The organism is Streptomyces sp. NPDC088157 (genome assembly GCF_044741545.1).
GTDB lineage: Bacteria > Actinomycetota > Actinomycetes > Streptomycetales > Streptomycetaceae > Streptomyces.
In genome coordinates this window covers 230,687-288,357 of sequence record NZ_JBIUSU010000001.1, presented here as the reverse complement: position 1 = coordinate 288,357, position 57,671 = coordinate 230,687, and the positions used below count along the sequence as shown (strand labels likewise).

At 71.1% G+C, this 57,671-nt stretch carries 45 protein-coding genes, 1 tRNA gene and 1 pseudogene (2 of these 47 running past the window's edge); 28 read left to right on the top strand and 19 right to left on the bottom strand.

Annotated elements, in window-relative coordinates:
* A protein-coding gene (locus tag ACIPFH_RS01245; protein ID WP_401821891.1) for a glycoside hydrolase family 3 protein crosses the window boundary here: on the top strand, positions 1-1,640 show its 3' portion. It extends 145 nt beyond the left edge of the window; only the last 1,640 of its 1,785 coding nucleotides appear in the window; its start codon lies beyond the left edge, outside the window; its stop codon occupies positions 1,638-1,640.
* Positions 1,641-1,811: 171 nt separating this feature from the next.
* On the opposite strand, the gene ACIPFH_RS01240 is transcribed toward ACIPFH_RS01245, so the two are convergent.
* From ACIPFH_RS01240 to ACIPFH_RS01220, 5 genes are all read right to left on the bottom strand, one after another.
* Complete coding sequence (locus tag ACIPFH_RS01240) at positions 1,812-3,242, bottom strand: S28 family serine protease (RefSeq protein WP_401821888.1); 1,431 nt, start codon at positions 3,240-3,242, stop codon at positions 1,812-1,814.
* A 147-nt stretch (positions 3,243-3,389) separates the two neighbouring features.
* Entirely contained in the window at positions 3,390-3,773 is a 384-nt protein-coding gene (locus ACIPFH_RS01235; protein ID WP_401821886.1) for a hypothetical protein, read from the bottom strand.
* 141 nt (positions 3,774-3,914) lie between these two features.
* Positions 3,915-7,676, bottom strand: a complete 3,762-nt coding sequence (locus ACIPFH_RS01230; RefSeq protein ID WP_401821883.1) for an ABC transporter ATP-binding protein — start codon at positions 7,674-7,676, stop codon at positions 3,915-3,917.
* 91 nt (positions 7,677-7,767) lie between these two features.
* Positions 7,768-8,874 carry an esterase-like activity of phytase family protein gene (locus ACIPFH_RS01225; protein WP_401821882.1) on the bottom strand — a complete coding sequence of 369 codons (1,107 nt, stop codon included), beginning with the start codon at positions 8,872-8,874 and terminating at the stop codon, positions 7,768-7,770.
* Positions 8,875-8,931: 57 nt separating this feature from the next.
* Entirely contained in the window at positions 8,932-9,783 is an 852-nt protein-coding gene (locus ACIPFH_RS01220; RefSeq protein WP_401821880.1) for a serine hydrolase, read from the bottom strand.
* Positions 9,784-9,930: 147 nt separating this feature from the next.
* On the opposite strand from ACIPFH_RS01220, the gene ACIPFH_RS01215 reads away from it, so the two are divergent.
* The 3 genes from ACIPFH_RS01215 to ACIPFH_RS01205 all read left to right on the top strand — a co-directional run bounded on the left by ACIPFH_RS01215 (position 9,931) and on the right by ACIPFH_RS01205 (position 13,924).
* On the top strand, positions 9,931-12,330 hold the full coding sequence (locus ACIPFH_RS01215; RefSeq protein WP_401821878.1) for a glycosyltransferase family 39 protein: 2,400 nt from the start codon (positions 9,931-9,933) through the stop codon (positions 12,328-12,330).
* 202 nt (positions 12,331-12,532) lie between these two features.
* On the top strand, positions 12,533-13,339 hold the full coding sequence (locus tag ACIPFH_RS01210) for an endonuclease I family protein (RefSeq protein WP_401821876.1): 807 nt from the start codon (positions 12,533-12,535) through the stop codon (positions 13,337-13,339).
* Positions 13,340-13,573: 234 nt separating this feature from the next.
* Positions 13,574-13,924 (top strand): peptidase inhibitor family I36 protein, encoded by a 351-nt coding sequence (locus ACIPFH_RS01205; RefSeq protein ID WP_401821874.1) that lies wholly within the window; start codon positions 13,574-13,576, stop codon positions 13,922-13,924.
* A gap of 24 nt (positions 13,925-13,948) precedes the next feature.
* Here ACIPFH_RS01205 and ACIPFH_RS01200 read toward each other — a convergent pair whose 3' ends face one another.
* The 4 genes from ACIPFH_RS01200 to ACIPFH_RS01185 are packed head-to-tail and all read right to left on the bottom strand — an operon-like array spanning position 13,949 to position 18,813.
* Positions 13,949-14,608: a hypothetical protein gene (locus tag ACIPFH_RS01200; RefSeq protein ID WP_401821873.1), complete on the bottom strand. Its 660-nt coding sequence runs from the start codon at positions 14,606-14,608 to the stop codon at positions 13,949-13,951.
* 25 nt (positions 14,609-14,633) lie between these two features.
* Entirely contained in the window at positions 14,634-16,328 is a 1,695-nt protein-coding gene (locus ACIPFH_RS01195; protein WP_401821870.1) for a thiamine pyrophosphate-binding protein, read from the bottom strand.
* Positions 16,325-17,293 (bottom strand): agmatinase, encoded by a 969-nt coding sequence (gene speB, locus ACIPFH_RS01190; protein ID WP_401821867.1) that lies wholly within the window; start codon positions 17,291-17,293, stop codon positions 16,325-16,327. The genes ACIPFH_RS01195 and speB overlap by 4 nt, the downstream gene beginning before the upstream one ends.
* Before the next feature lie 56 nt (positions 17,294-17,349).
* Positions 17,350-18,813 carry a sodium:solute symporter gene (locus ACIPFH_RS01185; protein ID WP_401821865.1) on the bottom strand — a complete coding sequence of 488 codons (1,464 nt, stop codon included), beginning with the start codon at positions 18,811-18,813 and terminating at the stop codon, positions 17,350-17,352.
* Positions 18,814-18,932: 119 nt separating this feature from the next.
* On the opposite strand from ACIPFH_RS01185, the gene ACIPFH_RS01180 reads away from it, so the two are divergent.
* A complete protein-coding gene (locus ACIPFH_RS01180; protein ID WP_401821862.1) occupies positions 18,933-20,429 on the top strand; it encodes a helix-turn-helix domain-containing protein in 1,497 nt (498 codons plus the stop codon).
* Between the two features lie 66 nt (positions 20,430-20,495).
* A complete protein-coding gene (locus ACIPFH_RS01175; protein ID WP_356264697.1) occupies positions 20,496-21,287 on the top strand; it encodes a phosphatase in 792 nt (263 codons plus the stop codon).
* A gap of 70 nt (positions 21,288-21,357) precedes the next feature.
* Here ACIPFH_RS01175 and ACIPFH_RS01170 read toward each other — a convergent pair whose 3' ends face one another.
* From ACIPFH_RS01170 to ACIPFH_RS01160, 3 genes are all read right to left on the bottom strand, one after another.
* A complete protein-coding gene (locus ACIPFH_RS01170; RefSeq protein ID WP_356264840.1) occupies positions 21,358-22,230 on the bottom strand; it encodes an acyl-CoA thioesterase II in 873 nt (290 codons plus the stop codon).
* Between the two features lie 46 nt (positions 22,231-22,276).
* The gene (locus ACIPFH_RS01165) at positions 22,277-23,434 is read right to left on the bottom strand and encodes an acyl-CoA dehydrogenase family protein (protein WP_171397439.1); all 1,158 of its coding nucleotides are present in this window, start codon (positions 23,432-23,434) and stop codon (positions 22,277-22,279) included.
* Between the two features lie 170 nt (positions 23,435-23,604).
* Positions 23,605-24,198: a TetR/AcrR family transcriptional regulator gene (locus ACIPFH_RS01160; protein ID WP_359122877.1), complete on the bottom strand. Its 594-nt coding sequence runs from the start codon at positions 24,196-24,198 to the stop codon at positions 23,605-23,607.
* Between the two features lie 96 nt (positions 24,199-24,294).
* Between ACIPFH_RS01160 and ACIPFH_RS01155 the strand changes: the two genes are divergently transcribed.
* The 11 genes from ACIPFH_RS01155 to ACIPFH_RS01105 all read left to right on the top strand — a co-directional run bounded on the left by ACIPFH_RS01155 (position 24,295) and on the right by ACIPFH_RS01105 (position 38,427).
* The gene (locus ACIPFH_RS01155; protein WP_401821859.1) at positions 24,295-25,911 is read left to right on the top strand and encodes a carboxyl transferase domain-containing protein; all 1,617 of its coding nucleotides are present in this window, start codon (positions 24,295-24,297) and stop codon (positions 25,909-25,911) included.
* A 14-nt stretch (positions 25,912-25,925) separates the two neighbouring features.
* Complete coding sequence (locus ACIPFH_RS01150) at positions 25,926-27,959, top strand: acetyl/propionyl/methylcrotonyl-CoA carboxylase subunit alpha (RefSeq protein WP_401821856.1); 2,034 nt, start codon at positions 25,926-25,928, stop codon at positions 27,957-27,959.
* An 8-nt stretch (positions 27,960-27,967) separates the two neighbouring features.
* Positions 27,968-28,900: a hydroxymethylglutaryl-CoA lyase gene (locus ACIPFH_RS01145; protein WP_359122906.1), complete on the top strand. Its 933-nt coding sequence runs from the start codon at positions 27,968-27,970 to the stop codon at positions 28,898-28,900.
* Between the two features lie 6 nt (positions 28,901-28,906).
* Positions 28,907-30,067 (top strand): acyl-CoA dehydrogenase family protein, encoded by a 1,161-nt coding sequence (locus ACIPFH_RS01140; RefSeq protein WP_401821855.1) that lies wholly within the window; start codon positions 28,907-28,909, stop codon positions 30,065-30,067.
* Positions 30,068-30,247: 180 nt separating this feature from the next.
* Positions 30,248-31,297 carry an ABC transporter substrate-binding protein gene (locus ACIPFH_RS01135; RefSeq protein WP_401821853.1) on the top strand — a complete coding sequence of 350 codons (1,050 nt, stop codon included), beginning with the start codon at positions 30,248-30,250 and terminating at the stop codon, positions 31,295-31,297.
* 121 nt (positions 31,298-31,418) lie between these two features.
* Entirely contained in the window at positions 31,419-32,228 is an 810-nt protein-coding gene (locus tag ACIPFH_RS01130; protein WP_401821850.1) for a siderophore-interacting protein, read from the top strand.
* A 178-nt stretch (positions 32,229-32,406) separates the two neighbouring features.
* Positions 32,407-33,873 carry a lysine decarboxylase DesA gene (gene desA / locus ACIPFH_RS01125; RefSeq protein ID WP_401821849.1) on the top strand — a complete coding sequence of 489 codons (1,467 nt, stop codon included), beginning with the start codon at positions 32,407-32,409 and terminating at the stop codon, positions 33,871-33,873.
* Entirely contained in the window at positions 33,857-35,131 is a 1,275-nt protein-coding gene (locus tag ACIPFH_RS01120) for a lysine N(6)-hydroxylase/L-ornithine N(5)-oxygenase family protein (RefSeq protein WP_401821848.1), read from the top strand. Before desA ends, ACIPFH_RS01120 begins: the two co-directional genes overlap by 17 nt.
* Positions 35,128-35,682, top strand: coding sequence for a GNAT family N-acetyltransferase (locus ACIPFH_RS01115; protein WP_401821846.1), 555 nt, complete (start codon positions 35,128-35,130; stop codon positions 35,680-35,682). The genes ACIPFH_RS01120 and ACIPFH_RS01115 overlap by 4 nt, the downstream gene beginning before the upstream one ends.
* Positions 35,679-37,448, top strand: a complete 1,770-nt coding sequence (locus ACIPFH_RS01110; protein WP_401821845.1) for an IucA/IucC family protein — start codon at positions 35,679-35,681, stop codon at positions 37,446-37,448. The genes ACIPFH_RS01115 and ACIPFH_RS01110 overlap by 4 nt, the downstream gene beginning before the upstream one ends.
* 70 nt (positions 37,449-37,518) lie before the next feature.
* The gene (locus ACIPFH_RS01105) at positions 37,519-38,427 is read left to right on the top strand and encodes a DUF4429 domain-containing protein (protein WP_401821842.1); all 909 of its coding nucleotides are present in this window, start codon (positions 37,519-37,521) and stop codon (positions 38,425-38,427) included.
* A 62-nt stretch (positions 38,428-38,489) separates the two neighbouring features.
* Here the strand turns inward: ACIPFH_RS01105 and ACIPFH_RS01100 are convergent, their stop codons facing one another.
* The gene (locus ACIPFH_RS01100; RefSeq protein WP_401821840.1) at positions 38,490-40,052 is read right to left on the bottom strand and encodes a purple acid phosphatase family protein; all 1,563 of its coding nucleotides are present in this window, start codon (positions 40,050-40,052) and stop codon (positions 38,490-38,492) included.
* 186 nt (positions 40,053-40,238) lie between these two features.
* On the opposite strand from ACIPFH_RS01100, the gene ACIPFH_RS01095 reads away from it, so the two are divergent.
* Positions 40,239-40,496, top strand: coding sequence for a hypothetical protein (locus ACIPFH_RS01095; RefSeq protein ID WP_189918144.1), 258 nt, complete (start codon positions 40,239-40,241; stop codon positions 40,494-40,496).
* A 24-nt stretch (positions 40,497-40,520) separates the two neighbouring features.
* Positions 40,521-42,338 carry a glutamine--fructose-6-phosphate transaminase (isomerizing) gene (glmS, locus tag ACIPFH_RS01090; protein WP_401821837.1) on the top strand — a complete coding sequence of 606 codons (1,818 nt, stop codon included), beginning with the start codon at positions 40,521-40,523 and terminating at the stop codon, positions 42,336-42,338.
* 201 nt (positions 42,339-42,539) lie between these two features.
* Here the strand turns inward: glmS and ACIPFH_RS01085 are convergent, their stop codons facing one another.
* Both ACIPFH_RS01085 and ACIPFH_RS01080 read right to left on the bottom strand, forming a co-directional pair.
* Entirely contained in the window at positions 42,540-43,106 is a 567-nt protein-coding gene (locus ACIPFH_RS01085; RefSeq protein ID WP_401821836.1) for a GPR1/FUN34/YaaH family transporter, read from the bottom strand.
* 145 nt (positions 43,107-43,251) lie between these two features.
* Positions 43,252-43,779 (bottom strand): universal stress protein, encoded by a 528-nt coding sequence (locus ACIPFH_RS01080; RefSeq protein WP_356258521.1) that lies wholly within the window; start codon positions 43,777-43,779, stop codon positions 43,252-43,254.
* Positions 43,780-44,170: 391 nt separating this feature from the next.
* Between ACIPFH_RS01080 and ACIPFH_RS01075 the strand changes: the two genes are divergently transcribed.
* The 5 genes from ACIPFH_RS01075 to ACIPFH_RS01055 all read left to right on the top strand — a co-directional run bounded on the left by ACIPFH_RS01075 (position 44,171) and on the right by ACIPFH_RS01055 (position 47,568).
* The gene (locus ACIPFH_RS01075) at positions 44,171-44,500 is read left to right on the top strand and encodes a hypothetical protein (protein WP_401821834.1); all 330 of its coding nucleotides are present in this window, start codon (positions 44,171-44,173) and stop codon (positions 44,498-44,500) included.
* Between the two features lie 377 nt (positions 44,501-44,877).
* Positions 44,878-46,104, top strand: coding sequence for a helix-turn-helix domain-containing protein (locus ACIPFH_RS01070; protein WP_401821832.1), 1,227 nt, complete (start codon positions 44,878-44,880; stop codon positions 46,102-46,104).
* Between the two features lie 114 nt (positions 46,105-46,218).
* Positions 46,219-46,821: an oligoribonuclease gene (orn, locus tag ACIPFH_RS01065; protein WP_356258513.1), complete on the top strand. Its 603-nt coding sequence runs from the start codon at positions 46,219-46,221 to the stop codon at positions 46,819-46,821.
* 96 nt (positions 46,822-46,917) lie between these two features.
* Positions 46,918-46,990: transfer RNA gene (locus tag ACIPFH_RS01060), tRNA-His, on the top strand.
* Positions 46,991-47,055: 65 nt separating this feature from the next.
* Entirely contained in the window at positions 47,056-47,568 is a 513-nt protein-coding gene (locus ACIPFH_RS01055; protein ID WP_401821830.1) for a GNAT family N-acetyltransferase, read from the top strand.
* A gap of 29 nt (positions 47,569-47,597) precedes the next feature.
* Here the strand turns inward: ACIPFH_RS01055 and ACIPFH_RS01050 are convergent, their stop codons facing one another.
* Positions 47,598-48,653 (bottom strand): LacI family DNA-binding transcriptional regulator, encoded by a 1,056-nt coding sequence (locus tag ACIPFH_RS01050; RefSeq protein WP_356258507.1) that lies wholly within the window; start codon positions 48,651-48,653, stop codon positions 47,598-47,600.
* 429 nt (positions 48,654-49,082) lie between these two features.
* Here ACIPFH_RS01050 and ACIPFH_RS01045 point away from each other — a divergent pair, with 429 nt between their 5' ends.
* The 4 genes from ACIPFH_RS01045 (at position 49,083) to ACIPFH_RS01030 (ending at position 53,935) form a co-directional block, all read left to right on the top strand.
* Positions 49,083-50,408 (top strand): ABC transporter substrate-binding protein, encoded by a 1,326-nt coding sequence (locus tag ACIPFH_RS01045; protein ID WP_401821828.1) that lies wholly within the window; start codon positions 49,083-49,085, stop codon positions 50,406-50,408.
* 5 nt (positions 50,409-50,413) lie between these two features.
* The gene (locus tag ACIPFH_RS01040) at positions 50,414-51,424 is read left to right on the top strand and encodes a carbohydrate ABC transporter permease (RefSeq protein ID WP_401823692.1); all 1,011 of its coding nucleotides are present in this window, start codon (positions 50,414-50,416) and stop codon (positions 51,422-51,424) included.
* Between the two features lie 41 nt (positions 51,425-51,465).
* Entirely contained in the window at positions 51,466-52,353 is an 888-nt protein-coding gene (locus ACIPFH_RS01035) for a carbohydrate ABC transporter permease (RefSeq protein WP_401823689.1), read from the top strand.
* A gap of 151 nt (positions 52,354-52,504) precedes the next feature.
* Positions 52,505-53,935: a GH1 family beta-glucosidase gene (locus tag ACIPFH_RS01030; protein ID WP_401821827.1), complete on the top strand. Its 1,431-nt coding sequence runs from the start codon at positions 52,505-52,507 to the stop codon at positions 53,933-53,935.
* 556 nt (positions 53,936-54,491) lie between these two features.
* On the opposite strand, the gene ACIPFH_RS01025 is transcribed toward ACIPFH_RS01030, so the two are convergent.
* From ACIPFH_RS01025 to ACIPFH_RS01015, 3 genes and pseudogenes are all read right to left on the bottom strand, one after another.
* Positions 54,492-56,510 (bottom strand): beta-galactosidase, encoded by a 2,019-nt coding sequence (locus ACIPFH_RS01025; protein ID WP_401821824.1) that lies wholly within the window; start codon positions 56,508-56,510, stop codon positions 54,492-54,494.
* 143 nt (positions 56,511-56,653) lie between these two features.
* Positions 56,654-56,998: pseudogene (locus tag ACIPFH_RS01020) on the bottom strand (alpha-galactosidase); the annotation flags it as partial.
* A gap of 30 nt (positions 56,999-57,028) precedes the next feature.
* A protein-coding gene (locus tag ACIPFH_RS01015) for a carbohydrate ABC transporter permease (protein WP_401821822.1) crosses the window boundary here: on the bottom strand, positions 57,029-57,671 show its 3' portion. Its footprint extends 251 nt past the window's final position; the window shows 643 of its 894 coding nt (coding positions 252-894); the start codon falls outside the window, past its right edge — the gene reads right to left on this strand; the stop codon is at positions 57,029-57,031.

The following is a 57,671-nucleotide window of genomic DNA, read 5'->3' as shown; positions in this document are numbered from 1 at the left end:
TCTCGCGGGTGTTCGGCCACTCGGCGACCGCGCCCGACCGGGCCGACATCGACGCCAACCTCCGCGAACTCGGCGTCCGCACGGCAGCCGAGCTGCTCGCCCGCTACCGGCTCGGCGGGATCGTCTACTTCACGTGGGCGCACAACACCCGCGACCCGCGGCAGATCGCGGACCTCTCCGACGGCATCCAGCGGGCCTCCCTCCAGCAGCCGCGCGGCCTGCCGGTGCTGATCTCCACCGACCAGGAGCACGGTGCCGTCTGCCGCGTGGGCAGCCCCGCCACCCTCTTCCCGGGCGCCATGGCGATCGGCGCCGGCGGCAGCCGCGCCGACGCCCGTACCCTCGGCCGCCTCGCCGGCCGTGAGCTGCGGGCGATGGGCATCCGGCAGAACTACTCCCCGGTCGCCGACGTCAACGTCGACCCGGCCAACCCGGTCATCGGCGTCCGCTCGTTCGGCGCCGATCCGGACGCGGTGGCCGCCCTGGTCACGGCGGAGGTCGAGGGCTACCGGGCGGCGGGCGTGGCGGCGACCGCCAAGCACTTCCCCGGGCACGGGGACACGGCCGTCGACAGCCACACCGGCTTCCCCGTCATCACCCACTCGCGCGAGGTGTGGGAAGCGCTGGACGCGGTGCCCTTCCGGGCGGCGATCGCGGCCGGCGCCGACTCCCTCATGACCGCGCACATCCTGGTCCCCTCCCTCGACGCGTCCGGGGATCCAGCCACCCTTTCCCGCCCGATCGTCACCGGCATCCTGCGCGAGAGGCTCGGCTACGACGGGGTCGTGGTCACCGACGCCCTGGACATGGCGGGCGTGCGCACGAAGTACGGCGACGACCGGGTGCCCGTGCTGGCTCTGAAGGCCGGCGTCGACCAGCTCCTCAACCCGCCGGACCTGGCCGTAGCCTGGAACGCCGTCCTGAGGGCCGTACAGGACGGGGAGCTCACCGAGCGGCGGCTCGACGCGTCGGTCCTGCGGATCCTGCGGCTGAAGGCCCGGCTGGGGCTGCTCGACGAGCCGTACGTCCGCCCGGCCGACGTCGGGCGGACGGTCGGCACACGGGAGCACCGCACCGCGGCCGACCGGATCGCCGAGCGGACCACGACGCTGCTGGTCAACAAGGGGCCGCTGCTGCCGTTGTCGCCCCGGACCCACCCGCGGCTGCTGGTGGTCGGCGCCGACCCGGCCTCCCCCACCGGCACCACGGGCCCGCCCACCGGTGTGCTCGCCGCCGCCCTCACCGAACTGGGCTTCGGGGCGACGGCCCTGTCCACGGGCACGGCCCCCTCCGCCGAGACGATCATCCGGGCGGTGACGGCAGCGGGCGGGGCGGACGCCGTGGTGGTCGCGACCTACAACGTCACGGCGGACGATCCGCAGCGGACTCTGGTGGACCGACTGGCGTCGACCGGGCGGCCGGTGCTGACGGTGGCCGTCCGCAACCCGTACGACGTGGCACAACTCGCCTCCGCACAGGCCTGCTTGGCGACCTACTCCTGGACCGACGTCGAACTGCGGGCCGCCGCCCGGGTGATCGCCGGGGTGGTCGAGCCGCGCGGGAGGCTGCCGGTGCCCGTACGGCGGGCGGACGATCCGGCGCAGGCGCTGTACCCGATCGGGCACGGCCTGACGTACTAGGCCGTGCCCGCGAGCCGGCGGGCGACGGCTCGGGCGCGCCCGAAGACGCGGTACGAGGTGGTGCGGGCCGTGGACGACCGCGCGAAGTGCCCCCGGCGTCCACGGCCCTCTACGGGCGACTCGGCGGCGGCACGGATCCGGTGGGATGCGCGCGGCCGGAGCGCGTGGTGCTCACGGGCGCAGCGCGGGCTCCCGTTCCACGTCCCGTACGTCCAGCTTCGCGTCGAACTTCGCGAGGGGCTTGGCCTGCGAGACGGCGGTGGGCGAGACGCCCGCCCAGGCCAGGATCCGGGCCGTCGCCAGGGACTTCTCGTCCGCGACCAGGCCGGCGACGTTCGCGCCGTGGTTCAGGCCGGGGGCCGTGAGGACGTAGCTGTCCTTCGCGCCCTTGCCGAGCCGGAAGCGCTCCGCGCCCCACGGGTCGTTCTGGCCGTAGACGAAGAGCATGTGGTGGGCGTTGTGCGCCACCCAGGTGTCGACGTCCCGCATCGCCCGCGGCTGGAACCTCATCGTGATGTCGCGGGGGACGAAGTTGCGCGGGGGCTGGTAGCCGTAGCGGACGTACTTCGTCTCGATGTGCGGGAAGTGGATGGTGGGGGCGCCCAGTTGGGTGCCCGCCTGGTAGTAGTACGGCGTGTACGGGGACAGGCCCTGGTCCGTGTAGAACGAGAAGCCCGAGATCGTGTCGATCGACGTCCAGATCTCGTCGTCCGTGGCGGTGGCCGCGTTCGCCGGGATCGTCCCGCAGTCGGACAGCAGGCTGTACTGCCAGAAGCCCCAGACGTAGTCGAGGACGACCGCCTCGTAGGCGCGGTCCAGGCTCCCGATGGTGGTGAACGTGTAGCCGTTCTCCGCCGCGTACGCCGCGTACTTCTTCTCCAGCGGCTCCCGGCGCACGAGCGCCTCACGCTGTACGGCGTTCAGCCGGTCGCGGCACTCCTTGGTGCCGACGGCCGCGAAGAAGCGGTCGTAGGCGGAGTCCTCGTCGTTGACGACGTCGTTCGGGGCGACGTAGGCCACCACGCCGTCCATGTCCTTGGGGTAGAAGCGCTCGTAGTACGTCGCCGTCATACCGCCCTTGGAGCCGCCCGTGGAGATCCAGTTCCTGGGGTAGATCTTCTTCAGCGCCTTGAAGATGCGGTGCTGGTCGCTCGCCGCCTGCCAGATGTCCAGCTTGGACCAGTCGGCCGGATCGGGGCGGGAGGGCGTGAAGAAGCGGTACTCCATGGAGACCTGGTTGCCGTCCACGATCTGGGTCGGCTCGCGGCGGCCGGGGTTGGTGGAGACGTTGTAGCCGCCGGTGTAGAAGACCGTGGGGCGCGTGGTGTCCTTGTGCAGCACGGTGATCCGCTGCTGGAACGTGCCCCTGGCGGGGTGCCGGTGGTCCACCGGCTGGGTGTAGTTCAGGACGAAGTAGCGGTAGCCGGGGTACGGCTTCTCCTCGATCAGGCTCATGCCCGGTACGGCGAGGAGCTGGTCCTTGATGTCCGTGCCGGCGGTGGCCTTGGGCTCGGCGGCGGTGGCCGCCCCTGCCGTGGCCGCCGTGCTCAAGGTGCCTATGAGCACCGTGAGCGCCAGCAGCCATCTGAGCGCCTTGCGCATGCGCGTGCACCCTCCCTGTGAGACAGATGTGCGTCGCCGGAAGCTATCGGAGCAACACCCGTCACACCAGAGGGGGTTGACCTGCCGCGCCGGTCCCTCGGCGAGGGATGGGCTTCGGTCGGGGATTCAGCGGGGTGTCCCACAGGGTCAGCAGAGGATCCAGCCCGAGCGGTACGAGCCGCCGGCCACCGCGCCCGTCACCCGCACACACCGGTGTCCCGCGTACACCCTGGCCGGCGGGGAGCTGCGCTTGTGCTTCCTCGACTTCCGGACGGCGACATGGCCGCGGGCCTGCACGCTCACCGAGATCTGCCGCTTCGTGCCGGAGTTCTTCTGGACGGTCACGGCGCAGACGTATCCGCCGCCCTTGTAGACCAGCACGGAGCCGGTGGAGAAGGGCAGCGTCCGCACCTTCCGGCCCGGGCAGGACGAGGAGCCCGAGGCGGCCTGGGCGCTGCCCGGCACCGCGACGGTGAGCAGCGCGGACACGATCAGCAGGACCAGTCCGAGCACCAGCCGCCGGACTGTCACTCGTCGCGCACCTGCGCCCACGGTTCCCGCCCCTCCCACGTTCGCCGTACACACGATCGCCGTACTGATGTACGGACGCAGGACGCCCGCCGAATGGTTGCGCGCGCCGCCCCTCCCGCTGCCGCGCGCAACCCGGCCCGCTCACACCGCCGCGGGCTCGTCCTCTCCCACGAAGGTCCGCCACAGGCGGGCGTACCTTCCGTCCAGGGCGAGCAGCTCGTCGTGGGTGCCGTCCTCCATCACCCGGCCGTGGTCCATGAGCACGACGCGGTCCGCTCGGGCCGCGGTGGTCAGGCGGTGGGCCACCACCAGGGTCGTACGGCGGCCCGCCAGACGGTCCGTGGCCTGGTTGACCAGGGCTTCCGTCGCCAGGTCGAGGGCGGCCGTCGCCTCGTCGAGGAGCAGGACGTCCGGGTCGACGAGCTCGGCGCGGGCCAGCGCGATCAGCTGGCGCTGGCCGGCGGAGAGGTTGCGGCCGCGCTCGGCGACCTCGTGGAGGTAGCCGCCGTCGAGGGTTGCGATCATCTCGTGCGCGCCGACCGCTCTGGCCGCCGCCTCCACCTCGGCGTCGGTGGCGTCGGGCCGGCCGTAGGCGATGGCGTCGCGCACCGTGCCGGGGAAGAGGTACGCCTCCTGCGGGACGACGCCCAGCCGGTGCCGGTACGAGGTGAGGTCGAGGGAGCGCAGGTCCGTGCCGTCGACGGTGACCCGGCCGCCGGTGGGGTCGTAGAAACGGGCCACCAGCTTGACGAGGGTCGACTTGCCCGCGCCGGTCTCGCCGACGAAGGCGACGGTCTGGCCGGCCGGAATGCTCAACTCGACGCCGGTCAGGGCCTCTTCGGGTTCGTCGGCGGAGCCGTACTTGAAGTGCACGTCCTCGAAGGTGATCTCGCCGCGCAGCGAGAGGACCTCGAGCGGCTCCTCGGCGGACTTCGTGGACGTGGGCTCCTGGAGCAGCTCCTGGATGCGGCCCAGGGAGACGGTCGCCTGCTGGTAGCCGTCGAAGACCTGGGAGAGCTGCTGTACGGGGGCGAAGAACAGGTCGATGTAGAGGAGGTACGCGACCAGGGCGCCGGTGGTGAGGGTCGCCGCGTCCACCCTGCCCGCGCCCGCGATCAGGACCGCCGCCGCCGCGACCGACGACAGCAGCTGCACGAACGGGAAGTAGACCGAGATCAGCCACTGGCCCCGGATACGCGCCCTGCGGTAGCTGTCGCTGCGCTCCGCGAACCGCGCCGAGCCGTCCCGCTCGCGCCGGAAGGCCTGCACGATCCTGAGCCCGGAGACCGACTCCTGGAGGTCGGCGTTGACCGTCGACACGCGCTCGCGGGCGAGTTCGTAGGCCTTCACGCTCGCCCGGCGGAAGAAGTACGTGGCGACGACCAGGGGCGGGAGCGTCGCGAAGACGACCAGCGCGAGCTCTACGTCGATCACCAGCAGGGCGCCCATGATGCCGAAGAAGGTGACGACCGAGACGAAGGCCGTGACCAGGCCGGTCTGCAGGAAGGTGGAGAGGGCGTCGACGTCCGTCGTCATCCTCGTCATGATCCGGCCGGTCAGCTCCCGCTCGTAGTAGTCGAGTCCCAGGCGCTGGAGCTGGGCGAAGATCTTCAGCCGGAGGGTGTACAGGACGCGTTCGCCGGTACGGCCGGTCATCCGGATCTCGCCGGTCTGCGCGACCCACTGCACCAGCACGGAGAGCAGTGCGAGCAGCGAGGCCGCCCAGACGGCGCCCAGCGCCGCCCGGGTCACGCCCTGGTCGATGCCGTGCCGGATCATCACCGGCAGCAGGAGGCTCGTTCCGGCGTCGACGGCGACCAGGCCGAGGCTGACGAGGAGGGGCGCACCGAAGCCGCGCAGCAGCCTGCGCAGGCCGTACGACTCCTCCGGCCGGACCGCCCGCCCCTCGTCGACGCCGGGAGTGTCGGCGGCCGGGGGCAGCGCCTCGATCTGGGCGAGGAGTTCCGGGGTGGCCGGCATCCCGGACAGGGCGGTGTCCTTGCGTTCCCGGTCGCCGGTCCACAGCCGGGGGGTCACCCCGCGTTCGGCGTCGAACTCGGCGTCCAGCTCGTCGCGGACGGTCGTGTCCTCCTGCGACGCCGATCCCCCGGCTCGGGTGAGGCCGGGGGTGGGGGACGGCTGGGCGTGGCCGGGCGAGGCGCCGCCGAGCTCGTCGGGGTCGGTGAGCAGCCGGCGGTAGAGCGCGGAGCGTTCCTGGAGCTCCTCGTGGGTGCCGAGGTCGGCGAGGCGGCCGGCGTCCAGGACGGCGATGCGGTCGGCGAGGCCCAGGGTGGAGCGGCGGTGCGCGATGAGGAGCGTGGTGCGGCCCCGCATGACCTGCTTGAGGGCCTCGTGGATCTCGTGCTCGACCGCCGCGTCCACGGCGGAGGTCGCGTCGTCGAGGACCAGCAGGCGCGGGTCGGTGAGGATCGCGCGGGCGAGCGCCACGCGCTGGCGCTGGCCGCCGGAGAGGGTGAGGCCGTGCTCGCCGACCGTCGTGTCGTAGCCGTCGGGCAGCTCGGCGATGAACCGGTCGGCCTGGGCGGCGCGGGCGGCCGCCTCGATCTGCTCCTGGGTGGCGTCCGGGCGGCCGTACGCGATGTTGGCGCGGACGGTGTCGGAGAAGAGGAACGAGTCCTCGGGGACCAGGCCGATCGCGGCCCGCAGCGAGTCGAGGGTGAGCTCGCGGACGTCGTGCCCGCCGATGAGGACGGCGCCCCGGGTGACGTCGTAGAAGCGCGGCAGGAGAAGGGAGACCGTGGACTTGCCCGAGCCCGAGGAGCCGACGACCGCGAGGGTCTCGCCGGCGCGGATCTCGAAGGTGAGGCCGTCGAGGACGGGCCGGCCGGGGTCGTAGCCGAAGGCCACGTCGTCGAACTCGACGGTGGCGGGGGCGTCGGCGGGCAGCGCCTTGGTGCCGTCCGTCATCGACGGCTCGGTGTCGATCAGTTCCAGGACGCGTTCGGTGCCCGCGCGGGCCTGCTGGCCGACGGTGAGGACGACGGCGAGCATCCGCACCGGGCCGACGAGCTGGGCGAGGTAGGTGGAGAACGCGACGAACGTGCCCAGGGTGATGTGGCCGCCCACGGCCAGCCAGCCGCCGAGCGCCAGCATGGCGACCTGGCCGAGGGCGGGGACGGCCTGGAGGGCGGGGGTGTAGACCGAGTTCAGGCGGATCGTGCGGAGCCGCCCGGCGAAGAGGCGGCGGCCGACCTCGCGCAGTTTGCCCGTCTCCTGGTCCTCCTGGCCGAAGCCCTTGACGACCCGTACGCCGCTGACGGCGCCGTCGACCACGCCCGCGACGGCCGCGGCCTGGGCCTGGGCGTACCAGGTGGCCGGGTGGAGCTTCCTACGGCTGCGTCCGGCGATGTACGCGAGCGCGGGTGCCACGGCGAGCGCGACCAGGGTGAGCGGCAGTGACAGCCACGCCATGATCACCAGGGAGATCAGGAAGAGGAGGAGGTTCCCGATCGTCATCGGGAGCATGAAGAGCAGGCCCTGGATGAGCTGGAGGTCGCTGGTGGCGCGGCCCACGACCTGGCCGGTGGACAGCTCGTCCTGACGCCGGCCGTCGAGGCGGGTGATCGTCTCGAACATGTCGGTCCGCAGGTCGTGCTGGACGTCGAGGGCGAGGCGGCCGCCGTAGTAGCGGCGGATGTAGGTGAAGGCGTAGACGAGGACGGCGGCGGCGATCAGGGCCCCCGCCCAGGGCGCCATGCCCCGGGTGTGGTCGCCGATCACGTCGTCGATGATCACCTTGGTGACCAGGGGGACCAGCGCCATGACGGCCATGCCGGCCAGCGAGGAGCCGAGCGCGAGGACGACGTCCGTCGGGTGCCGCCAGGCGTACCTGGCCAGTCTGCGCGCCCAGCCTCGCTGCCGCTCCCCCTGCTGCGCTGCCACTCCGGTGCCTTCCTGTAGTCCGAGTCCGCCGGAAGGCACCAACGCCGGAGGAAGCGGATTTCATCCCTCCGCAACAAACGGGAGCGTGTGGTCAGACACGTACCCGCAGGTGGTAGAGGCGGGTCGTCTGTGCCGCGTTCTGGTTGTCGTCGCTGACCAGGAGCACCCGCAGACCGCCCCGGCCGCGGCCCGTGATCACCATGCCCTCGATGTTGTCGAGCAGCGGGTTCGGCTGGGGCTGCCCGGCGGTCGCTCCCAGTGACGGGCAGTCCGCGATGTCGGCGAGGAGGGTCTTCTCGACCGGACGGACGTCGTCCTGTCCCGTCAGGTGCTCGATGCCGCCGGTGTCCGTCGCGTGGCGGGGGTCGGCCAGGTAGAGGCGGACCGTGTTGCCGACGCCGGCGGTGAAGCCGCGCTCCAGGACGAGGAGCCGGCCGTCGGGAAGGGCCTGGACCTCGGGGACGCCGAGTCCGGAGTCGGTGCGGTAGGCGTACTGCGCCGCGAGCGCGAACCGGCCGTGCTGCCGCCGCCAGGTCTGGAAGCGGACGATGCCCGTGCTGTCGCCCGCGATCGCGTACTCCATGGACGCGAGGAGGGTGTTTCCGCCCGGGAGGAGGGTCAGTCCCTCGAAGGTCTGGTTGGCGGTGGCGCGGCCCGCCGGGGCGACGAGGAGGGAGGACGGGACCGGGAGGCGGTCGAGGAGCTTGCCGTCGCCGCTGTAGCGGCGGACGGACGGCTCGGTCTCGGAGGTGATCAGGAAGGTGCCGGTGGGGGTCTCCCCGTTCGAGCGGGGCCGGGGGTGGGCGAGGTCGATGACCAGACCCTCGCTGTCGAGCGCGGCGCCGCTCTCGTCGGCGAGCGGGACGACCGACTTCGGGGCGAGGGTCCTCGCGTCCAGTCGGAAGAGGGCGGAGCGGTCGGAGAGGGCCGCTAGGGTGCCGTCCCGGTCCAGGGCGAGGGCGGAGAGATTACCGACGAAGGCGCCGTCGAAGGTCGTCTTGTCGAGGGCGTCGGAGAAGCGGTCGATGGAGACGGCCGGTGAACAGGCGTGGCCCGTAGCCGTGCCCATGGCCACGCTCATGGCCGGGTTCGTGACCGTGTTCCCGGCCGGGACGGGGTTGGCGGGCCAGGCGGCGGTGAGGGTGGTGGCCGCCGCCAGGCCGGCGGTGAGGGTGGCGAGTACGGTTCGCAGGGGCATGGGCGTCACCGTAGGACGGGTCGGTGACGTGCGGTGGGACACCGCGTAAACGCTGGTTCAGGAGGCGGCCAGGTCCTTGTGGATGACCTTGGCGACGCCCTGAATGGTCGTGATGCCGTAGTTCATCGTGCTGTTGCCATGGGTGAGGACGGTCATGACGTAGTCGTGGCCGCCACCCTTGAAGGTGCCGACGCTGTGCACCCGCCAGCCGAGCGTGGTGCGCGACAGCCATCCGTTCTTGACGTGCCAGCTGACCCCGGCGGGCCTCCCGTAGGGGGTACCCCAGCGCTGCGAGGAGATGACCTGGCCCATCAGCGTGTTGACGTAGGCGCGCGAGGTGTCGGTGAGGACCGTGTTCTTGGCGGTGAGCAGCTTCAGCAGCTTCTGCTCGTCGTTGGCGGTGATCTGGGTCAGGCCCCAGTAGTTGTTCGCGCCCGGCTTGGTCTGCGTCATCTTCGCGGCCGTCAGGAAGTTCCTGATCTTCGTCAGGCCGAGCTGCTTCCACAGGGTCGAGGTGGAGGCGTTGTCCGACTTGGTGATCATGGCCGTGGCGAGGGTCTTCTCCCGGCTGGTCAGCGCCCGGCCGGTTTTCTGCGCGTCCCACAGCAGCGCGGAGAGGACGGTGACCTTGACGACGCTGGCCGAGTCGAAGGCGGTGGAGCCGCGCAGGAAGCAGGTGGTGTCCGTGCTGCGGTCGTAGAGGCCTACGGCGACCGTGCCCTTGCGGTTCGCGAGTGCGGCGGTGATGTCCTTCTTCAGCTTGGCCGCGAGGCCGGCCTTCGCCGACGTACAGCTCACGGTGGAGGTGGCGGCCTCGGCGGGCGCGGCGGCGGCCACGCCGGTTATGAGGATGCCGGCGGTGAGCCCGGCGCCGACCAGCCTTCTGTGTCCTGGGGTTCGGTGAGTCATGCCCTGTTGACACACGGGTCCACGGGAATGGTTGTACGAATCGCCTCGGGTTTGGGGAAAGTCCGGGCAACTCGTTACCGCCGCCTGTGCGTTCTCACAGGCGGCGGCCAGCTCCGGCACAGCGACCACCCACAACGGCCGTACAGCATGCGCAGGGTGACATCTGCCACCGATCCTTCCTCAAGCTCTCAACTTCGTTCGAGCGGGGGAGAGCCCAACCCCCACCCGACCGTGCCCCCCGCCGTGTCCCCGGACCGGTCGCCGCCGACGACCTCCGATACGGCGCCCCCGTCGCCCACGCCGGACCGGGCGCCGCGCTGGTCGCTGCCGGCGCTGATCGCGATCATGATCCTGGCGGCGGTGCTCTACTCCTGGAACCTGTCCGGGTCCAGCCTGAACAGCTTCTACAGCGCCGCGATCTACAGCGGTACGCGGAGCTGGAAGGCGTGGTTCTTCGGCTCGCTCGACGCCGGGAACTTCATCACCGTCGACAAGCCGCCGTTCGCGCTCATGATCATGGGCCTGTCCTGTCGGATCTTCGGTTTCGGCACCTGGCAGATGATGCTGCCGGAGGTCGCGGCGGCGCTGGGCACGATCTGGATCCTGCACTCCTCGGTGAAGCGGGTGTTCGGACACGCGGCCGCCGCCGTCGCCGCCCTCGTGCTCGCGCTGACGCCGATCACCGTCGCCATCAACCGCGACAACAACCCCGACACCGTCCTCGTCCTGCTCATGGCGGCCGGCGCGGCCCTCGCCCTGCGCGCCACGCGCGACGACAGGCTGCTGCCGCTCCTCGGCTCCGCGGTCTGCTTCGGGCTCGCCTTCAACACGAAGATGCTCCAGGGCTACATCGCCCTGCCCGCCGTCTTCGCCGTGTACCTGTACGCGTCGAGGCTGGGCTGGAGGAAGAAGGCCGTGAACCTGGCGCTGGCCGCCGTGGCACTGGCCGCCGCCAGCTTCTGGTGGGCCACGGCCGTGTCCCTGGTGCCCGCCGACGACCGGCCGTACATCGGCGGTTCGACCGACGGCAGCGCCTGGGACCTGATCATGGGCTACAACGGCCTGGGCCGGGTCCTCGGCGGCGAGGGCAACGGCGGGGGTGGCGGAGGCGGCGGCGGAGGCGGCACCTTCGCCGGGACGGCGGGACTCGGCCGGATGTTCAACGACATCCTCGGCGGCCAGATCTCCTGGCTGATCCCCTTCGCGGCCATCGCGCTCGTCGCCGGCCTGGTGCTGTGCGGCCGCGCCCCGCGCACCGACGTGACGCGTGCCGCGCTGATCCTGTGGGGCGGCTGGTTCGTGCTGCACTACCTGACCTTCGCCATGGCCGAGGGCACCATGCACCCGTACTACACGACCGCGCTCGCCCCGGGCATCGCGGCACTCTGCGGGGGCGGCGGCGTCATGCTGTGGCGTGCCTTCCGCGGCGGCGACGCCCGCTGGTCGTGGGTGCTGCCCGTGGGGCTCGCGGTCACCGGCGTCTGGGCGATCGTGCTGCTGCGCCGCGCCACCGGCTGGAACACCTGGCTGTGGCCGGTCGTCGGCGTGGTCATGGTCCTCGCCCTCGTGGGCCTGATCGTCCTGCGGTCCGCGAGCTCCGGCACCAGGGTCCGGCTGCTCGGCGCGTCCGTCGCCACGGCGGTCGTGGCGGCCCTCGCCGGCCCGACGGCGTACGCCGCCTCGCCGGCCTTCGGTTCCACCGGCGGCATGATGGGCGGCACCAACCCGACCGCGGGTCCGTCCACCGGCGGCGGCATGGGCGGCCCCGGTGGCGGCGGTGGCCGGGGTGGCTTCGGCGGCGGCAACGGCGGCCAGGCTCCCGGCGGCGCCCAGCAGGGCGGCCAGGCGGGCGGCGAGTTCCCCGGCGGCGGCAACGGCCGGATGACGCCGGGCGGCGGCGACGGCGAACTCCCGCCGGGCGGCGGCGCCCCCGGCGGAGCGCCGAGCGGCGGCCAACAGGGCGGCACGAACGGGGAGTTCCCCGGTGGCGGCACCCAGGGCGGCACCCAGGGCGACGGCGAGAGCGGCACGGCCCCGGGCGGCGGCACGGGTGGCGGCGGCATGGGCGGTGGCGGCATGGGCGGCGCCGACAGTCAGCTCATCTCGTACCTGGAGAAGCACCAGGACGGCGCCACCTGGCTGATCGCGGTCTCCAACTCGCAGAGCGCGGGCCAGATGATCCTGAGCAGCGGCAAGCCCGTCATCTCCATGGGGGGCTTCACCGGCAGCGACCAGGCGATGACGCTCGCCAAGCTCAAGGAACTGGTGGAGAAGGGCGAGCTGCACTACATCCAGCTCGGCGGCGGCATGGGCGGCAACAGCAGCCTGAACCAGGAGATCACCGCCTGGGTGCAGAAGAACGGCACGGCGGTCGCGGCGAGCGCGTACAGCTCGACGTCGGGCTCCGCGTCCGGCTCCGGGGCGACGTCAGGCTCCGGGGCCACCGGCTCCGGGTCCGCATCCGGTACGGAGGCCTCCGGTTCCGACACCTCGACCCAGTCCGGCACCTCCGCCGTCTACCGACTGGACGCCTCGGACGTGAGCTGATCCGCACACCGACCGGCACAGCACCAACGGCCCCCGACTCTCCGGTCAGGGGCCGTTTCGTCGCATCAACTCGCGTAGACAAGGGGCAATTTGCCGGTTCTCGTCATCCGATCGACATGTCAGATTCATTTACAGGGCCGCATGTGCATGTCACTCTCCCGATTGCCGCCTCCAATCAACCCGCGTAGATCGGACACCCCACATGCTGGCGACACGCATACGCCGATGGAAGTCGGTGGCGCTTGCCACCACTGCCGTCCTGGTCGGCCTCACCGCGCCCGCGCTCACCGCGACCCCCGCCGCGGCGACCACGACGGCGTACGACTCGACGTACTACAAGAACGCGGTCGGCAAGACGGGTACGAGCCTGAAGTCGTCCCTGCACACGATCATCAGCGCCAACGTCTCGAAGATCTCGTACTCCGCGGTCTGGAACGCGCTGAAGGTCACCGACCAGGACCCGAACAACAGCAGCAACGTGATCCTGCTGTACAGCGGTGTCTCGCGCAGCAAGTCCCTCAACGGCGGCGACGTCGGCGACTGGAACCGCGAGCACGTGTGGGCCAAGTCCCACGGCGACTTCGGCGAGGTGACCGGTCCCGGCACCGATCTGCACCACCTGCGCCCCGCGGACGTCCAGGTCAACAGCATCCGCGGCAACCTCGACTTCGACAACGGCGGCAGCACGGTCACCAACGGCGGCGGCAGCCTCGTCGACTCCGACTCCTTCCAGCCGCGCGCCGCGGACAGGGGCGACGTGGCCCGCATGATCCTCTACATGGCCGTGCGCTACGAGGGTGACGACGGCTTCGCCGACCTGGAGCCCAACGAGAAGGTCGGCAACGGCAGCAACCCGTACATGGGCAAGCTCTCCGTGCTCAAGGCGTGGAGCGAGGCGGACCCGCCGAGCGCCTTCGAGGAGAACCGCAACCAGGTCATCTACGACACCTACCAGCACAACCGCAACCCGTTCATCGACCACCCGGAGTGGGTCGAGGCGATCTGGTAGGACGGGAACCCGCGCAAGCACGGAGGGGCTGAACTTCCCTTGTCATGAGGGAGGTCCAGCCCCTTCGACGTTTCCGGCACCCGCCGTGGGCAGTCGGTGTTGTTGAATGACTAGTTCCCTCACACCGGTGAAGTCGATCTTCGTCCCGGGCATGTCGCGCTGCCCCGACGCAAGGCTGTGGACGCCTCGGCGAATCCGCCGGAGCGATTCCGACTCCCCTTCCCGGAGACCTTCATGAAGCTTCGCGCCTGGTCCTTCGCCGCCGCTCTCGCGCTGACCGCCCTCGCCCTGCCCGCCCCGAGCGCCTCGGCGGCCGCGGCACCGTCCTGTCCCGACGGATCGGTCTGTTTCTACAGCGGCGAGAACTTCGGCGGCAGCAGCTGGGAGTGGACCGCCCGCAGCGGCTACCGCGACATGCCGCCCTACCTCCACGACCATGTCGGTTCCTTCGTCGCGAGCACCCGCGCCTGTTTCATCAACTGGGGTCCGGTGGAGAAGCGGAACGTCTTCAACGCCGACTACCGCACCCGCTACCTGGGCGACTTCGGCGGCCGGATCGACGCGGTGGGCCCCGGCGCCTGCTGAGCCCTGCCCCGCACCGCCCCGGCCCTACCGCTCGCCCGCGCCGCGGGGAGCGCCGTACCAACGCCATCGCGTGAGGCGCGGGTGGCCCGGGAGTTCCCCCCGGCCGGTGGCCCACAGCAGGGTGGGCCACCGGTCGGTGCCGGTCGGGGCGTCCGGAAAGAGCCTCGCCAGCACCCGGTCGCACAGTCCGGCGTCCGGCTCCCACCGCACACCGAGCCCCCCGGCCACGTCGTGCAGGTGCACCAGCGTCTCGACGACGCCCATGGCCGCGAACCCCTCGGGGTCGGAGACCCCGAAGACGTGATGCGATCTGACCGTGGACGGTGTCGTGCGCACCATGGCGGTCAGCAGCGCCCCGCAGGCCTCCAGCACCTGTGCGAGTCCCGCCGCCCCGGCCGAACGGTCCGCGAAGATGACGTTCGCCGGCGCGCCGGTCCGCTCCGCGCGCCACACGAAGGGCACCTCCGTGTCCGACGGCGCGCCGCGCGGGCCCAGTTGGGCGGCGTAGGCGAACAGGTCGTCGGCCAGATGCTCGACGGTCTCCCAGCGACTCCACTCCAGGGAACCGGCCCTGGCGTCCCAGTCGGCCGCCTCGGCCCCCCGCAGTGCGTCCACCGCCAGCCCGACCACGTCCCGTACGTCGTCGGCGGTGACGGGGCCGGGTGATCCGTGTGCTTCAGACATGGCTGGACCGTATCAACGGTCCTTCCTAGGACAGATGCGTGGGCGCGAACATCCGCAGCAGGGCCGGGAGGACGACCACCGAGGGGCCGGGCGTGGACAGCGCCTTCGCCAGGTCCGCCTCCAGGGTCTGTGGAGACGTCCGGGCCCCCGGTACACCGAACGACTCCGCCAGGGCCACGTAGTCGGGGCGGGTCAGTTCGGTGGCCGTGGGCTCGCCGAAGGCGTCGGTCATGTACTCGCGCAGGATGCCGTAACCGCCGTCGTCGACGATCAGCCAGGTGACGTTCAGGCCGTACTGCCTGGCCGTCGCCAGCTCGGCGATCGAGTACAGGGCGCCGCCGTCACCCGACACCGCCAGCACCGGGCGGGTCGGATCGGCCGCCGCCGCGCCCAGCGCCGCCGGGAAGCCGTAACCCAGGCCGCCCGCGCCCTGGGCCGAGTGCATGAGGTTGGGGCCCTTCGCGTCGAAGGCCGACCAGGCCCAGTACGCGAGGATGGTCATGTCCCAGAAGGACGGGGAGCCGGCCGGCAGCGCCCTGCGGACCGACGCCAGCACGTCCTGCTCCAGGGTGAGTTCCTGGGCGGCGATACGGTCGGCGACCTTCGTGAGGACCTCACGGACGCGCTCGGCGGCCCCCTGCCGCGGCCGCTCCACCACCGTCTCCACCGTCTCCAGCAGCGCCTGCAACGCCAGTCGCGCGTCCGCGTGGATGCCGAGCGCCGGGTGGTTCGACTCCAGCTTCCCCAGGTCCGCCTCGATCTGGACGACCCGGCCCCGCGGCTTGAACGTGTGGTAGTTGGAGGAGAGTTCGCCGAGCCCCGATCCGACGACCAGGAGTACGTCCGCGTCCTCGAGGAAGTCCGTGGTGTGGCGGTCCTCGATCCAGGACCGGAGCGAGAGGGGGTGCTTCCAGGGGAACGCCCCCTTGCCGCCGGGCGTGGTGACCACCGGCGCCTGCAGCACCTCCGCCAGTTGCTTCAGCTTGCCCGAGGCGTCCGACCGTACGACTCCCCCGCCCGCGATGATCGCCGGACGGGCCGCCCTCGAGAGCAGGTCCGCTGCCACCGCCGTCAGCTCGGGGCGCGGCGGCAGTTCGTCGGGGAAGGCGTCGCCGCCGGTCACCACGGGGATCGACGTCTGCGCCAGCAGCACGTCCTGCGGGATCTCCACCCACACGGGGCCGTGCGGCACGCTCAGCGCCGACTTCCAGGCCGCCTCGATCGTGGACGGGATCTGCGACTGGGTGCGGACGGTGTGGACGGACTTCACCACGCCCCTGAACGAGGCCGCCTGGTCCGGGAGTTCGTGCAGGTAGCCGTGGCGGCCACCGCCCAGGCCGGGGGTCGGAACCTGGCTGCCGATCGCCAGCACCGGCGCCGAAGCGGCCGCCGCCTCCTGGAGCGCGGCCAACGACGTCAGCGCGCCCGGGCCCGTCGACAGCAGCAGCGGGGCCGCCTCGCCCGTGATCCGGCCGTACGCGTCCGCCGCGAACCCGGCGTTGTTCTCCACCCGCAGGCCGATGTACCGCAGCGAGGAGCGGCGCAGCGCGTCGAACATGCCGAGCGCGTGCTGGCCGGGCAGACCGAAGACGGTGGTCGCGCCGAGCCCGGCCAGCGTCTCCACGACCAGGTCTCCGCCGTTGCGGCCGGCCGGAGGGTTCAGAGCGGCGGAGATCTGCGCCTGAGTCGGACGGAGCACCAGGTCGTGGTCGTGAGTCACTTCGCGCGAGCCTCGGCAATCTGTCGGGACATGATCGTGGTCAGTTCGTACGCCGTGTGGGACGCGGCCACCGACGTGATCTCCGCGTGATCGTACGCGGGGGCCACCTCGACGACGTCCGCCGAGACCAGGTTGCACGAGGCCAGGCCGCGCAGGATCTCCAGGAGCTCGCGCGAGGTCATGCCGCCCGCCTCCGGGGTGCCGGTGCCGGGGGCGTGCGCCGGGTCCAGGCAGTCGATGTCGATGGAGATGTAGAGGGGGCGGTCGCCGATGCGCTGACGCAGTTGGTCGGCGATCTCGTCGGCGCCGCGCCGGTACACGTCCGCCGAGGTGACGATGCCGAAGCCCATCTTCTCGTCGTCGGTCAGGTCCTGCTTGCCGTACAGCGGGCCGCGGGTGCCGACGTGGGAGAGGGCCTCGGTGTCGAGGATGCCCTCCTCCACCGCCCGGCGGAACGGTGTGCCGTGGGTGTACTCCGCGCCGAAGTACGTGTCCCAGGTGTCGAGGTGCGCGTCGAAGTGGAGCAGGGCCACGGGTCCGTGCTTCTTCGCGACCGAGCGCAGCAGCGGCAGCGCGATGGTGTGGTCGCCGCCCAGGGTCATCAGGCGGGCGCCCGTGCCCAGCAGGTCGTCGGCCGCCGCCTCGATCGTCTCCACGGCCTCGTGGATGTCGAACGGGTTCACCGCGATGTCGCCGCCGTCCGCGACCTGGGCGAGGGCGAAGGGGGAGGCGTCCTGCGCCGGGTTGTACGGCCGCAGCAGCCGGGACGCCTCGCGGATCGCGTTGCCGCCGAAGCGGGCGCCCGGCCGGTACGAGACGCCCGAGTCGAACGGCACGCCCACCACGGCGACGTCGGTGCGGCCGACCTCGTCGAGGCGGGGCAGCCGGGCGAAGGTCGCGGGGCCCGCGTACCGCGGAACGCGGGAGGAGTCGACGGGGCCGCGGGGCGTCTCGTTGCCACTCATGGTCAAATGCTCTCTTTCTTACGCTTCATCGCGTATGTACTACTTCTCGTACGACTCTACTGGGACACCGGAACGGGGGAGGCTCCGGCCGCCTCGGGGGTCCGGCCGGCCAGTCGCTCGCGCCAGGCGGCCAGTACGGCGGGGTCGGTGGCCGGGGTCGCCAGGGAGACGGCGAGGTAGGCGGCCAGGGAGGCGAGGAGGCCGTAGTAGACCGGCTCGTTGGCGAGGATGCCGTAGCCGGCCATCAGGCCGATCACCGCGACACCGCCGACCACGACGGAGGCGAGGGCGCCCTGGACCGTGCCGCGCTTCCAGAGCAGTCCGCCGAGGATGGGGACCAGCAGTCCGCCGACGAGCAGGTTGTACGCCACCGTCAGCGCCTCGACGACGTTGTTCAGGGCGATCGCCGTGATGATCACCGCGACGCCCATCAGGAGGATGAACAGGCGGTTGCCCCTGACCTCGTCGCGTTCCTCGCCGTCGGCGCTCACCACGCCCCGAAGCCGCGACCAGATGTCGTTGTTGGCGACGGTCGCGCAGGCGATCAGCGCACCCGACGAGGTCGACATCACGGCGGCGAGCGCGGCGGCCAGTACCAGCCCCCGGACGCCGACCGGGAGTTCGTCCTTGACGATCGTCGCGAAGGCGGCGTCCGCGGAGGCGAGGTTCGGGTAGAGCACCTTGGCCGCGGTGCCGATGACGGCGCCGGCGAGGGCGTACACGAGACAGTAGGTGCCCGCCACCGTGCCGCCCCACTTGGCCGTCCGGTCGCCGCGGGCGGTGAACACGCGCTGCCAGATGTCCTGGCCGATGAGCATGCCGAAGGTGTAGATCAGCACATAGGTGAAGATCGTCTCGCCGCCGATGCCCAGTGGGTCGAAGTACCCGGTCGGCAGCTTCGCCTTCATCTCGCCGAAGCCGCCCGCCTTGACGACCGCGATCGGCAGCAGCAGCAGGAGCACGCCGATCGTCTTCACGACGAACTGCACCATGTCGGTGAGGGTGATCGACCACATGCCGCCGAGCGTCGAGTACGCGACGACGATCGACCCGCCGAGGATGATCGCGACGGTCCTGTTCATGTCGAAGAGGACGTCGAAGATGGTGGCGTAAGCGATGGTCGACGTCACGGCGAGCATCAGGGTGTACGCCCACATCACCACGCCCGAGATCACGCCGGCCCGGCCGCCGTAGCGCAGGTCCAGCATCTCGGAGACCGTGTAGACGTTGAGGCGGGCGATGCGGGCCGAGAAGAAGACGGAGAGGGCGAGCAGGCCCAGGCCGATGGTGAACACCATCCACGCGCCGGACAGCCCGTACTGGTATCCCAGACCCACGCCGCCGATGGTGGACGCGCCGCCGAGGACGATCGCCGCCATGGTGCCGGAGTACATGACGGGCCCGAGGCGACGCCCCGCGACCAGGAACTCGCTCTTCGAACGGGCGCGGCGCATGCCCCACCAGCCCATGGCCAGCATGCCGGCCAGATATACGGCGATCACGGTGTAGTCGACGGCCACGGGGCCCACCCTTCTTGATGGCTGAGGTGGTTCGGGATTTGACCCTAGGTGGCCGAAAAGCACCCCGGAAGTGTACGTTTCATCCACTCGATCCGCGCTCAGTGGAGGGAACGTCCATAGTGCCGGAGCCCGCCGTACCCCCCACCCCACCGGTGCCCCTCACCGCCCTGCTGGCCCGCGAGGACCTCGCCCTGCGGCAGATCGCCGGTCCCGACGAGCCCGGTGTGGTGCTGCACGGGGCACACACCTCGGAGATGGCCGACCCGTATCCGTATCTGCTGGGCGGCGAGCTGCTGCTGACGGCGGGCGTGCACATCCCGGAGGCCGCCGGGTCCGGAACGTACTTCGAGGACTACGTCTCGCGGATCGTCGCGGCGGGCGGCGCGGCTCTCGGGTTCGGGGTCGCACCGGTGCACGACACCGTGCCGAGGGCGCTGGTCGCCGCCTGCGAGGCGTACGAGCTGCCGCTCCTGGAGGTGCCCCCGCAGACGACGTTCTCGGCCGTCGCCCGTGCGGTCTGGCAGCTGATGGAGCGGGCCCGCACCGCCGAGCTGCGCCGGGTCACGGAGGCCCAGCAGAGCCTCGCGGCCGCCGCCTCCCGCCCGGACCCGGTCCCGTCCGTCCTGCGGCAGCTCGCCCAGCGGGTCGGGGGGCGCGCGGTGCTGTACGGGCCGGAGGGGACGGAGATCGCGGGTGCGGGACGGGCGTCCGCGGCGGACGCTTCCCTCGCCGGGCTCGCCCGCCTCCTCGGCTCCCGGGCCTCCGCCACCGCCAGCGACACCACCGCCGCCGGCGACCACCTCGCCGCCTACGCGCTCGGGGCCGGCGGGGGGTTCGTGCTGGGGGTGGCGTCGCCCCGGCGCGACCCCGGCGACCACACCATCGCCTCCGTCGCCGCCGTCCTGCTCTCCCTCCTCACCGGCGAGCACCGGAGCAGCTCGGGAGCGGCCCGTTCGTCGGCGCTGGTACGGCTGCTGCTGGGGGCCGCGCCCACCGAAGTGGCGCCGCTGCTGGGGGGTGAGCGGTGGTTCGTCGTGCACGCCCGGCCGGACGCGCAGGCTCCCCCGCTCCCGGCTCCGCCGGAGCGGGGGGACCCTCACCTCCCGGTGGCGGCCTCCGCGCTGGGCGCGGCTCTCGGGTCACCGCTGGTCGACCTCGCGCGGGACGTCGTACGGGTCCTCGTCCCCGCCGGCCGCGCGCCGCGGCCGCAGCCGGGCTGGACCCTCGGCGTCAGCGCGGACGCGGCCCCCGCCGACTGGCCGGCCGCCGACGCGCAGGCGGCCCGCGCGCTGGCCCGGGCCCGCGCCACCCGCTCGGCACTCGTCCGGCACGGCACCGGCGCCGGACTGCTGGACCTGGTGCCCGCCGACGAGGCCCACGCGCACGCCCGTACGCTCCTCGCCCCGATCGACTCCAGCGCCGCGAGCGCCACGCTCATCGAGACGCTGCGCACCTGGCTCTCCCTGCACGGCAGTTGGGACCGCACGGCGGTGGCCCTGGCCGTGCACCGCAACACGGTGCGGCAGCGGATCGCCCGCTGCGCGGCCCTGTTGGGCACCGACCTGGACGATCCGGACGTCCGGATGGAGCTGTGGTTCTCCCTCAAACGTCGCTGAGTGACGCGTGTCCCAGCGTCCGGAACAGCGCAGACGCGCACAGTCCGCTGCCTCACAATGGAGACCATGCCGATACCCGGGACGCCCAGCCGCGCCGAACTCGTCGACCACCTCGTCAGAACCCGTATCGCCGGGGACGTCGCCACGCCCCGCGAGAACAACCTGTCGCACTACCGCCAGCTCGCGAACGGTGTCCGCAACTTCTGGCTCGGCCTGGAACTCGGCGACCGCTGGACCGACGAGCAGGACGTGCTCGCGGTGATGGCGGAGCGGGTGGGTGTGAACGACGACGCCGAGTACCGCTACGGCCAGGACACCATCGACCCCGAGCTGACGGTCGACGGTCTGAACCGGCTCGCGGCGCGGCTGCGCAAGGCTGCCGACGGACAGCAGCGGGTGCTCTTCGCCACCGGCCACCCGGGCGGTCTCCTCGACGTGCACCGCGCCACGGCCGCCGCGCTGCGCACGGCCGGCTGCGAGATCGTCGTCATCCCGGAGGGGCTGCAGACGGACGAGGGATACGTCTGGCAGCTGGCCGACGTGGCGGTCCTCGAACACGGCGCCACCCTGTGGCACACCCACTCGGGCGAGCCGATGAAGGCCATTCTCACCGCGCTGGAGCGGGAGGGCCGCCCGCTGCCCGATCTGGTCGTGGCCGACCACGGCTGGGCGGGCTACGCGGGGCAGCACGGCGTGGACTCCGTCGGTTACGCCGACTGCAACGACCCGGCGCTGTTCATCGCCGAGTCGGAGGGCACCGTCCAGGTGGCGGTCCCCCTCGACGACCACGTCGTCAGCCCGCGTCACTACGACCCGATGACGGCGTACCTGCTGGCGGAGGCGGGGCTGGCCGAGTAGGCGAGGGAGAGAAGTCCCCCGGGGGCGCCGCACGCGCGCGTGCGGCGCCGCTCGCTCACCCGCCGCTCGCTCAGCCGCCGCGAGGCGCGCGGACCACGCCCTCCTGGATCACCGAGACGGCGAGCCGTCCGTCCTGGGTGTAGATGCGGGCCTGGCCGAGGCCCCGGCCGCCGTGCGCGGACGGCGACTCCTGGTCGTAGAGAAGCCACTCGTCGGCGCGGAACGGGCGGTGGAACCACATCGCGTGGTCCAGGGACGCCCCGACCACGTCTCCGACCGCCCAGCCGCCGCGCCCGTGCGCGAGGAGGACCGAGTCGAGGAGCGTCATGTCGGAGACGTAGGTGGCGAGGACGACGTGCAGGAGCGGGTCGTCGGCGAGCTTGCCGTTGGCACGGAACCACACCTGGGAGTGCGGTTCGCGCGGTGCGCCGTACCGGCCGTACGGCGGCTCGTCGACGTAGCGCAGGTCGACCGCCTGGCGGGCCTCCAGGAACTTCTCGACGACCTCGGAATCCAGGTGGGCATAGCCGCGCAGTCGTTCCTCGGAGGTCGGAAGGGTGGCCGGGTCGGGGGCGGGCGGCATGGGGGCCTGGTGCTCGAAGCCCTCCTCGTACCGCTGGAAGGAGGCGGACAGCGCGAAGATCGGCTGTCCGTGCTGGACGGCGAGGACGCGGCGCGCGGTGAAGGAACGGCCGTCGTTCATCCGGTCGACCGTGTAGACGATGGGCGCGCCCGGGTCGCCCATGCGCAGGAAGTACGCGTGCAGGGAGTGGGCGAGACGGTCCGCGGGGACCGTGCGCCCGGCGGCGACCAGCGCCTGCGCCGCGACCTGCCCGCCGAAGACGCGCGGGACGACGGCGGAGCGGGACCGGCCGCGGAAGATGTTCTCCTCGATCTGCTCGAGGTCGAGCAGATCGAGGAGATCCTGAAGTGCCTGGCTCATGGGAGACAGTTGTACCCGTCAGCCGTTTCCTGGGGTTTCGCCGGCCTTACAGGCCCATGTCCTTGGCGATGATCGACTTCATGATCTCGCTGGTGCCGCCGTAGATGCGGTTGACGCGGTTGTCCGCGTACAGGCGGGCGATCGGGTACTCGTTCATGAAGCCGTAGCCGCCGTGCAGCTGGAGGCAGCGGTCGATCACGCGGTGGGCGACCTCGGTGCAGAACAGCTTGGCGCTGGCGGCCTCGGCCGGGGTCAGCTCGCCCGCGTCCAGGGCCTCCGTGGCGCGGTCGGCGACGGCCTCGGCCGCGTCCACCTCGGCCTGGCAGGCGGCCAGTTCGAACTTGGTGTTCTGGAAGTGCGCGACCGGCTTGCCGAAGACGACGCGCTCCTGCACGTACTGCTTGGCGAACCGGACGGCGGCCTTGGCCTGCGCGTACGCGCCGTAGGCGATGCCCCAGCGCTCGGAGGCGAGGTTGTGGCCCAGGTAGTAGAAGCCCTTGTTCTCCTCGCCGAGCAGGTCCTCGACGGGCACCTTGACGTCGACGAACGCCAGCTCGGCGGTGTCGGAGGTCTTGAGGCCGAGCTTGTCCAGCTTGCGGCCGACCGAGTAGCCCTCGGCCTTGGTGTCCACGACGAAGAGGGATATGCCGTGGCGGCGGTCCTCGGCGGTGGGCGCGGAGGTACGGGCGCAGACGATCATGCGGTCGGCGTGGACGCCACCGGTGATGAAGGTCTTGGAGCCGTTGAGGACGTAGTGCGTGCCGTCCTCGGAGAGCTTGGCGGTGCTCTTCATGCCGGCGAGGTCGGAGCCGGTGCCCGGCTCGGTCATCGCGATCGCCCACATCTCCTCACCGGAGACGAACTTCGGCAGGAAGCGCTTCTTCTGCTCGTCGGTGGCGAGCAGCTTGAGGTACGGCAGGCCGAGCAGCACGTGCACGCCGGAGCCGCCGAAGGAGACGCCCGCGCGGGCGGTCTCCTCGTAGAGCACGGCCTCGAACTTGTACGAGTCGATGCCGGCGCCGCCGTACTCCTCGTCGACGCGGATGCCGAAGACGCCGAGCTCGGCGAGCTTGTAGTAGAAGTCGCGCGGCGCCTGGCCGGCCGCGAACCACTCGTCGTAGACGGGGACGACCTCGGCCTCGATGAAGGCCCGGAGGGTCTCCCGGAACGCCTCGTGATCCTCGTTGAACACCGTACGGCGCACCGCCGCCACCCTTCCTTGCGCCTAAACCGGCGCCGCTCTCGCGTACCTGGTTGCTCGCCGTCGGGGTGCTCAAATGATGGTTGCGGCCCTCATTGGCTAAGCGCTTGCTCAGAGAACAACCGTACCGGCGAGTACGAAGAGCGTCCAGGGTGGGGCGGGGGTAACGCTCGTCACTCCACGGCCGCCGCGAAGGCCCCCCGGGCCATCCGGTGCAGCAAGGCCGCCGTGGCCGCGCGGCCCGGGAGGGAACCCGGTCGGCCGAGGTGGGGGGTGGAGTTCAGCAGACCGAAGACGGAGTGCACCGCCGAGCGGGCGGCCGGCTCGGCGAGGCCCGGATGCACGGCGCACAGGACCTCCACCCAGAGTTCGACGTACTGCCGCTGGAGCTGGCGGACGAGCTTGCGGTCGCTGTCACGCAGGCGGTCCAGCTCCCGGTCGTGCAGGGTGATCAGGGGACGGTCGTCGAGGGCGAAGTCGATGTGGCCCTCGACGAGCGAGTCGAGGACCGCCTCGGACGGCACACCGTCGGCCTCCTCCAGGCGCCGCTTCGCGCCGGTCAGCAGCCGGCCGCTGATGCCGACCAGCAGCTCGGCGAGCATCGCGTCCTTGCCGGGGAAGTGCCGGTACAGCCCCGGACCGCTGATGCCGACCGCGGCGCCTATCTCGTCCACCCCGACGCCGTGGAACCCGCGCTCGGCGAACAGCCGCGCGGCCTCCCTGAGGATCTGCTCGCGACGGGTCGGGGCGTCGGTTCTCGTGGCCATGAAGGCAATTCTAGACAGGGAGGTTAGCGGTCGTTAACCTGAAGGAAATGGTTAACGCTCATTAACAGTCGATCACTGGGTGAGGGGACCGCAAGGATGGAGCAGGCACCGGAGCTGACGAGCGCGGAAGACCCCGCGTCGGAGGCCTGGCGGGCCAACGAGGCGGCGCACCGCGCACTCGTCGATGAGCTGCGCGGCAAGCTGGCGGCGGCCCGGCTGGGGGGCGGGGAGAAGGCGCGGGCCCGGCACACCGCGCGCGGGAAGCTGCTGCCCCGGGACCGGGTGGACGCCCTGCTGGATCCGGGGTCGCCCTTCCTGGAGCTCGCCCCGCTCGCCGCCGACGGCCTCTACGACGGGCAGGCCCCGGCGGCCGGGGTCATCGCCGGGATCGGGCGGGTCAGCGGGCGCGCGTGCGTGATCGTCGCCAATGACGCCACCGTCAAGGGCGGGACGTACTACCCGATGACGGTGAAGAAGCATCTGCGGGCCCAGGAGGTCGCCCTCGAGAACCGGCTGCCCTGCCTGTATCTCGTGGACTCGGGCGGAGCCTTCCTGCCCATGCAGGACGAGGTGTTCCCGGACCGGGAGCACTTCGGGCGGATCTTCTACAACCAGGCCCGGATGTCCGGGGCCGGGATCCCGCAGATCGCGGCCGTACTGGGCTCGTGCACGGCCGGCGGCGCCTACGTCCCGGCCATGAGCGACGAGGCCGTCATCGTCCGCGGCCAGGGCACGATCTTCCTGGGCGGCCCCCCGCTGGTGAAGGCCGCCACCGGCGAGGTGGTCACCGCTGAGGAACTGGGCGGCGGCGAGGTGCACGCACGCGTGTCGGGCGTGACCGACCACCTCGCGGAGGACGACGCGCACGCGCTGCGGATCGTCCGGAACATCGTGGACACGCTCCCCGCGCGCGGGCCCCTCCCCTGGGAGGTGCGGGCGTCCGTCGAGCCCAAGGTCGACCCCTACGGTCTCTACGGCGCCGTGCCCGTCGACTCCCGTACCCCCTACGACGTCCGCGAGGTCATCGCGCGCGTGGTCGACGGCTCCCGCTTCTCGGAGTTCAAGGCCGAGTTCGGACAGACCCTGGTCACCGGCTTCGCCCGGATCCACGGCCACCCGGTCGGCATCGTCGCCAACAACGGCATCCTGTTCTCCGAGTCCGCCCAGAAGGGCGCGCACTTCATCGAACTGTGCGACCAGCGCGGGATCCCGCTGGTGTTCCTCCAGAACATCTCCGGTTTCATGGTCGGCCGGGACTACGAGGCCGGGGGCATCGCCAAGCACGGCGCCAAGATGGTGACGGCCGTGGCGTGCACGCGCGTGCCGAAGCTGACGGTCGTCGTCGGCGGGTCGTACGGCGCCGGGAACTACTCCATGTGCGGCCGGGCCTATTCGCCCCGCTTCCTGTGGATGTGGCCGGGCGCCAAGATCTCCGTCATGGGCGGCGAGCAGGCCGCCTCCGTCCTCGCGACCGTCAAGCGGGACCAGCTGGAGGCGCAGGGCCAGGAGTGGCCGGCGGACGCGGAAGAGGCCTTCAAGGCCCCGGTCCGCCGGCAGTACGAGCGCCAGGGCAACGCCTACTACGCCACCGCCCGCCTCTGGGACGACGGCGTCATCGACCCGCTGGAGACCCGGCAGGTACTGGGCCTCGCCCTGACCGCCTGTGCCCATGCGCCGCTGGGTGAACCCCAGTTCGGCGTCTTCCGGATGTGAGGAGGGGAGCATTGATGTTCGACACCGTGCTTGTGGCCAACCGGGGCGAGATCGCCGTCCGCGTCATCCGCACACTGCGCGCGCTGGGGGTGCGCTCGGTGGCCGTCTTCTCCGACGCCGACGCGGACGCCCGGCACGTCCGGGAGGCGGACACGGCCGTGCGCATCGGTCCGCCGCCGGCGGCCGAGAGCTATCTGTCGGTGGAGCGGCTGCTGGAGGCGGCCGCCCGGACCGGCGCCCGGGCGGTCCACCCCGGATACGGCTTCCTCGCGGAGAACGCCGGCTTCGCGCGCGCGTGCGCCGACGCCGGGCTGGTCTTCATCGGACCGCCCGCGGACGCCATCTCCCTGATGGGCGACAAGATCCGGGCCAAGGAGACCGTGCAGGCGGCCGGGGTGCCGGTCGTCCCCGGCGGGCGTGACCCCGATCTGGCCGAGGCCGCGCATCAGCTGGGCGCGCCCGTCCTGCTCAAGCCGTCGGCCGGCGGCGGCGGCAAGGGCATGCGGCTGGTACGGGATCTGGCCGTGCTGGACGAGGAGATCGCCGCCGCCCGCCGCGAGGCCCGCGCCTCCTTCGGCGACGACACGCTGCTCGTCGAGCGGTGGGTGGACCGGCCCCGGCACATCGAGATCCAGGTGCTGGCCGACGGCCACGGGAACGTGGTGCACCTGGGCGAGCGCGAGTGCTCCCTCCAGCGCCGGCACCAGAAGATCGTCGAGGAGGCGCCCTCGGTCCTGCTGGACGAGAAGACCCGTGCGGCCATGGGCGAGGCGGCGGTCCAGGCGGCGCGCTCGTGCGGGTACCGGGGCGCGGGCACGGTGGAGTTCATCGTGCCGGGCACCACTGTGCCTGTCGGGGGGACACCCCCCGGGCCCCCCGGGTCGTCGTACTACTTCATGGAGATGAACGCCCGCCTCCAGGTGGAGCACCCGGTCACCGAACTGGTCACCGGCCTGGACCTGGTGGAGTGGCAGCTGCGGGTGGCCGCCGGTGAGCCGCTGTCCTTCGGCCAGGAGGACGTCCGGCTGACCGGGCACGCGGTAGAGGCGCGGATCTGCGCCGAGGACCCCGGACGCGGATTCCTGCCCTCCGGCGGGACGGTGCTCCGGCTGCGCGAGCCCCAGGGCGACGGCGTGCGCACCGACTCCGGGCTGAGCGAGGGCACCGAGGTCGGCAGTCTCTACGACCCGATGCTGTCCAAGGTGATCGCCTACGGACCGGACCGGGAGAGCGCGCTGCGCAGACTCCGGGCGGCCCTCGCGGAGACGGTCACGCTGGGCGTGCAGACCAACGCCGGGTTCCTGCGGCGGCTGCTGGCCCATCCGGCGGTGGTGGCCGGCGAGCTGGACACCGGACTGGTGGAGCGGGAGGCCGAGACGCTCGTCGCGGCCGGCGTGCCGGAGGAGGTCTACGCGGCGGCGGCGCTGTTGCGCCAGGCCGCGCTCACCCCCGCGCCCGACGCGGGCTGGGTGGACCCCTTCTCCGTCGCCGACGGCTGGCGCCTGGGCGGCGAGCCCGCCTGGACGGCACACCACCTGCAGGTGCCGGGACACGCCCCGGTGACCGTCCGCGTGCGCCGCACGGCGGACGGCGGGGCCGAGGTGCTGACCGACGGGGCCGGCACCCCGCTGCGGGGCGCCGGGGGCCCGGCCCCACGGCCGGGCGCGGATCCCCGGTTCACCTGCCGGCTCGACGGCGTCACACAGACCTTCGCCGCACTGCCGGACGGCACCTGGCTGGGCCGCGACGGCGACGCCTGGCAGGTGCGCGACCACGACCCGGTCGCCGACTCCCTGACCCGAGGGGCCCACGCGGGCGCCGACTCGCTCACCGCGCCCATGCCCGGCACGGTCACCGTGGTCAAGGTCGCCGTCGGCGACGAGGTGGCCGCGGGCCAGAGCCTGCTGGTCGTCGAGGCGATGAAGATGGAGCACGTCATCTCCGCCCCGCACGCGGGCACGGTCGCCGAACTGGACGTGACGCCGGGCACCACGGTCGCCATGGACCAGGTACTGGCCGTCATCACCCCGGTCGAGGAGGACCAGTGACCCTTCCCATGGCGGTACCGGCCGCGGGTCTGCCCGCGCGGGTGCGCATCCACGAGGTGGGTCCGCGCGACGGCCTGCAGAACGAGAAGTCGGCCGTGCCGACGGCCGTCAAGGCGGAGTTCGTCCACCGTCTCGCCGACGCGGGCCTGACCACCATCGAGGCGACCAGCTTCGTCCATCCGAAGTGGGTGCCCCAACTCGCCGACTCCGAGCAGCTGTTCCCACTGGTGAGCGATCTGGACGTGGCGCTGCCGGTCCTGGTGCCGAACGAACGCGGACTGGACCGTGCCCTTGCCCTGGGCGCCCGCAGGGTCGCCGTGTTCGCCAGCGCCACCGAGTCCTTCGCGAAGGCCAACCTCAACCGCACGGTGGACGAGGCGCTGGCCATGTTCGAACCGGTGGTGGCCCGGGCCAAGGCGCAGGACGTGCATGTGCGCGGCTACCTCTCCATGTGCTTCGGCGACCCGTGGGAGGGCGCGGTCGAGGTCGATCAGGTCGTCCGGGTCTGCCGGGCCCTGCTCGACCTGGGCTGCGACGAACTGAGCCTGGGCGACACGATCGGCGTGGCCACCCCGGGCCACGTCCGGGCGCTGCTGACCGCGCTGAACGGACAGGGCGTTCCCACGGACGCGTTGGGCGTGCACTTCCACGACACCTACGGCCAGGCGCTCGCCAACACCCTCGCCGCGCTCCAGCACGGCGTGAGCACGGTCGACGCCTCGGCGGGCGGTCTCGGCGGCTGCCCGTACGCCAAGTCCGCCACCGGCAACCTCGCCACCGAAGACCTCGTGTGGATGCTGCGGGGCCTCGGCATCGACACCGGGGTCGACCTCGGCCGTCTCGTCGCCACGAGCGAGTGGATGGCCGACCGACTGGGCCGACCCAGCCCGTCCCGCACCGTCCGAGCACTCGGCACGACACAGCCCCACAAGGAGCAGTGACCCGAAATGGACCACCGTCTCTCCCCCGAACTGGAAGAACTCCGCCGCACCGTCGAGGAGTTCGCGCACGACGTGGTCGCGCCCAAGATCGGTGACTACTACGAGCGGCACGAGTTCCCGTACGAGATCGTCCGCGAGATGGGCCGCATGGGCCTGTTCGGGCTGCCGTTCCCCGAGGAGCACGGCGGCATGGGCGGCGACTACCTCGCCCTCGGGATCGCGCTGGAGGAACTCGCGCGCGTCGACTCGTCCGTGGCGATCACCCTGGAGGCGGGCGTCTCGCTGGGCGCCATGCCGATCCATCTCTTCGGGACGGCGGAGCAGAAGCGGGAGTGGCTGCCGCGCCTGTGCTCCGGCGAGATCCTGGGCGCCTTCGGGCTGACCGAGCCGGACGGCGGCTCGGACGCGGGCGCGACGCGTACGACGGCCCGCCTCGACCCCGACACGGACGAGTGGGTGATCAACGGCACCAAGTGCTTCATCACCAACTCGGGCACCGACATCACGGGGTTGGTCACGGTCACGGCGGTGACGGGCCGCAAGCCGGACGGCCGACCGCTGATCTCGGCGATCATCGTCCCGTCCGGCACCCCGGGCTTCACCGTCGCGAGCCCCTACTCGAAGGTCGGCTGGAACGCCTCCGACACCCGTGAGCTGTCCTTCTCCGACGTGCGGGTCCCGGCGGCGAACCTGCTGGGCGAGGAGGGCCGCGGATACGCGCAGTTCCTGCGGATCCTCGACGAGGGGCGTATCGCCATCGCGGCGCTGGCGACCGGGCTCGCGCAGGGCTGCGTGGACGAGTCGGTGAAGTACGCGAAGCAGCGGCACGCGTTCGGCCGCCCGATCGGCGCCAACCAGGCCATCCAGTTCAAGATCGCCGACATGGAGATGAAGGCCCACACGGCCCGCCTCGCCTGGCGGGACGCGGCCTCGCGGCTGGTGGCCGGCGACCCCTTCAAGAAGGAGGCCGCCCTGGCGAAGCTCTACTCGTCGACGGTCGCCGTCGACAACGCCCGCGACGCCACCCAGGTCCACGGCGGCTACGGCTTCATGAACGAGTACCCGGTGGCCCGGATGTGGCGCGACTCCAAGATCCTGGAGATCGGGGAGGGCACGAGCGAGGTGCAACGGATGTTGATCGCCCGGGAGTTGGGGCTGACGGGCTGACGGATCGGGCTGAGCCCGGGGCGCGCGGCAGCGCGTTCGGACGACGATCGGTGGCCGATCCGACATCGCCGGTCCGGTGGCCCCGCAGGCTGCCGGGCCACGCGATCCCAGATGAGGTTAGGCTAACCTACATTCGATAAGTCCTCGGGTGATCCGCCCCGTTCGAAAGTAGCCAGAGACATGTCCAATGCCAGAGCCGCTCGTCCCAGCCGCCGTGGCATCCTCGCCGCCGGTGGCGCCCTCGGCCTCGGTGCCGTGCTCGCCGCCTGCGGGGACGACGACGCGAGCACCAGCGGCTCCCCGTCGTCGGCGAGCGCCTCGGCCAAGTCCGGTCCCTGGACCTTCGAGGACGACCGCGGCACCACGGTGAAGCTCGACAAGATCCCCGCGAACATCGTCGCGTTCACGGGCGTCGGCGCCGCCCTGTACGACTACGGCATCCAGGTCAAGGGCGTCTTCGGCCCGACCAGGACGGCCGCGGGCAAGGCCGACGTGCAGGCCGGCGACATGGACATCACCAAGGTGACGGTCCTCGGCAACGTCTGGGACGAGTTCAACGTCGAGAAGTACGCGACCCTCACGCCCGACGTCCTCATCTCCACGATGTTCGACAACGCCGGCACCCTCTGGTACGTCCCCGAGGCGTCCAAGGACAAGATCGCCAAGCTCGCCCCGAGTGTCGGCATCTCCGTCTACGACCGCCAGTTGACCGCCCCGCTCCAGCGCATGTGGGAGCTGGCCGAGTCCCTCGGCGCCGACATGACGGCGGCCGCGGCCACCGACGCCAAGAAGAAGTTCGAGGACGCGGCCGCCCGGCTGCGCGCCGCCGCCAAGGCCAAGCCCGAGATCAAGGTGCTGGCCGGGTCCGCGAGTACCGAGCTGTTCTACGTGTCCGGCACCAACCTCTCCATCGACCTGGAGTACTTCAAGGCCCTCGGCGTGAACTTCGTCGAGCCGCCGGAGAGCGCCAAGGCGGAGGGCGGCGGCTGGTACGAGTCGCTGAGCTGGGAGAACGTCGACAAGTACGCGGCCGACATCATCATGATGGACGACCGCTCCTCGACGATCCAGCCGGCCGACATCACCGAGGCGACCTGGAAGAAGCTGCCCGCGGTGAAGGCGGGGCAGGTCATCGCGCGGTCGCCGGAGCCGATCCTCTCGTACGCGAAGTGTGTGCCGCTTCTCGAGAACCTCGCCGAGGCTCTGGAGAAGGCGAAGAAGGTCAGCTGAAACGTCTGGCCGGCGTCGTGGGTGACCTGCGGGCCGTCCGTGGCCGGTCGCACAGCTCCCCGCGCCCCTCGGTCGGCCGCTCCACCCCCGCTCAGAGCCTGACGACGCCTCAGGAGTACACATGACCACCGCCGTCGCCGCCCCCTTTCGGTTCTTCTCCCTTCAGGTCGTGCGGGCTCGGCGGCTCGGGTCGTCGCTCGTCCGGGTCACCTTCGCCGGGGAGGACCTGAAGTACTTCTTCTCCGACGGGCGGGACCAGTCGCTGTCCCTCTTCCTGCCGCATCCGGGACAGGAGGCGCCGGCCGTCCCCTACGAGCTCGGGGACGACTGGTGGCAGGCGTGGCGTGAACTGCCGGACGACGTACGGGCCGTGATGCGGTCGTACACCCTGCGTGCGCTGCGGCGCGATCCCGACGAGATCGACGTCGACTTCGTGCTGCACACCCCGGCCGGGCCCGCTTCCGCCTGGGCCTTCGGCGCCGGCGCCGGGGACCGGGTCGTGCTGCTGGGGCCGGCCGTGGCCGACAACCGGGCGATCCGGTTCCGGCCGCCCGGGGACACCGATCTGATCGTGCTGTGGGGCGACGAGACCGCCCTTCCGGCCATCGCGTCGATCCTGGAGTCCCTGCCGGCCGGTCAGCGCGTCCGGGTCTGGCTGGAGACGCACGATGCCGGGAACGTACGGGAGTTGATGACCGCGGCGGACGTCGAGGTCACCTGGGTGGTCGGGGGGAACTCCGTGGACGCCCTCCGGGAGGCCCGGCTCCCGGCCGCCGGGTACCCGTACGTCTGGATCGCGGGCGAGTCGGGATGCGTGAAGGCGTTGCGTCGGCACTTCGTCCGGGAGCGCGGGATCGACCGGCGCCGGATCACCTTCGTCGGGTACTGGCGCCAGGGCATGAGCGAGGAACAGCTCCGCGAGGCGGAGTAGCCACCACCCGTGCCCCCGCAGGCGGTTGTGCGGGGGCGTCGACGTGATCCCGGTCACGGACGAGGCAAGTTCCCTGGCACGTAACTTAGGTTAGGCTAACCTAAGTTGAACCGCCAAGCTCCGTCCCCGAGCCCGTCCCGCAGCAGATCTCGTCCCCACCCCCCGGAGGACCCCCACCATGCGCTCGCACCTGCTCAATGACACGACCGCGGAGCAGTACCGCCGCTCCGTGACCGAAGGAGTAGAGCGGGTGGCCGCCAAAATCGCCGCCACCGACCGTCCGTTCACCGGCGTCACGGTCGACGCCCTCGCGCCCCGCATCGACGGGATCGACCTGGACAAGCCGCTGCACGACACCGCGGCCGTCCTCGACGAGCTGGAGGAGGTCTACCTCCGCGACGCGATCTACTTCCACCACCCCCGCTACCTGGCCCACCTCAACTGCCCGGTCGTCATCCCCGCCGTGCTGGGCGAGGCGGTCCTGTCCGCCGTCAACTCCTCCCTCGACACCTGGGACCAGTCGGCCGGCGGCACCCTCATCGAGCGCAAACTGATCGACTGGACGACGGCCCGGATCGGCCTCGGCCCGACCGCCGACGGCGTGTTCACCTCCGGCGGGACGCAGTCCAACCTCCAGGCGCTGCTGCTCGCCCGCGAGGAGGCCAAGCCGGGCCGGGACGGGTGGGAGGGTCCCGCCTCGCTCGCCGGACTGCGCATCTTCGCCTCCGAGGTCAGCCACTTCAGCGTGAAGAAGTCCGCGAAACTGCTGGGCCTCGGCGAGGACGCGGTGGTGTCCGTCCCGGTCGACACCGACAAGCGCATGCAGACCGTCGCGCTCGCCCGCGAACTGGAGCGCTGCGAGAAGGCCGGCCTGGTCCCCATGGCCGTCGTCGCCACCGCCGGCACCACCGACTTCGGCTCCATCGACCCGCTGCCCGAGATCGCCGAGCTGTGCGACCGGTACGGCACGTGGATGCACGTCGACGCGGCCTACGGCTGCGGACTGCTCGCCTCCGTGAAGTACCGGGACCGGATCGACGGCATCGAGCGCGCCGACTCCGTCACCGTCGACTACCACAAGTCCTTCTTCCAGCCGGTGAGTTCGTCGGCCGTGCTGGTCCGCGACGCGGCCACGCTCCGCCACGCCACCTACCACGCCGAGTACCTCAACCCGCGGCGCATGGTGCAGGAACGCATCCCCAACCAGGTGGACAAGTCCCTGCAGACCACCCGCCGCTTCGACGCGCTCAAGCTGTGGATGACCCTGCGGACCATGGGCGCCGACGGCATCGGTCAGCTCTTCGACGAGGTCTGCGACCTGACCGCCGAGGGCTGGCGCCTGCTGGCCGCCGACCCGCGCTTCGACGTCGTCGTCCAGCCCTCGCTCTCCACCCTCGTCTTCCGCTACATCCCCGCCGCCGTCACCGACCCGGGCGCGATCGACCGCGCCAACCTCCACGCCCGCAAGGCCCTGTTCGCCTCCGGTGACGCGGTGGTCGCGGGCACCAAGGTCGGCGCCCGCCACTACCTGAAGTTCACCCTGCTCAACCCCGAGACGACGACCGACGACATCACCGCCGTCCTCGACCTGATCGCCGGCCACGCCGAGCAGTACCTGGGAGAGTCCCTTGACCGCGCTTCCTGAAGCCAGCCGCACCTATGACTTCGTGGGCATCGGGCTCGGCCCCTTCAACCTCGGCCTCGCCTGCCTCACCGAGCCGATCGACACGCTCGACGGCGTCTTCCTGGAGTCCAAGCCGGACTTCGAGTGGCACGCCGGCATGTTCCTCGACGGCGCCCACCTCCAGACGCCCTTCATGTCGGACCTGGTCACCCTGGCCGACCCGACCTCGCCCTACTCCTTCCTCAACTACCTGAAGGAGAAGGGCCGGCTGTACTCGTTCTACATCCGGGAGAACTTCTATCCGCTGCGGGTCGAGTACGACGACTACTGCCGCTGGGCCGCGAACAGACTGAGCAGCGTGCGCTTCTCCACGACGGTCACCGAGGTGACGTACGAGGAGGGCGTGTACGTCGTGGCGACCCGTACCGGCGAACGGTTCCGCGCCCGTCACCTGGTCCTCGGCACCGGCACGCCCCCGTACGTCCCGCAGGCCTGCGCCGGCCTGGGCGGCGACTTCCTGCACAACTCCCGCTACCTGCGGCACAAGGCGGAGCTCCAGAAGAAGGAGTCGATCACGCTGGTCGGCTCCGGTCAGTCGGCCGCCGAGATCTACTACGACCTGCTCAGCGAGATCGACGTGCACGGCTACCGGCTGAACTGGGTCACCCGCTCCCCGCGCTTCTTCCCGCTCGAATACACCAAGCTCACGCTGGAGATGACCTCCCCGGAGTACATCGACTACTTCCGCGAGCTGCCGGAACCCACCCGTTACCGCCTCACGGCCGAGCAGAAGAACCTCTTCAAGGGCATCGACGGCGACCTCATCAACGAGATCTTCGACCTGCTCTACCAGAAGAACCTCGGCGGCCCGGTGCCCACCCGGCTCCTCACCAACTCGTCGCTGAAGAGCGCGCGTTACGCCGACGGCACGTACACCCTCGCCTTCCGCCAGGACGAGCAGGAGAAGGACTTCGAACTCAGCTCCCAGGGGCTGGTCCTGGCCACCGGCTACAAGTACGTCGAGCCGGAGTTCCTGGCGCCCGTCCGGGACAGACTGCGCTACGACTCCCAGGGCAACTTCGACGTCGCCCGCAACTACGCCATCGACACCACGGGCCGGGGCGTGTTCCTCCAAAACGCGGGCGCGCACACCCACAGCATCACCTCGCCCGACCTCGGCATGGGCGCGTACCGCAACAGCTCCATCATCCGTGAGCTGCTCGGCAACGAGTACTACCCGGTCGAGAAGACCATCGCGTTCCAGGAGTTCGCCGTATGAGCACGACCACGGCCGCCGTCGGCCGTCTCTCCCTCCGCCCCCTCGACCCCGTCGAGGACGCCGAGCTGCTGCACGGCTGGGTCACGCATCCCAAGGCCGCCTACTGGATGATGCAGCACGCGAAACCGGTGGACGTCGAGCGCGCCTACATGGACATCGCGGCCGACGAGCACAGCCACGCCCTCATCGGTCTACGCGACGGCGAACCCGCCTTCCTGATGGAGTACTACGACCCGGCCCACCGCGAGCTGGTCGGCCTGTACGAGCCGCGGCCCGGCGACGTCGGCATGCACTTCCTCACCCCGGCGACCGACACCCCCGTGCACGGTTTCACTCGGGCCGTCATCACGGCGGTGATGGCGCACCTCTTCGAGGACCCGGCGGTGCGGCGGGTCGTCGTCGAGCCGGACGTCTCCAACAAGGCGGTCCACGCCCTCAACGAGGCCGTCGGGTTCGTGCCCGAGCGGGAGATCCAGAAGCCGGAGAAGCGGGCGTTGCTGAGCTTCTGCACGCGCGAGCAGTTCGTCGCGGCGACGGGGGTGACGGCATGAGCCTCGCCGACGCCGTCTCCCACCTCTCCCCCGAGCGCTGGGAGACGGCCAACCGCCTGCTCGTCCGCAAGGCCCTCGCCGAGTTCGCGCACGAGCGCCTGATCACCCCCGAGGAGCAGGACGGCCGCTATGTCGTCCGCAGCGACGACGGGCTGTCCTCCTACCGCTTCACCGCCGTCCGGCACGCGCTCGACCACTGGCAGGTGGACGCCGACTCGATCACCCGCACCCGCGACGGCTCCGAACTCCCGCTCGCCGCGCTGGACTTCTTCATCGAGCTGAAGAAGACGCTGGGTCTGAGCGAGGAGATCCTGCCGGTCTACCTGGAGGAGATCTCCTCCACCCTCTCCGGCACCTGCTACAAGCTGACCAAACCACAGATCACGTCGGCGGAGCTGGTCAGGAGCGGGTTCCAGGCCATCGAGACCGGGATGACCGAGGGCCACCCCTGCTTCGTCGCCAACAACGGGCGGCTCGGCTTCGGCGTCCACGAGTACCTGTCGTACGCGCCGGAGACGGCGAGCCCGGTGCGGCTGGTGTGGCTGGCCGCGCACAGGTCGCGGGCGGCGTTCACGGCGGGCGTCGGCATCGAGTACGAGTCCTTCGTGCGGGAGGAGCTGGGTGAGAGGACGGTCGAGCGGTTCGACCGGATCCTGCGCGAGCAGGACCGGAACCCCGACGACTACCTCCTCATCCCCGTCCACCCCTGGCAGTGGTGGAACAAGCTCACCGTCACCTTCGCCGCCGAGATCGCGCGCGGGAACCTGGTCTGCCTGGGCGAGGGCGACGACGAGTACCTGGCGCAGCAGTCCATCCGGACGTTCTTCAACAACTCGCACCCCGAGAAGCACTATGTGAAGACGGCCCTGTCCGTCCTCAACATGGGCTTCATGCGCGGGCTCTCGGCCGCCTACATGGAGGCGACCCCGGCCATCAACGACTGGCTCGCCCAGCTCATCGAGAACGACCCGGTCCTGAGGTCGACGGGCCTGTCGATCATCCGGGAGCGGGCGGCCGTGGGCTACCGGCACCTGGAGTACGAGGCGGCCACCGACCGCTACTCGCCGTACCGCAAGATGCTGGCCGCCCTGTGGCGGGAGAGCCCGGTGCCGACGCTCCGGGACGGCGAGTCGCTCGCGACCATGGCCTCCCTGGTCCATGTGGACCACGAGGGCAGGTCGGTGGCCGGCGCGCTGATCGAGCAGTCGGGCCTGCCGCCGACGGAGTGGATGCGCGGCTACCTCCAGGCGTACTACACCCCGCTCCTGCACAGCTTCTACGCCTACGACCTGGTGTTCATGCCGCACGGCGAGAACACCGTCCTGGTGCTGAAGGACGGGGCGGTGCGGCGGGCGATCTACAAGGACATCGCCGAGGAGATCGCGGTCATGGACCCGGACGCGGTGCTGCCGCCCGAGGTCCGGCGCATCCGCGTCGAGGTGCCCGAGGACAAGAAGCTCCTGTCCATCTTCACGGACGTCTTCGACTGCTTCTTCCGCTTCCTCGCGGCCGGCCTCGCCACCGAGGGGGTCCTCGAGGAGGACGACTTCTGGCGCACGGTCGCCGAGGTCACCCGGGCCTACCAGGAGGCGAACCCCGAACTGGCCGAAAGGTTCCGCCAGTACGACATGTTCGCCCCCGAGTTCGCCCTGTCCTGCCTCAACCGCCTCCAGCTGCGCAACAACCGGCAGATGGTGGACCTGGCGGACCCGTCGGGCGCCCTCCAGCTGATCGGAACCCTGAGGAATCCCGTCACGGGGTTCTGATCGAGGCGCACGGGCGCCCCCGGGTACGGTCCCCGGGTGCGCCCGTCGCCGTCTTTGGAAGAATCCCCCCATGGTGGAAATCATCCAGCGGGACGGCACCTGGGTCTTCGACGGCGATGCCCTGCGGCTGACCCCGGGCCGGGACAGGAACGTCGGCCTGCTGCGCAGGGAACTGGGTGAACTCCTCGTCCCACTGCGCGCGTTGGCGGGGCTCTCCTTCGAGCAGGGCAAGAAGGCCGGGCGGCTGCGACTGCGGCTGCGGGACGGCGCCGATCCGCTGCTCCAGGCGACCGGAGGACGGCTGACCGAGCCGCACGATCCGTACCAGCTGCTCGTCGAATCCGACCGGTACGGGGTCGCCGAGTACCTCGTGGACGAGGTGCGCCGGGCGCTGCTGCTGGACGAGGTCCCGGCCGACCCGGTGGGCGCGTATCTGCTGCCCGGTCCGTCCGTGCCGCTGTCCGCCTCCGCCGGGGACGGCACCGCGAGCTTCGACGGTGAGCGCGTACGCCTGGAGTGGAACTGGAAGACGGAGGAGTCCAAGGCCTCCGCCGGCGCCCGCAGTCTGGCGGTGTCGGAGATCGAGAGCGTGGAGTGGCAGCCCGCGGTCGGCCTGGAGAACGGCTGTCTGCGCTTCCGGCTGCGGCACGCGCCCACGAAGGCGCCGGCCAAGTACGACCCCAACGCCGTGGAGCTGTGGGGGTTCAAGAGGGACCCGCTGATGGCGCTCGTCGCCGCGGCCGTGCAGGCCCGGCTGCCCCATCCGGCCGCCGGCCCCGAGCACGCCGTGCCGCCGGCCGCGTCCGGCCCCGGCCTGCCGCCCGGGACCGTCCCCGCACCCGCGACCGGCCCCGCACCCGCTCCCGACCACGACGCGCTGCTGCGCCGGCTGCGTGAGCTCGGCGAGCTGCGCCGTGACGGCGTCCTGACGGAGGAGGAGTTCGCGATGGCCAAACAGGCGGTCCTCAAGCGCATCTAGCAGGTGAGGACCGCCTGCCGACGTCGAGGGGCGCGTCCCGCCTTCGGGCGCACCCGGCGGCGTCACTTGGCCTTGCGGGCCACCGTGAAGTGGTCGACCTGCGCACCGGTCTCGGCGATGCCGCGCACCGTCAGCGTGGCCGTACGGCCCTGGGCGGCCGGGGTGACGTCCACCCGCAGGAAGGAGTAGTCGAGGTAGCGCACCCGCGACCAGGTGACCGTCTCGTTCTGCTTGCCGGTCTTGGTGTTGACGAAGGAGGCCACGGACTCGACCTCGTTCTCGTGGCCCTCGTAGGAGAGCGGGGCGGTGAAGGAGTACAGGCTGCGGCCGGCCGCGCCCGCCGTCACGTAGACCACGCCCTCGGTCTCGGGGTACGCGGTGCCGCCGATCGGGAGCTTCTTGGTGACCGCGCCCGCCTTGATGACGTCGGTGCGCTCGTACTGGTGGTTGTGGCCGTTGATGACCAGATCGACCGTGTACTTCTCGAACAGCGGCACCCACTCCTGGCGCACGCCCCCCTCCGAGGCGTGCGCGGTGGAGGTGCAGTAGGCGCAGTGGTGGAAGAAGACCACGACGAAGTCGACGTCCTTCGACGCCCGGTACTTCTTGAGCTGTGTCTCCAGCCACTTGGTCTGGGTACCGCCCGAGATGCCGAGGTTGGCCGGGATCTCGAAGGAGATGTCGTTGGCGTCGAGCGAGATCACCGCCGTGTTGCCGTAGACGAAGGTGTAGACGCCCGGCAGGTTCTTCGGGTCGGGGCCGTTGTCCGGGAGGTTCCAGCGGGCCTCCTCACCGCCGTAGCCGTTGGGCGAGTACCAGGCCTCCATGTCGTGGTTGCCGTAGGCCGGCATCCACGGGACCGACTTGGCGACGGACTCGGTCTGGGCGAGGAACTGGTCCCACACGCGGGAGTCGAAGCCGGTGTCGGCGGTCTTGCCCGCGCCGGCCGGGTCGGCGTAGGCGATGTCGCCGGCGTGCAGGTGGAAGGCCGGGTTCTGGCCGAGGAGGAGGCTGTTGTTGGCGAGGCCGTGGTAGCCGACGCCCTCGTCGCCGAAGGCGGTGAAGGTGAACGGCGTCTTGTGGGCGGGGGCGGTGGTGAAGGTGCCGATGGTGCCCGCGAACTGCGGCGAGGCCGGGTCGAAGCCGTTGTGGCCGACGCCGTAGAAGTAGGTCCTGCCGGGCTTGAGGTGGGTCAGTTTGGCGTGCACGTAGTACTGGGTGTGGTCGCCGCTGGCGCCGACGCCGGCCGGGGTGTAGAGGGTGCGGACCTCGGCGTCGATCTTGACCGAGAGGTGCGAGGCGTGGGTGCCGATCCGCACGAAGGGCTTCTTCACCGGGAGCGGGACCTGCCAGGAGACGGTGATCTCGGTACCGGGGTCGTTGCCGAAGGCGAGGTGGCGGCCGAAGGGAGCGACGAGCGAGCCGTCGACCGTCTCGGTCTGCGAGAGGGGCTGCGCCGGCCCGGCGGCCCGCGCCGTGGCGCCGGTCACGAACGCGCCACCGGTGACGGCGCCCAGCGTGACGGCGCCGCCTCTGATCATCGTGCGCCGAGAGAACTTGGCGCGCAGGTACTCGTGCTGCTCGGCCATGCTCATGCGCTCGGCGAGCTGCTCGGGTACGCCCATGCGAGGAGTGTCCATGACGTCTGAAACTCGTCGCCTCGGGCGACGGGCCACAAGACGCCACATGGACGGTGCGCGAACAGCGGCTCATAACACATTCAACGTTCCCCCAAGGCTCCTTAACAGGCGCCTGCCCGAAATCGGGCACGTTTCTTGCGAAACCGGCTCGCGTACCCCAGGATCTACCGGGTGCACGACGAACTTGTTGATCACCTGACGCGTTCCACGCCCCTCCAGCGGGGCGAGGCGCTGCGGGTGATACAGGACGTGCTCGCCTACTTCGACGAGACGACCGAGGACTACGTCCGTCGCCGCCACCGCGAACTCCAGGCCCAGGGCCTGGTGAACGCGGAGATCTTCGAACGGGTCGAGGCGGACCTGAAATACCGTGCGGTGGCCCCGCCCGAGCTCACGCTCAGGCAACTGCGGCGCATCGTCTACGGGTGATCGAAAGCTTGGGGATACCTATACATGTGCGGAATCGTCGGATACATCGGCAGGCGTGACGTGGCACCGCTGCTGCTGGAAGGCCTGCAGCGGCTCGAGTACCGCGGGTACGACTCGGCGGGCATCGTCGTCACGTCCCCGAAGACGGCCGGCCTGAAGATGGTCAAGGCCAAGGGCCGGGTCCGCGACCTGGAGGCCAAGGTCCCGGCGCGCTTCAAGGGCACGACCGGCATCGCCCACACCCGCTGGGCCACCCACGGCGCCCCCTCCGACGTGAACGCCCACCCGCACATGTCGGCCGACCTCAAGGTCGCGGTCGTGCACAACGGCATCATCGACAACGCCTCCGACCTGCGCAAGAAGCTCGAGGCCGACGGCGTCGAGTTCCTCTCGGAGACGGACACCGAGGTCCTCGTCCACCTCGTCGCCCGCGCCCAGGCCGAGAAGCTCGAGGACAAGGTCCGCGAGGCGCTGCGCGTGGTCGAGGGCACCTACGGCATCGCCGTCATGCACGCCGACTTCAACGACCGGATCGTCGTCGCCCGCAACGGCTCCCCGGTCGTCCTCGGCATCGGCGAGAAGGAGATGTTCGTCGCCTCGGACATCGCCGCGCTGGTCGCCCACACCCGCCAGATCGTCACCCTCGACGACGGCGAGATGGCCACCCTCAAGGCCGACGACTTCCGCACCTACACCACCGAGGGCACCCGCACCACGGCCGAGCCGACCACCGTGGAGTGGGAGGCCGCCTCCTACGACATGGGCGGCCACGACACCTACATGCACAAGGAGATCCACGAGCAGGCCGACGCCGTGGACCGTGTGCTGCGCGGCCGCATCGACGACCGCTTCTCCACCGTGCACCTCGGCGGCCTCAACCTGGACGCCCGCGAGGCGCGCCAGATCCGCCGTGTGAAGATCCTCGGCTGCGGCACCTCGTACCACGCGGGCATGATCGGCGCCCAGATGATCGAGGAGCTCGCCCGCATCCCCGCGGACGCCGAGCCCGCCTCCGAGTTCCGCTACCGCAACGCGGTCGTGGACCCCGACACCCTGTACATCGCCGTCTCCCAGTCCGGTGAGACGTACGACGTGCTGGCGGCCGTCCAGGAGCTGAAGCGCAAGGGCGCCCGGGTGCTGGGCGTGGTCAACGTGGTCGGTTCGGCGATCGCCCGCGAGGCGGACGGCGGCGTGTACGTGCACGCGGGCCCCGAGGTCTGCGTCGTCTCGACGAAGTGCTTCACCAACACCACGGTCGCCTTCGCGCTGCTCGCCCTGCACCTGGGCCGCACCCGCGACCTCTCGGTGCGCGACGGCAAGCGGATCATCGAGGGCCTGCGCAAGCTGCCCGCCCAGATCGCCGAGATCATGGAGCAGGAGGCGGAGATCGAGAAGCTGGCCGAGCAGCTCGCCGAGGCCCGCTCGATGCTCTTCATCGGCCGCGTCCGGGGCTACCCGGTCGCCCGTGAGGCCTCGCTGAAGCTCAAGGAGGTCTCGTACATCCACGCCGAGGCCTACCCTGCCTCCGAGCTCAAGCACGGTCCGCTGGCGCTCATCGAGCCCGCGCTCCCGACGGTCGCGATCGTCCCCGACGACGACCTGCTGGAGAAGAACCGCGCCGCCCTGGAGGAGATCAAGGCCCGCAGCGGAAAGATCATCGCGGTCGCCCACCAGGAGCAGGAGAAGGCCGACCAGACGGTCCTCGTCCCCAAGAACGAGGACGAACTCGACCCGATCCTCATGGGCATCCCGCTCCAGCTCCTCGCCTACTACACGGCGAAGGCCCTCGGCCGGGACATCGACAAGCCGAGGAACCTCGCGAAGTCGGTGACGGTCGAGTAGTCGCCTCCGGCCTCCGGCCTTCGGCCTTCGGCTTCCAGGGGCGCGGGGCCGGATCCAGGTGCGGCTCCGCCGGGTGGACGCGACCGGCCTCCACCCGCCCACAGAGGCGGACAACGGAACGGACCCCCACGTGATGCCACCCTTCACGGGGGGTCCGCTCCATTCGCCGGGGAGGCCCAACTCCCCGGCCCCGGCTGCCGATCAGCCCGTGGCCGTCACCCCGGGGCGGGCAGCACGTCGAGCGAACGCCGTAGGCCAGTGGGCGAGGGCCGCCGTCGCCGCGTACCAGGCCACCGCGCCGGCCGCGACGGCGAACCAGCCGCCGACCTTGGTGAGCCCGTCGCTGTCGGCGAACCGGGCGACGGCCATCAGCGCGAGCGCGACGAAGAACAACCCGTAGGCGCCCTGGCCGAGTTGGTCGCCACCGGCGAGGGTCAGGGAGAGCGCCACGAGGGCGAACAGGAGCAGGAAGAGCCCCGCGGCGTTGTCGGAGACCTGGTTACCGGCGGAGACCGCCCAGGTGAACCAGAAGGCGCCGAGGACGGTGTAGGCGGTGCCGGTGGCCGTGTCACGGTCCCGGAGGGCGAACAGGCCGGCGACGAACAGCGCGACACCGCCGATGTAGTGGGCGATGGATACGGCGTCCGCAGCCGTCACGCCGTCGATGAGGTCGGTGTATCCGAGCCCGAACGCCAACAGGGTGACACCCAGGGCGAGTCGGCCGGCGATCGTGGTGGTGCTGCTTCCCGCAGAGACGTCGTTGTCCACGGCAAGCTCCCTTCATGCATGTGCAGTTGTGTGAGCGATATATGCCCTTCACAAAGGCACAAACACCCCTACGCGTCAGTAGATTTATGCGGCGCGCCAAGGGGCCGGGCGTACCCGGATCTCATCCCACCTGGGAGAGCGGGGGTTACGGAATCACGATGACGGGCCGCTTCGCCCGCTTGGCGAGCCGTCCCGCGACGGAGCCGAAGATCCGGCCGACGATGCCGTGGGTCGAGCCGACGACGATCGCGTCGGCCTCGTACTCCCGCCCCACCTCTTCGAGTTCGTGGCAGATGTCACCGCCGCGCTCGACCAGGATCCAGGGCACCTCGGCGAGGTACTCCGCACACGAGAGTTCCAGACCGAGCACCTCGGTGCGGTGGTCCGGCACGTCGACGAAGACGGGCGGCTCGCAGCCGGCCCACACCGTGGTGGGCAGCCGGTTGGCGACGTGGACGATGATCAGCCCCGAGCCGGAGCGGTGGGCCATGCCTATGGCGTACGCGAGAGCGCGTTCACTGGACATGGAGCCGTCGAAACCGACGACCACGCCGTGCTTGAAGGCGGGATCGCAGGTGGGACGTGTCTCTTCCGCCGCCAGGGGCTCGGCCGCCGTGGGGTCGGCGACGGGCCGCTTGCGGTCCGCGGGTTCGAAGAATTCGTGACCGGCCATGGCTGTCTCGGCGTATCGATCCTTATACGGGTGGACGGCGGTGAACGGCGGAGCTGTCCGGGAATCATCTTCCCTAGCCCATACCCCCAAGGGTACGGCGGAACGCCTCCTAGGCCCAGATCTCGCTCGCCCTGGGTGGGGGTTCCAGGGAGCATGCACGAGCCGACGCCCGTAACGCAATGGTTGCTGCCCCGTACAGGCGGTTTGCACAGGATTCACGTACCGGACCGGCCCCGGCAGTGACCGACCGCTCGAACAGGCGTTGAACCCCCTGTACCGCCGCCGCACCCCCCGCCGACCACACCCGCCGACCAGCTTCGCCGGCCACCCTCGCCCACCGGCCCTCGCACCACCGCCCCCCGCACCGCCGCCCCAGGAAGGAGCCCGCCCCGTGCCCTCGTCCCGTGCCGCTTCCGAGACCCGCCCCGGCGACGACCGGACCACCGACCTGATCCGCTGGGCGGCCTTCAGCTGCTTCCTGGTCCCGGTGGTCCTCCTCTGGTACGGCACCTCACTGGCCGGCACCGCCGGCACCGCGCTGGGCCTCGCCGCCGTGACGGCCGTCTGCCGGCTGCTGCTGCGCCGGTCCGAACGGTGCGCGGCCCGGTTGCTCGACGAGGACGAGGCGCCGCAGGCGCACCACCGGGGGCGCCATCAGCGCACCGGAACCGGGTCGCGCCGTGGCGGTCGTCACTCCGGGGGAAACTCACCGGTCGGTTGACCGGTTTTCACACACGGACCCGCTTCTTTTCAGCCAACTTCCGGTGATGGCGCATCCCTTGCCCCAACCACCCCCCACCCCCCGTTCCACCTGCACGGAAAGGGCCTCGGGGGCCCTGCGCACCCTACGGGGACCGGCCACCGCACCGAGGCGCACTTCCCTGCACGGCCCACGAGTGCAACGCTTCGTGATCGAATGCTTCACGCCAAGTTGCCATGTCGACAATCTGCCGGGTGGTGAACTGGCCACGCCGGCATTGTGCGACACGTTAGATTCGATCTTGACTGTCTACGGCGGGGGACTCGTGCAGGACCGAGGGGAAACGTGCAGGAGCGACACAACCGAGGAGCCGCGACCACCGAGGGGGGCTTAGCAGGATGAGCCACGACTCCACTGCCGCGCCGGAAGCCGCGGCCCGGAAACTTTCCGGGCGACGCCGCAAGGAGATCGTCGCGGTGCTGCTGTTCAGCGGCGGCCCCATTTTCGAGAGTTCCATTCCGCTGTCGGTGTTCGGGATTGACCGCCAGGACGCCGGCGTGCCGCGCTACCGCTTGCTGGTGTGCGGCGGCGAAGAAGGCCCGCTGCGGACCACAGGGGGCCTGGAACTCACCGCACCACACGGCCTGGAGGCGATCTCACGGGCGGGCACGGTCGTCGTGCCGGCCTGGCGTTCGATCACCTCACCGCCACCGGAGGAGGCGCTCGACGCACTGCGCCGGGCGCACGAGGAGGGTGCCCGCATCGTGGGCCTGTGCACCGGCGCGTTCGTGCTGGCCGCCGCGGGTCTGCTGGACGGCCGCCCGGCCACGACCCACTGGATGTACGCGCCGACGCTGGCCAAGCGCTATCCGTCGGTGCACGTGGATCCGCGCGAACTGTTCGTCGACGACGGCGACGTGCTGACATCGGCGGGCACGGCGGCCGGAATCGACCTCTGTCTGCACATCGTGCGGACAGATCACGGTAACGAGGCGGCGGGCGCGCTGGCCCGGCGGCTGGTCGTGCCACCACGCCGGTCGGGCGGCCAGGAGCGCTATCTCGACCGGTCTTTACCCGAGGAGATCGGCGCCGACCCGCTCGCCGAGGTCGTCGCCTGGGCGCTGGAGCATCTCCACGAGCAGTTCGACGTGGAGACGCTGGCGGCACGCGCCTACATGAGCCGCCGCACCTTCGACCGCCGCTTCCGGTCCCTGACCGGCAGCGCGCCGCTCCAGTGGCTGATCACCCAGCGGGTGCTCCAGGCGCAGCGGCTGCTGGAGACGTCGGACTACTCGGTGGACGAGGTCGCGGGCCGCTGCGGCTTCCGCTCGCCGGTGGCCCTGCGCGGCCACTTCCGCCGGCAGCTCGGCTCGTCCCCGGCGGCCTACCGGGCGGCGTACCGGGCACGCAGGCCACAGAGCGAACGGTCGACGGACAGCGAACCGTCGGCGCCACCGCCGCCTCCGGCGCTGCACCCGGACGCTCCCGGACCGGTACCGCCGCAGCTGCGGCGGACGGCCTCGGCCGGCGCGGTGGGTTCGTCGGCGTCCCTGCCGTCCGAGCACGCGCGCGACGCGTACGCGACCTCGCGGGCGAGCCTGCCGGGGCAGCGCAGCGGTACCTGAGCGGGTGAGGTACGTCTCGAGCGCCGGTCGGGCCGATGGGTCCGACCGGCGCTCGGGCACGAGAGGCCCCACGCGGGGCACCGCAAAAGCCGACGTCAGCTTTAGGGTGGTCGCATGAACGATCGCATGGTGTGGATCGACTGCGAGATGACCGGCCTCTCGCTGTCCGACGACGCTCTCATCGAGGTTGCCGCCCTCGTCACCGACTCCGAGCTGAACGTGCTCGGCGACGGTGTGGACATCGTCATCCGCCCGCCGGACGAGGCACTGGAGACGATGCCGGAGGTGGTGCGGCAGATGCACACCACGTCCGGGCTCCTCGACGAGCTGGCAGGCGGGACGACCCTCGCGGACGCCGAGGCCCAGGTGCTGGCGTATGTGAGGGAGCACGTGAAGGAGCCGGGCAAGGCGCCCCTGTGCGGGAACTCCGTCGGCACGGACCGCGGCTTCCTCGCCCGGGACATGGCGGCCCTGGAGGGCTACCTGCACTACCGGATCGTCGACGTGTCCTCGGTCAAGGAACTCGCCCGGCGCTGGTACCCGCGGGCGTACTTCAACAGTCCCCCGAAGAACGGCAACCACCGTGCCCTCGCCGACATCCGCGAGTCCATCGCGGAACTGCGCTACTACCGCGAGGCCGTCTTCGTGCCGCAGCCCGGGCCCGACTCCGACACCGCCCGGACCATCGCCGCGAAGCACGTGCTGCCCGGAGGCTGACGGCGCCCCGTGAAAGCCGTGCGCGAGCACCCCTTCTCACCCTGTACACTTTTTCTCGGCCGGTAGGGAGACCACAAAGTCCAACTGCCGGGCGTGGTGGGTGTAGCTCAGCTGGTAGAGCACCTGGTTGTGGTCCAGGATGCCGCGGGTTCGAGTCCCGTCACTCACCCTGAGTCATCAGCCGGTGATCTCCCTCAAGGAGATCACCGGCTGATGTGTTTCCCGGGAGTGGTCATGCGCTCGAGTGTCCCTGCCGTGCCGTTCGCCACCGCTCGGCTCGACGTCCTCCCGCTGCGCGTCGAACACGCGGCCGAGATGGCGGTCGTCCTGGGCGATCCCGCGCTGCACACCTTCATCGGCGGCGCCCCCGGCACACCCCGGTCCCTGCGCGCCCGCTACGAACGTCTCGTCGCCGGTTCGCCGGACCCGTCCGTCTCCTGGTGCAACTGGGTCCTGCGGGTGCGGGACGCCGGCCTACTGGCCGGGACCGTCCAGGCCACCGTGACCGACGGGGCCCACGCCGAGATCGCCTGGGTCGTCGGGACACCCTGGCAGGGCCGCGGCCTCGCCTCCGAGGCGGCCGCCGGACTCGTCGGCCGGCTGCGGGAACAGGGTGTGCGTACGATCTTCGCCCATATCCACCCCGACCACCACGCGTCCGCGGCCGTGGCCCGCTCCGCCGGACTCTCGGCCACCCCGGAGCGGCAGGACGGCGAGGTGCGGTGGCGGCTGACCGCCGCCCCGTGAACCGGCACTCCGATGAACCGGCGCCCAGCTCAGGAGGAGGAGCGCCCCACCAGCTCCGTCGCCAGCACCACCTGTCTGCGCTCCAGGCCCCGGGACACCGCCGGACGGCGGTCCGCGATCTCCGTGAGCAGCAGGTCCAGCATCCTGCGGCCCATCTCCTCGATGGGCTGGCGGACGCTCGTCAGCGGCGGGTCCATGTGGCGGGCGATCGCCGAGTCGTCGTAGCCGACCATGGCCACGTCCTCCGGGAGGCGGCGGCCCGCCTCGCGCAGCGCCCGGCGGGCGCCGGCCGCCATGACGTCGGAGCCCGCGAAGACCGCGTCGAGCGTCGGGGTACGGGCGAGGAGCTCCCGCATCGCGCGGTGTCCGCCCTCCTCGGTGAAGTCGCCCGGGGCGATCAGGCCCTCGTCCGCCGGGTACCCCGCGTCGCGCAGCGCGTCCCGGTAGCCGTCGACACGCCGCTGGGCGCCGTAGACGTCGAGACGGCCGGTGATGTGGGCGATGCGGGTGCGGCCCCGGGACAGCAGGTGCTCGACCGCCGAGCGGCCGCCGCCGTAGTTGTCGGAGTCCACGGACGGGAGTGTCTCCGCGGCGGAACGAGGGCCGCTGATCACCGCCGGGATCTCCAGTTGGGACAGCAGGTCGGGCAGCGGGTCGTCCGCGTGGACCGAGACCAGGAGCACTCCGTCGACGCGGTGCGCCGCCAGGTACTGGGCCAGCCGGCGTCGTTCGCGATCGCTACCCGCGAAGATCAGCAGCAACTGCATCTCGGTGTCGGACAGTTGCGCGCCCACGCCCCGCAACATGTCCGAGAAGTACGGCTCGGCGAAGAAGCGGGTCTCCGGTTCGGGAACCACCAGCGCGATCGCGTCCGTGCGGTTGGCGGCGAGGGCACGGGCAGCGGTGTTCGGAACGTAGCCGAGCTCGGCGACCGCCGCCTCGACGGCCGCGCGGGTCGCGTCGCTGACCCGCGGCGAGCCGTTGATCACCCGGGAGACCGTGCCGCGGCCGACACCGGCGCGTGCGGCCACCTCTTCGAGAGTCGGCCGCCCTCCGCTCCGGCTCCGCGCTCCGTGGCTTGCCATGGGCCCCGCCTTCCCGCCGTCGTTCACGCTGGCCTGGAATCTAACAGTCCTGTCCGTCCGGCCCGTCGCCACTGGGGGCCACCGTCCCGGCGGCCCCGCTTCGACTGCGAACGGGGCCGGTCCCCGCACGCCGGACGGGCCCCGTTACGCGGCACCGGACGGCGTGGGGCGACGCCACCCGCGGCCGGAAAGCGCTGTCCCACCGAGTTAGCTAACAGGCAGATAACTGAACGCATCTCTCCGCGTTCCCACCCTTGACACCCCCGCCCGAACCGACGACTCTTCAACACATCACCTGTGGGAGCGCTCCCACGGTACCTGACACATACACATCCCGCACGTTCCCCGCCCGAGCCGCAGCGAGTAACTAACGGGCCCAACAATGCAGTTGGCCGGGGGGTCGGCACGTCAGGGCAACAGGAGGACGCAATGCGAGCACGTACCCGAAGCACCCGCCGGGTGGTGGTCCTCGCGGCCGTCGCGTCGCTGGGCGCGGGGCTGCTGGCCGGCTGTGCCGACGACGGAGGCGACGACAAGAGTCCCGAAGGCTCGTCGTCCGGCGGTGGCAAGACCACGATCACGCTCGGCCTGTTCGGCACCATGGGCTTCAAGGAGGCCGGGCTCTACACCGAGTACGAGAAGCTCCACCCCGACATCAAGATCGCCGAGAACGTCACGGAGCGGAACGAGAACTACTACCCGGCGCTCGTCAACCACCTCACCACCAACAGTGGCCTGATGGACGTCCAGGCCATCGAGGTGGGCAACATCGCCGAGGTCGTCGCCACCCAGGCGGCCAAGTTCGAGGACATGTCGAAGGTCTCCGGCGTCGACAAGAGCAAGTGGCTCGACTGGAAGTGGTCGCAGGCCACGACCAAGGACGGCGTGACCATCGGTCTCGGTACCGATGTCGGCCCGATGGCCCTCTGCTACCGCAAGGACCTCTTCCAGGCGGCCGGTCTGCCCACCGACCGCGAGGCGGTCGGCAAGCTGTGGGCGGGCGACTGGAACAAGTTCGTCGCCACCGGTGAGCAGTACAAGAAGAAGGCCAAGGCGGGCACGTTCTTCATGGACTCCCCCGGTGGCCTGATCAACGCCATCCTCAGCAGTGAGAAGGAGAAGTTCTACGACTCCTCCGGCGAGATCATCTACAAGACCAACCCCGCCGTGAAGGCCGCCTTCGACCTGACCGCCGAGGCCGCCGAGAAGGGCCTGGTCCAGGCCCAGACGCAGTTCCAGCAGTCGTGGGACACGACGATCGCCAACAGCAAGTTCGCGACCATCGCCTGCCCGCCGTGGATGCTCGGCACCATCAAGGGCAAGTCGAAGCCCGAGTCGTCCGGCAAGTGGGACGTGGCTGTGGCGCCCAAGTCCGGCAACTGGGGCGGCACCTTCCTGGGCGTGCCGAAGAGCGGCAAGCACGTGAAGGAGGCCGAGGAGCTCATCACCTGGCTGACCGCGCCGGAGCAGCAGGCGAAGCTGTTCAAGGTGCAGGGCAACTTCCCGAGCGCGCCGAGCACCTACACGCTGCCCGAGGTCACCGGCGCGAAGAACGAGATGACCGGTGACTCGCCGATCGGCACGGTCTTCTCCGAGGCCGCCAAGACCACCCCGGTGCAGGTGATCGGCCCGAAGGACCAGATCATCCAGCAGGGTCTGACCGACAACGGCGTCATCCTCGTGACGAAGGGCAAGTCGGCGGCGGAAGCCTGGAACACGGCCACCAAGACCATCGACAACAACCTGGACAAGTGACCCGAATGGCCACCCGCCACGACACCGCCGCGCCCCCCGCCAAGGAGGGGGGCGCGGCCCCGGGCCGCCCGCCCGCCGTTCCCACGGAGGCGGAGCAACGGCACCGGGCCCGGTTGTCCCGCCGCTGGCAGCGGGACAAGCGCTGGAGCCCGTACGCCTTCGTCTCGCCGTTCTTCCTGTTGTTCCTCGCGTTCGGCCTGTTCCCGCTGGTCTACACCGGCTGGGCGTCACTGCACCAGGTGGAGCTGACCGCGCCCACCGACATGGAGTGGGTGGGGATGCGCAACTACACGCGCATCTTCGACGACGACTTCTTCTGGAACGCGGCGAAGAACACGCTCACGATCGGGATCATCTCCACCGTTCCGCAACTGCTGATGGCCATGGGCCTCGCCCACATCCTCAACTACAAGCTGCGCGCCTCGACCTTCTACCGGGTCGCGATGCTCGCGCCGTACGCGACCTCGATCGCGGCCGCCTCGCTGGTCTTCGTGCTGCTCTTCGGGCGCGACTACGGCATGATCAACTGGGCGCTGCACTTCGTCGGCATCGACGCGATCGACTGGCAGAACGACAAGTGGCCCTCGCAGATCGCCGTCTCGTCGATCGTCATCTGGCGGTGGACCGGCTACAACGCGCTGATCTATCTGGCCGCGATGCAGGCGATCCCGCAGGACCTGTACGAGTCGGCGGCACTGGACGGCGCGAGCCGCTGGAAGCAGTTCCTGCACGTGACGCTGCCGTCGCTGCGGCCGACGATCCTGTTCACGGTCGTCGTGTCGACGATCGGCGCCAGCCAGGTCTTCGGCGAGCCGCTGCTGTTCGACGCCAACAAGGGCGCGTCGGGCGGCGCGGAGCACCAGTTCCAGACGCTGGGCCTGTACCTGTACGAGCAGGGCTGGGTGAACCAGCACCTGGGCCGGGCCTCGGCCATCGCCTGGACGATGTTCCTGATCCTGATCCTGGTCGGCATCGTCAACTACGTCATCTCGCGCCGGCTGCGCGCCAGTAGTTAGGAGTACCGGCCGTGACGACGACGACAACGACCGCGAAGTCCGTGGAACCCGAGGACGCCGTGCCGACGGCCCGGAAGGTGCGCCGGCCCAAGTCCGCGCGGGCCGGCGGGCAGATGCACGGCGGACCGATCGCCTACATCATCCTGGGCGTGTTCACCATCGTTTCGCTGTTCCCGCTGGTGTGGACGGCGATCGCCGCGTCCCGCGACAACAACCGGCTGGCGGAGAACCCGCCCCCGTTCGTGTTCGGCTCCAACCTCTTCCACAACCTGGATGTGGCCTGGAACGACGCGAACCTGGGCAAGGCCTTCGTCAACACCACGATCGTGGCGGGGACTTCGGCGGCGGCGATCGTCTTCCTGTCGACGATCGCCGGATTCGCCTTCGCCAAGCTCCGCTTCCGGGGCCGGGGCGCGCTGATGCTGATCGTGATCGGCACCATGATGGTGCCGCCGCAGCTGAGCATCATCCCGCTGTACATGATGGTCGCCAAGCTGGAGTGGACGGACCAGCTCCAGGCGGTGATCCTGCCGTCGCTGGTGAGCGCGTTCGGCGTGTTCTTCATGCGGCAGTACCTCATCCAGGCGCTGCCCGACGAGATCATCGAGGCGGCCCGGGTGGACGGCGCGAGCAGCTGGCGCGTGGTGTGGCACGTGGTGTTCCCCGCGGCGCGCCCCGCGATGGCGGTGCTCGGCATGCTGATGTTCGTACAGACGTGGAACGACTTCCTGTGGCCGTTCCTGGTGCTGAGCCAGACCGGCAACCCGACGGTGCAGGTCGCGGTCGCGGGCCTGGGCCGCGGCTACACGCCCGACCAGTCCCTGATCATGGCGGGCGCCCTGCTGGGCACGCTGCCGCTGCTGCTGGTCTTCGCGATCTTCGGCAAGCAGATCGTGGGCGGCATCATGCAGGGCGCCGTGAAGGGCTGACGACGCGACACGGCTCCGTGTGACGCCTCGCGACGCCTCCCGTCCGTCAGTCCGTGACTTCCGGGGGGCCGGGTCATCGCCGCCCCGGCCCCCTCCGCACCACTTCCCCCCAACCTCGTCGGTCTCGCCGACCACTCATGGGAGCGCTTCCATGCCTGAGCCCGTTACTCCGGTGACCTTTCCGCCCGCCTTCCTCTGGGGCGCCGCGACATCCGCGTACCAGATCGAGGGGGCGGTGCGGGAGGGCGGCCGCACCCCCTCGATCTGGGACACCTTCAGCCATACGCCGGGCAAGACGGCCGGTGGCGAAACCGGTGACATCGCTGTCGACCACTACCACCGCTATCGCGACGACGTGGCGCTGATGGCGGAGCTGGGCCTGTCCGCTTACCGTTTCTCGATCTCCTGGTCCCGGGTCCAGCCGACCGGCCGCGGCCCCGCGGTGCAGGTGGGCCTGGACTTCTACCGCCGTCTGGTGGACGAGTTGCTGGCGAAGGGCATCAAGCCGGCCATCACCCTCTACCACTGGGACCTCCCCCAGGAACTGGAGGACGCGGGCGGCTGGCCGGAGCGGGACACCGCGTACCGGTTCGCGGAGTACGCGCAGATCGTCGGCGAGGCGCTCGGCGACCGGGTGGAGAACTGGATCACGCTCAACGAGCCGTGGTGCAGCGCGTTCCTGGGCTACGCGTCCGGTGTGCACGCGCCGGGCCGCACGGAGCCGGCGGCATCGCTGAAGGCGGCGCACCACCTGAACCTGGCGCACGGACTGGGCACGTCGGCGCTGCGCGCGGCCATGCCGGCCCGCAACTCGGTGGCGCTCAGCCTCAACTCCTCGGTGGTGCGCCCGCTCTCCCCGGGCGACCCGGCGGACCTGGCCGCGGTGCAGAAGATCGACGACCTGGCGAACGGCGTCTTCCACGGCCCGATCCTGCGGGGCGCCTACCCGGAGACGCTGCTGGCGGCGACCTCGTCGCTGACGGACTGGTCGTACGTCCTCGACGGCGACCTGCGCGCCATCCACCAGCCGCTGGACGCGCTGGGCCTGAACTACTACACGCCCACGCTGGTCTCGGCGGCGGACGCGTCGGTGCGGGGCCCCCGCTCGGACGGTCACGGCGCGAGCGACCACTCACCGTGGCCGGGCGCGGACGACGTCGCCTTCCACCTGACGCCCGGCGACCGTACGGAGATGGGCTGGTCCATCGACCCGACGGGCCTGCACGAGCTGATCATGCGCTACACGAGCGAGGCGCCGGGCCTGCCCCTGTACATCACGGAGAACGGCGCGGCCTACGACGACAAGCCCGACTCGGACGGCCGTGTACACGACCCCGAGCGCGTCGCCTATCTGCACGGCCACCTCTCGGCGGTCCGGCGGGCGATCGCGGACGGCGCGGACGTACGGGGCTACTACCTCTGGTCCCTCCTCGACAACTTCGAGTGGGCGTACGGCTACGAGAAGCGGTTCGGCGCGGTGTACGTGGACTACGCGACGCTGACCCGCACGCCGAAGTCGAGCGCGCTGTGGTACAGCCAGGCGGCCCGCACGGGAACCCTGGCGCCGACCGAGACCACCTGACCCGGGGAGCGGGGAAAGGGGCGCGGCACGTCGTGGGGGCGTGCCGCGCCCCGCTGTTCCGCAGGCCCGGGACGAGAGGCCGGACGTCCCGGACCGGGCCGGGGCGGCGTGTTCCGCAGGCCCGGGGCGAGAGGCCGGACGTCCCGGAGCCCGGGACGAGAGGCCGGACGTTCCGGACCGGGCCGGGGCGGCGTGTTCCGCAGGCCCGGGGCGAGAGGCCGGACGTCCCGGAGCCCGGGGCGAGGGGCCGGACGTCCCGGAGCCCGGGACGAGAGGCCGGACGTCCCGGACCGGGCCGGGGCGGCGTGTTCCGCAGGCCCGGGGCGAGAGGCCGGACGTCCCGGAGCCCGGGACGAGAGGCCGGACGTCCCGGAGCCCGGGGCGAGGGGCCGGACGTCCCGGAGCCCGGGGCGAGGGGCCGGACGTTCCGGACCGGACCGCACCGGGGCGGCGCGGCTTGGGGTGCGGCTTGCGGCGCGGGCTTGCGGCGCGGGCTTGCGATGCGGGCTTGCGATGCGGCTTGGCGTCGGCTCGCGATGCTCACGGGCACCTGGCGTTACGCCCCGCGTGGTTCCCGTACGACCGCGACTCCGCCCGGGGGAACGGAGACCGAGCCGCCCGGCAGCGGGGTGCCGGTGAGGAGTTCCACCGCCTCGGCGGACACGGCCACCTCGGCGCCCTGCCCGGTGTGGTCGACGAGGAAGACGAAGTCGGCCGCGGGGCCGCGGCGGCGGACCGCCTCCACGCCCGACGGCACGCCCTCCAGCACCGGTCGCACCCCCGCCTCCTCGCGAACGCGCGCCAGCAGGGCCGCCAGCGTGTCCGGGTCCGGGAGCGTGGCCAGGTACCAGGCGGTGCCGGTGCCGTAGTCGTGGCGGGTGACCGCCGGGACGCCCTTCAGCGGGCCGTCCGTGTACGAGGACACCGCCCGGGCTCCGGCGAGCCGTACCCGCTCCGACCAGAGCGAACCGGTGCCGCCGGTGTCCAGGCCGGCCCTCTCCCCCGGCAGCAAGGGGAACAGCTCGTCCGAGCGGACGCCGAGCACCTCACGGAAGGCGCCCGGGTAACCCCCCAGCCGCACATGGCAGTTCTCGTCCACCGCCCCGCTGTGGAAACCGACCGCCAGGGTGCCTCCCCGCTCCGCGAAGGCGGCCAGGTTCGCCGCGCCCGCGTCGTCCACCAGATAGAGGCTCGGCGCCAGGACCAGGCGGTACGCCGACAGGTCCGCGTCCGGGCGGACGAAGTCCACCGCGACGCCCGCCCGCCACAGCGGCTCGTACCAGGAGCGGATCAACTCCAGGTACCGGACCGACTCGCTGGGCTGCGAAGGAAGTTCCACCGCCCACTTCGCGTCCCAGTCCCACACGATCGCCGTCTCGGCCGTGCCCGTGCTGCCGCGCACCTCCGCCAACGACCGCAGGTCCGAACCGAGTCGGACGACGTCCCGCCAGATGACGCTGTCCGTGCCCGCGTGCGGCAGCATCGCCGAGTGCCACTGTTCGGCGCCGGCCTTCGCCGCCCGCCACTGGAAGTAGGCGATGCCGTCGGCGCCGCGGGCCACGTGCGCCAGGGCGTTGCGCCGCAGCTCCCCGGCGGTCTTCGCCCGGTTGACCTGCTGCCAGTTCACGGCGCCCGTCGAGTGCTCCATCAGCAGCCATGGGCGGCCGCCCGCGAGTGAACGCACCAGATCGCCGCTCAGCGCGATGTCGATCTCCGACTCGGGGTCCGTGGAGCGGAGGTAGTGATCGTTGGAGACGACGTCCAGCTCCGGTGCCCAGCGCCAGTAGTCCAGCGCGTCGAAGTTGTGCATCACCATGAAGTTGGTGGTCGCGGGCACCGACGGGGCGGCCTGCTCCAGCACCTCCCGCTCCGCCTTGCACAGGGACAGCAGTTCGTCGCTGGAGAAGCGGCGCCAGTCCAGCCGGTGGGCCGGGTTCGGGACCGCGCCGGTCGCCCTCGGGGGCAGGATCTCGTCCCAGTCGTAGTACCACTGGCTCCAGAAAGCCGTGCCCCAGGCGTGGTTCAGCGCGGCCAGGTCGTCGCCGTACCTGTTCCGCAGCCAGCTCCGGAAGGCCGCCGCGCTCGTGTCGCAGAAGCACTCCGCGTTGTGACAGCCGTACTCGTTGTGGACGTGCCACATGACCACCGCCGGGTGGGCCGCGTACCGCTCCCCCAGCGCACGGGCGACCCGCAGTGCGGCCTCCCGATAGGCGGGGCTGCTCGGGCAGAACGTCTGGCGGCTGCCGTACGACAGTCCGCGGCCGTCCCGGTCCACGGGCAGCGCCTCGGGGTGGGCCCTGAAGAACCACGCCGGTGGCGCGGCCGTCGGGGTGGCCAGGTCGGCGGCGATGCCGTGCGCGTAGAGCATGTCGAGGACGCGGTCGAGGCGCGAGAAGTCGTACTCGCCCTCGGCGGGTTCCAGCAGCGCCCACGAGAAGATGTTGACGCTGACCATGTTCACCCCGGCCTCGGTCATGAGCCGCATGTCCTCGGCCCAGACCTCCTGCGGCCACTGCTCGGGGTTGTAGTCGCCGCCGTAGGCGATGCCGGGGACGTCCAGAACGCGACGCGTCATCGTCCGCCTCCCGACAGCAGGCGGCGTGTGGTGTCGGCCATCCGCGCCCGGGGCCGCCCGGCGGGCATCTGGACGGCGCCCTTCCTGGTCGACCCGAGCAGTGAACTGGCCGCCCGGCACCCCGACCGGCTGGTCCGCTCCGCGTATTCCTTCACCGGCCCGTCGGCGCTGATCTCCGCCACGGACCCGGCCCTGGTGAGGCGGATGGACGGCACCTCCCGCACCGGCTCCGGGGCCGCCCACAGGCGCACCGGTGAGCCGTCCCCGGGATCGAGGGCCGGCAACCCCTCCCCCTGGAAGGCTCCCGCCGGAACGGTGACGCCCGGGCGGTAGCAGACAGTCGCCCGGTTGTCGTCGGTCGGACGATACGGAGCGGCGCCGAGGGCGTAGGCCCCGCTGGGGCTCCAGGACTGCCGGCCCTCCTCGTGGACGCGGGCACGACGCGGGTCCACGGGGACGGCGGCGACGAGGGTGAAGGGGTGTTGCACGGAGTTCTCTTTCACAACGGGATGAAGGGCTCAGCCCTTGTTGGCGCCGAGGGTGAGGCCGCTGACGAACTGGCGCTGGAGGGTGAAGTAGACGATCAGGGTGGGGATCGCGGTGAGCAGGGCGCCGGCGGCGACGAGGTTGGGGTCGGTGAAGTACTGGCCGGAGAGGTTGTTCAGCGCGGAGGTGATGGGCATGTTCTCGCCGGTGGAGATCAGCACGATGGCCCAGAAGAAGTCGTTGTAGATCCAGATCGAGAGCAGGGTGGCCAGGGCCGCCATCGCGGGTTTGCACAGGGGCAGCACGATCTGCCAGTACAGGCGCCAGACGGAGGCGCCGTCGACGAGGGCGGCCTCGGTCAGTTCGTGGGGCAGGGAGCGCATGTAGTTGCTCAGCACGAAGGCGCAGAACCCGGACTGGAACGCCACGTGGATGAGGACCAGGCCCAGTGCGGAGTCGTAGAGCTTGCCGCTCATGGTGATGCCGGGCAGGTCGACGAGGAGGTAGAGGCGGTAGAGGGGGGTGATGATGACCTGCTGGGGGAGCAGGTTGCCGGCGGTGAAGACGAGCAGCAGGAAGAGGTTGACGCGGAAGTCGAAGCGGCTGACGTAGAAGGCCACGCAGGAGGACAGGAACAGGGTCACCAGGACGGCCGGGACGGCGATGAGCAGGGTG

Excerpts from the sequence above, each read along its gene's own strand:
- ACIPFH_RS01115 (WP_401821846.1), top strand. The coding sequence starts at position 35,128 with ATGAGCACGACCACGGCCGCCGTCGGCCGTCTCTCCCTCCGCCCCCTC.
- ACIPFH_RS01220 (WP_401821880.1), bottom strand. The coding sequence starts at position 9,783 with ATGACTCACCGAACCCCAGGACACAGAAGGCTGGTCGGCGCCGGGCTC.
- ACIPFH_RS01105 (WP_401821842.1), top strand. The coding sequence starts at position 37,519 with ATGGTGGAAATCATCCAGCGGGACGGCACCTGGGTCTTCGACGGCGAT.
- ACIPFH_RS01205 (WP_401821874.1), top strand. The coding sequence starts at position 13,574 with ATGAAGCTTCGCGCCTGGTCCTTCGCCGCCGCTCTCGCGCTGACCGCC.
- ACIPFH_RS01215 (WP_401821878.1), top strand. The coding sequence starts at position 9,931 with ATGCGCAGGGTGACATCTGCCACCGATCCTTCCTCAAGCTCTCAACTT.
- ACIPFH_RS01210 (WP_401821876.1), top strand. The coding sequence starts at position 12,533 with ATGCTGGCGACACGCATACGCCGATGGAAGTCGGTGGCGCTTGCCACC.
- ACIPFH_RS01170 (WP_356264840.1), bottom strand. The coding sequence starts at position 22,230 with ATGAGCCAGGCACTTCAGGATCTCCTCGATCTGCTCGACCTCGAGCAG.
- ACIPFH_RS01240 (WP_401821888.1), bottom strand. The coding sequence starts at position 3,242 with ATGCGCAAGGCGCTCAGATGGCTGCTGGCGCTCACGGTGCTCATAGGC.
- ACIPFH_RS01145 (WP_359122906.1), top strand. The coding sequence starts at position 27,968 with ATGGCGGTACCGGCCGCGGGTCTGCCCGCGCGGGTGCGCATCCACGAG.
- ACIPFH_RS01160 (WP_359122877.1), bottom strand. The coding sequence starts at position 24,198 with ATGGCCACGAGAACCGACGCCCCGACCCGTCGCGAGCAGATCCTCAGG.
- ACIPFH_RS01050 (WP_356258507.1), bottom strand. The coding sequence starts at position 48,653 with ATGGCAAGCCACGGAGCGCGGAGCCGGAGCGGAGGGCGGCCGACTCTC.
- desA (WP_401821849.1), top strand. The coding sequence starts at position 32,407 with ATGCGCTCGCACCTGCTCAATGACACGACCGCGGAGCAGTACCGCCGC.
- ACIPFH_RS01200 (WP_401821873.1), bottom strand. The coding sequence starts at position 14,608 with ATGTCTGAAGCACACGGATCACCCGGCCCCGTCACCGCCGACGACGTA.
- ACIPFH_RS01150 (WP_401821856.1), top strand. The coding sequence starts at position 25,926 with ATGTTCGACACCGTGCTTGTGGCCAACCGGGGCGAGATCGCCGTCCGC.
- speB (WP_401821867.1), bottom strand. The coding sequence starts at position 17,293 with ATGAGTGGCAACGAGACGCCCCGCGGCCCCGTCGACTCCTCCCGCGTT.
- ACIPFH_RS01225 (WP_401821882.1), bottom strand. The coding sequence starts at position 8,874 with ATGCCCCTGCGAACCGTACTCGCCACCCTCACCGCCGGCCTGGCGGCG.
- ACIPFH_RS01110 (WP_401821845.1), top strand. The coding sequence starts at position 35,679 with ATGAGCCTCGCCGACGCCGTCTCCCACCTCTCCCCCGAGCGCTGGGAG.
- ACIPFH_RS01040 (WP_401823692.1), top strand. The coding sequence starts at position 50,414 with ATGGCCACCCGCCACGACACCGCCGCGCCCCCCGCCAAGGAGGGGGGC.
- ACIPFH_RS01175 (WP_356264697.1), top strand. The coding sequence starts at position 20,496 with ATGCCGATACCCGGGACGCCCAGCCGCGCCGAACTCGTCGACCACCTC.
- ACIPFH_RS01045 (WP_401821828.1), top strand. The coding sequence starts at position 49,083 with ATGCGAGCACGTACCCGAAGCACCCGCCGGGTGGTGGTCCTCGCGGCC.
- ACIPFH_RS01055 (WP_401821830.1), top strand. The coding sequence starts at position 47,056 with ATGCGCTCGAGTGTCCCTGCCGTGCCGTTCGCCACCGCTCGGCTCGAC.
- ACIPFH_RS01070 (WP_401821832.1), top strand. The coding sequence starts at position 44,878 with ATGAGCCACGACTCCACTGCCGCGCCGGAAGCCGCGGCCCGGAAACTT.
- ACIPFH_RS01140 (WP_401821855.1), top strand. The coding sequence starts at position 28,907 with ATGGACCACCGTCTCTCCCCCGAACTGGAAGAACTCCGCCGCACCGTC.
- ACIPFH_RS01155 (WP_401821859.1), top strand. The coding sequence starts at position 24,295 with ATGGAGCAGGCACCGGAGCTGACGAGCGCGGAAGACCCCGCGTCGGAG.
- ACIPFH_RS01030 (WP_401821827.1), top strand. The coding sequence starts at position 52,505 with ATGCCTGAGCCCGTTACTCCGGTGACCTTTCCGCCCGCCTTCCTCTGG.
- ACIPFH_RS01080 (WP_356258521.1), bottom strand. The coding sequence starts at position 43,779 with ATGGCCGGTCACGAATTCTTCGAACCCGCGGACCGCAAGCGGCCCGTC.
- glmS (WP_401821837.1), top strand. The coding sequence starts at position 40,521 with ATGTGCGGAATCGTCGGATACATCGGCAGGCGTGACGTGGCACCGCTG.
- ACIPFH_RS01130 (WP_401821850.1), top strand. The coding sequence starts at position 31,419 with ATGACCACCGCCGTCGCCGCCCCCTTTCGGTTCTTCTCCCTTCAGGTC.
- ACIPFH_RS01100 (WP_401821840.1), bottom strand. The coding sequence starts at position 40,052 with ATGGGCGTACCCGAGCAGCTCGCCGAGCGCATGAGCATGGCCGAGCAG.
- ACIPFH_RS01025 (WP_401821824.1), bottom strand. The coding sequence starts at position 56,510 with ATGACGCGTCGCGTTCTGGACGTCCCCGGCATCGCCTACGGCGGCGAC.
- ACIPFH_RS01135 (WP_401821853.1), top strand. The coding sequence starts at position 30,248 with ATGTCCAATGCCAGAGCCGCTCGTCCCAGCCGCCGTGGCATCCTCGCC.
- orn (WP_356258513.1), top strand. The coding sequence starts at position 46,219 with ATGAACGATCGCATGGTGTGGATCGACTGCGAGATGACCGGCCTCTCG.